The organism is Lutibacter litoralis (genome assembly GCF_014646675.1).
GTDB classification, from domain to species: Bacteria; Bacteroidota; Bacteroidia; order Flavobacteriales; family Flavobacteriaceae; genus Lutibacter; species Lutibacter litoralis.
This window is the reverse complement of the sequence record NZ_BMNS01000004.1, coordinates 72,683-130,353: the sequence shown is the minus strand read 5'-3', so window position 1 is coordinate 130,353 and position 57,671 is coordinate 72,683. Positions and strand designations below refer to the sequence as shown.

At 30.6% G+C, this 57,671-nt stretch carries 36 protein-coding genes and 1 pseudogene (2 of these 37 running past the window's edge); 28 read left to right on the top strand and 9 right to left on the bottom strand.

Features of this window, described 5'->3' with window-relative positions; all coding sequences use genetic code 11:
* On the bottom strand, nt 1–2,009 hold the 5' portion of the coding sequence (locus IEW75_RS07350) for a gliding motility-associated C-terminal domain-containing protein (protein WP_134248750.1). 994 nt of this gene lie to the left of the window's left edge; only the first 2,009 of its 3,003 coding nucleotides appear in the window; its start codon is at nt 2,007–2,009; its stop codon lies beyond the left edge, outside the window.
* A gap of 205 nt (nt 2,010–2,214) precedes the next feature.
* On the opposite strand from IEW75_RS07350, the gene IEW75_RS07345 reads away from it, so the two are divergent.
* Nucleotides 2,215–3,570, top strand: a complete 1,356-nt coding sequence (locus tag IEW75_RS07345; protein ID WP_134248751.1) for a UDP-N-acetylmuramate--L-alanine ligase — start codon at nt 2,215–2,217, stop codon at nt 3,568–3,570.
* Between the two features lie 168 nt (nt 3,571–3,738).
* Here the strand turns inward: IEW75_RS07345 and IEW75_RS07340 are convergent, their stop codons facing one another.
* The 4 genes from IEW75_RS07340 to IEW75_RS07325 all read right to left on the bottom strand — a co-directional run bounded on the left by IEW75_RS07340 (nt 3,739) and on the right by IEW75_RS07325 (nt 8,550).
* Nucleotides 3,739–5,238: a TrkH family potassium uptake protein gene (locus tag IEW75_RS07340; RefSeq protein ID WP_134248752.1), complete on the bottom strand. Its 1,500-nt coding sequence runs from the start codon at nt 5,236–5,238 to the stop codon at nt 3,739–3,741.
* 4 nt (nt 5,239–5,242) lie between these two features.
* Nucleotides 5,243–6,589, bottom strand: coding sequence for a Trk system potassium transporter TrkA (trkA, locus tag IEW75_RS07335; RefSeq protein ID WP_134248753.1), 1,347 nt, complete (start codon nt 6,587–6,589; stop codon nt 5,243–5,245).
* Nucleotides 6,590–6,772: 183 nt separating this feature from the next.
* A complete protein-coding gene (locus tag IEW75_RS07330) occupies nt 6,773–7,474 on the bottom strand; it encodes a LytR/AlgR family response regulator transcription factor (RefSeq protein ID WP_134248754.1) in 702 nt (233 codons plus the stop codon).
* Nucleotides 7,471–8,550 carry a sensor histidine kinase gene (locus IEW75_RS07325; protein ID WP_134248755.1) on the bottom strand — a complete coding sequence of 360 codons (1,080 nt, stop codon included), beginning with the start codon at nt 8,548–8,550 and terminating at the stop codon, nt 7,471–7,473. The genes IEW75_RS07330 and IEW75_RS07325 overlap by 4 nt, the downstream gene beginning before the upstream one ends.
* A 126-nt stretch (nt 8,551–8,676) precedes the next feature.
* On the opposite strand from IEW75_RS07325, the gene IEW75_RS07320 reads away from it, so the two are divergent.
* The 24 genes and pseudogenes from IEW75_RS07320 to IEW75_RS07205 all read left to right on the top strand — a co-directional run bounded on the left by IEW75_RS07320 (nt 8,677) and on the right by IEW75_RS07205 (nt 50,480).
* A complete protein-coding gene (locus IEW75_RS07320; RefSeq protein WP_134248756.1) occupies nt 8,677–10,938 on the top strand; it encodes a GH92 family glycosyl hydrolase in 2,262 nt (753 codons plus the stop codon).
* 14 nt (nt 10,939–10,952) lie between these two features.
* Nucleotides 10,953–12,833, top strand: coding sequence for a sodium:solute symporter family protein (locus tag IEW75_RS07315; protein WP_134248757.1), 1,881 nt, complete (start codon nt 10,953–10,955; stop codon nt 12,831–12,833).
* Nucleotides 12,834–12,872: 39 nt separating this feature from the next.
* Complete coding sequence (locus IEW75_RS07310) at nt 12,873–13,838, top strand: glycoside hydrolase family 130 protein (RefSeq protein ID WP_134248758.1); 966 nt, start codon at nt 12,873–12,875, stop codon at nt 13,836–13,838.
* An 11-nt stretch (nt 13,839–13,849) separates the two neighbouring features.
* Nucleotides 13,850–14,911 (top strand): carbohydrate-binding family 9-like protein, encoded by a 1,062-nt coding sequence (locus IEW75_RS07305; protein ID WP_134248759.1) that lies wholly within the window; start codon nt 13,850–13,852, stop codon nt 14,909–14,911.
* A 7-nt stretch (nt 14,912–14,918) separates the two neighbouring features.
* A complete protein-coding gene (locus IEW75_RS07300; RefSeq protein WP_134248760.1) occupies nt 14,919–16,034 on the top strand; it encodes a glycoside hydrolase family protein in 1,116 nt (371 codons plus the stop codon).
* 6 nt (nt 16,035–16,040) lie between these two features.
* Nucleotides 16,041–18,281 carry a GH92 family glycosyl hydrolase gene (locus tag IEW75_RS07295; protein ID WP_134248761.1) on the top strand — a complete coding sequence of 747 codons (2,241 nt, stop codon included), beginning with the start codon at nt 16,041–16,043 and terminating at the stop codon, nt 18,279–18,281.
* Between the two features lie 10 nt (nt 18,282–18,291).
* A complete protein-coding gene (locus IEW75_RS07290) occupies nt 18,292–19,311 on the top strand; it encodes a glycosylasparaginase (protein WP_134248762.1) in 1,020 nt (339 codons plus the stop codon).
* A 23-nt stretch (nt 19,312–19,334) separates the two neighbouring features.
* Nucleotides 19,335–21,656 (top strand): glycoside hydrolase family 20 protein, encoded by a 2,322-nt coding sequence (locus tag IEW75_RS07285; RefSeq protein WP_134248763.1) that lies wholly within the window; start codon nt 19,335–19,337, stop codon nt 21,654–21,656.
* Between the two features lie 4 nt (nt 21,657–21,660).
* Complete coding sequence (locus IEW75_RS07280) at nt 21,661–23,976, top strand: GH92 family glycosyl hydrolase (RefSeq protein WP_134248764.1); 2,316 nt, start codon at nt 21,661–21,663, stop codon at nt 23,974–23,976.
* 10 nt (nt 23,977–23,986) lie between these two features.
* Nucleotides 23,987–25,462 (top strand): alpha-L-fucosidase, encoded by a 1,476-nt coding sequence (locus IEW75_RS07275; RefSeq protein WP_134248765.1) that lies wholly within the window; start codon nt 23,987–23,989, stop codon nt 25,460–25,462.
* Between the two features lie 34 nt (nt 25,463–25,496).
* Nucleotides 25,497–27,722, top strand: a complete 2,226-nt coding sequence (locus IEW75_RS07270; protein WP_229714417.1) for a GH92 family glycosyl hydrolase — start codon at nt 25,497–25,499, stop codon at nt 27,720–27,722.
* Between the two features lie 15 nt (nt 27,723–27,737).
* Nucleotides 27,738–28,919, top strand: a complete 1,182-nt coding sequence (locus IEW75_RS07265; protein ID WP_134248767.1) for a PNGase F N-terminal domain-containing protein — start codon at nt 27,738–27,740, stop codon at nt 28,917–28,919.
* A gap of 16 nt (nt 28,920–28,935) precedes the next feature.
* Nucleotides 28,936–31,170: a glycoside hydrolase family 20 protein gene (locus IEW75_RS07260; RefSeq protein WP_134248768.1), complete on the top strand. Its 2,235-nt coding sequence runs from the start codon at nt 28,936–28,938 to the stop codon at nt 31,168–31,170.
* Nucleotides 31,171–31,180: 10 nt separating this feature from the next.
* Nucleotides 31,181–33,202, top strand: a complete 2,022-nt coding sequence (locus tag IEW75_RS07255; protein ID WP_134248769.1) for a glycoside hydrolase family 97 protein — start codon at nt 31,181–31,183, stop codon at nt 33,200–33,202.
* Between the two features lie 5 nt (nt 33,203–33,207).
* Nucleotides 33,208–34,047, top strand: coding sequence for an endonuclease/exonuclease/phosphatase family protein (locus IEW75_RS07250; RefSeq protein WP_134248770.1), 840 nt, complete (start codon nt 33,208–33,210; stop codon nt 34,045–34,047).
* 10 nt (nt 34,048–34,057) lie between these two features.
* A pseudogene (locus tag IEW75_RS07245) lies at nt 34,058–35,488 on the top strand (glycoside hydrolase family 125 protein).
* A 10-nt stretch (nt 35,489–35,498) separates the two neighbouring features.
* Entirely contained in the window at nt 35,499–36,632 is a 1,134-nt protein-coding gene (locus IEW75_RS07240; RefSeq protein ID WP_134248771.1) for a glycoside hydrolase family 18 protein, read from the top strand.
* Nucleotides 36,633–36,941: 309 nt separating this feature from the next.
* Nucleotides 36,942–40,055, top strand: coding sequence for a SusC/RagA family TonB-linked outer membrane protein (locus tag IEW75_RS07235; protein ID WP_134248772.1), 3,114 nt, complete (start codon nt 36,942–36,944; stop codon nt 40,053–40,055).
* Nucleotides 40,056–40,074: 19 nt separating this feature from the next.
* Nucleotides 40,075–41,985 (top strand): SusD/RagB family nutrient-binding outer membrane lipoprotein, encoded by a 1,911-nt coding sequence (locus IEW75_RS07230; RefSeq protein WP_134248773.1) that lies wholly within the window; start codon nt 40,075–40,077, stop codon nt 41,983–41,985.
* 404 nt (nt 41,986–42,389) lie between these two features.
* Nucleotides 42,390–45,449 carry a SusC/RagA family TonB-linked outer membrane protein gene (locus tag IEW75_RS07225; RefSeq protein WP_229714411.1) on the top strand — a complete coding sequence of 1,020 codons (3,060 nt, stop codon included), beginning with the start codon at nt 42,390–42,392 and terminating at the stop codon, nt 45,447–45,449.
* An 11-nt stretch (nt 45,450–45,460) separates the two neighbouring features.
* On the top strand, nt 45,461–47,128 hold the full coding sequence (locus IEW75_RS07220) for a SusD/RagB family nutrient-binding outer membrane lipoprotein (protein ID WP_134248775.1): 1,668 nt from the start codon (nt 45,461–45,463) through the stop codon (nt 47,126–47,128).
* 429 nt (nt 47,129–47,557) lie between these two features.
* Nucleotides 47,558–48,256 (top strand): RadC family protein, encoded by a 699-nt coding sequence (gene radC / locus IEW75_RS07215; protein ID WP_134248776.1) that lies wholly within the window; start codon nt 47,558–47,560, stop codon nt 48,254–48,256.
* 49 nt (nt 48,257–48,305) lie between these two features.
* The gene (locus IEW75_RS07210) at nt 48,306–49,598 is read left to right on the top strand and encodes a polysaccharide deacetylase family protein (RefSeq protein WP_134248777.1); all 1,293 of its coding nucleotides are present in this window, start codon (nt 48,306–48,308) and stop codon (nt 49,596–49,598) included.
* A 3-nt stretch (nt 49,599–49,601) separates the two neighbouring features.
* Nucleotides 49,602–50,480: a hypothetical protein gene (locus IEW75_RS07205; protein WP_134248778.1), complete on the top strand. Its 879-nt coding sequence runs from the start codon at nt 49,602–49,604 to the stop codon at nt 50,478–50,480.
* On the opposite strand, the gene IEW75_RS07200 is transcribed toward IEW75_RS07205, so the two are convergent.
* Genes IEW75_RS07200 through IEW75_RS07190 form a run of 3 tightly spaced genes read right to left on the bottom strand, consistent with a single transcriptional unit; the run spans nt 50,472 to nt 54,011 of the window.
* Nucleotides 50,472–51,089 carry a DapH/DapD/GlmU-related protein gene (locus IEW75_RS07200; RefSeq protein WP_134248779.1) on the bottom strand — a complete coding sequence of 206 codons (618 nt, stop codon included), beginning with the start codon at nt 51,087–51,089 and terminating at the stop codon, nt 50,472–50,474. The two genes, IEW75_RS07205 and IEW75_RS07200, sit on opposite strands and share 9 nt — an antisense overlap.
* 3 nt (nt 51,090–51,092) lie before the next feature.
* Nucleotides 51,093–52,694 carry an asparagine synthase C-terminal domain-containing protein gene (locus IEW75_RS07195; RefSeq protein WP_134248780.1) on the bottom strand — a complete coding sequence of 534 codons (1,602 nt, stop codon included), beginning with the start codon at nt 52,692–52,694 and terminating at the stop codon, nt 51,093–51,095.
* A 12-nt stretch (nt 52,695–52,706) separates the two neighbouring features.
* On the bottom strand, nt 52,707–54,011 hold the full coding sequence (locus tag IEW75_RS07190; protein WP_134248781.1) for a lipopolysaccharide biosynthesis protein: 1,305 nt from the start codon (nt 54,009–54,011) through the stop codon (nt 52,707–52,709).
* Between the two features lie 97 nt (nt 54,012–54,108).
* Here IEW75_RS07190 and IEW75_RS07185 point away from each other — a divergent pair, with 97 nt between their 5' ends.
* Together IEW75_RS07185 and IEW75_RS07180 are read left to right on the top strand one after the other, a co-directional pair.
* Nucleotides 54,109–54,792, top strand: a complete 684-nt coding sequence (locus IEW75_RS07185; RefSeq protein ID WP_134248782.1) for a YjjG family noncanonical pyrimidine nucleotidase — start codon at nt 54,109–54,111, stop codon at nt 54,790–54,792.
* 10 nt (nt 54,793–54,802) lie between these two features.
* On the top strand, nt 54,803–55,684 hold the full coding sequence (locus IEW75_RS07180) for a hypothetical protein (RefSeq protein ID WP_134248783.1): 882 nt from the start codon (nt 54,803–54,805) through the stop codon (nt 55,682–55,684).
* Nucleotides 55,685–55,919: 235 nt separating this feature from the next.
* On the opposite strand, the gene IEW75_RS07175 is transcribed toward IEW75_RS07180, so the two are convergent.
* The gene (locus IEW75_RS07175; protein WP_134248784.1) at nt 55,920–57,194 is read right to left on the bottom strand and encodes a replication-associated recombination protein A; all 1,275 of its coding nucleotides are present in this window, start codon (nt 57,192–57,194) and stop codon (nt 55,920–55,922) included.
* Between the two features lie 148 nt (nt 57,195–57,342).
* On the opposite strand from IEW75_RS07175, the gene IEW75_RS07170 reads away from it, so the two are divergent.
* Nucleotides 57,343–57,671: the 5' portion of a rhomboid family intramembrane serine protease gene (locus IEW75_RS07170; protein ID WP_134248785.1), read on the top strand. The gene runs 337 nt beyond the window's last position; 329 of the gene's 666 nt are visible here — the first part of the coding sequence; it begins with the start codon at nt 57,343–57,345; its stop codon lies beyond the right edge, outside the window.

The following is a 57,671-nucleotide window of genomic DNA, read 5'->3' as shown; positions in this document are numbered from 1 at the left end:
GTAGTTGTTGCTTTTGCCAAATTATTAATAATTACATTTATTAAAAGTCTGGAAACACTTTCACATCCAGATGCGTCTTTTTGTGCAGCCCAATAATCTTCACCATTTAATAATACGGCATCTATATTTAAAGGTGAAGTTGACGTTTCGGTAGCATACCAAATAATATTTTCACCGGTTGTATTTAAATTAGCTATTGTAGGGGTGTCAATTGCACAAAAAGTCTGAATGGTTTCTGAAGTTGTTGGAGGTGTTGTTGAAATGAGAGATGCTATTACAACCAGTCTAGTTGCACTAGAACAACTATTAACATCGGTTTGTGCAGCCCAATAATCTTCACCATTTAATAATACGGCATCTATATTTAAAGGTGAAGTTGACGTTTCGGTATCATACCAGATAATATTTTCACCAGTTGCATTTAAATTAGCTACTGTAGGATTGTCAATTGCACAAAAAGTTTGGTTGCTTTCTATAGTTGTTGGAGGCGGTGTTAAAATAATAGCAGCAGTTACCATCAATCTAGATCCGCTTGAGCAGCCATTAGCATCAGTTTGTGCAGCCCAATAATCTTCACCATTTAATAATACGGCATCTAAATTTAAAGGTGTAGTTGACGTTTCGGTAGCATACCAAATAATATTTTCACCAGTTGCACTTAAATTGGCTACTTTAGGATTATCTACTTCACAAAAAGTCTGGTTGCTTTCTAATGTTGTTGGAGGCGATGTTGAAATAATAGCAGCAGTTACCATCAATCTAGATCCGCTTGAACAGCCATTAGCATCAGTTTGTACAGCCCAATAATCTTCACCATTTAATAATACGGCATCTAAATTTAAAGGTGTAGTTGACGTTTCGGTAGCATACCAAATAATATTTTCACCGGTTGCATTTAAATTAGCTACTGTAGGATTATCTATTTCACAAAAAGTTTGAATTGTGTCTATGGTTGTTGGAGGGGGAGTAGTCGAAATAATTACATTAACATTTGCTGTATCATCTGAGCAAAACTCCAAAGTGCTAGATACGGTATACATATAGCTTCCTGCAGTATTTGTAATAGGATCAAAAGTACCTAAATAACCGCCACTTAAATCACTTGGGCCAGTCCAGATACCTGAATTATCTGGTGTTCCACCTAATAATTCAAATAAATTTGTTGTTTTTAAATTTGTTTCACATTCGGAATATGTTCCATCTGTACCAGCATTTGGACTTATATCAATAATTACATTGGTTAATGACCTTAAAGTTCCTTCACATGGAAAAGTGGTTTGTGAGGCCCAATAATCTTTACCATTAATTAAAGGTAAATTTAAATCTAGAGGCTCTGTACTTGTTTCATATTCATACCACGTAATATTTGGCTCAGTAGCTTTTAAATCTGCTATTGTAGGGTTTGAAGAAGAACAAAATGTTTGATCTTGGTTAACGTTTGGAGGAGGTGGATTAACCATTGTTACAGTTGTTGGTAGTCTTTCACTTGTACACCCATTTTCTGTTTGTTGAACCCAATAAGTTGATTCATCTACTAATAAATCAGATGGGCTGAACAAATTACCTCCATTTTGAGCGTCGTACCAAGCAATATTTAACCCAGTTGCTGATAAATCAGAAATTGTTGGGTTGTCAATGGCACATTTTCCAACAAAAACATCAACGTTTGAAGGAGGTTCGCCATAAATTGATACCAATACAGCTAATCTATTTGGACTACAATTATTATCATTAATATCATCGGCATAATAGGTAGTATTATCTACAAGTGGTGCTGATGAATCATATTGATTTCCACCAGTTATGGAGTCAAACCATACTATTGTACCTCCTGATGCTACTAAATTTTCAACAGTACTATTATCAGATTTACAAAATGTTTGAGACAATTCTCCAGTAGGATTTGCATTTGTACATTGTGCAAAACCAGAATGAGAATAAAATAATATAATTATTAAAAATATAAAAATATAATATTCACTAGCAGATGAAATTTTTTTCCCCCTCATTGAATTTAAGTTTGTGAGATATTATTTTTGAACTATAATTTTAAACGTTCAATATATGAAAGTAAGAAAAAAATACCATTTATTTGCAAATAAATGTCATTTATTTAATAAATTGAGTTTTTTATAGGTTTAAAAGTTTTTAAATAATACTATTTATTCTTTTTAAGAGTTTACTTACATTTGAATTTACAAAATTTATGTATAAATGAATTTACATTTTATCGCTATTGGCGGAAGCGCCATGCACAACCTAGCTTTAGCACTATTACAAAAAGGATACCAAATTACGGGAAGTGATGATGTTATCTTCGAACCTTCAAAATCTCGTTTAGAAAAAAAAGGCTTATTACCTTCAGTATTTGGCTGGTTCCCAGAGAGAATTACCACAAAATTAGATGCTGTAATTCTTGGGATGCATGCAAAAGCAGACAATCCAGAATTGTTGAAAGCTAAAGAGTTGGGTATTAAAATATTTTCATATCCAGAGTTTTTATACGAACAAAGTAAAGATAAAACACGTGTTGTAATTGGTGGTTCACATGGAAAAACAACTATAACTTCAATGATTTTACACGTGTTGAATTACCACGAAATTGAAGTTGATTTTATGGTTGGAGCGCAGTTAGAAGGTTTTGAAACCATGGTGAAATTAACTTCAAAGAATGAATTTATGGTTTTAGAAGGCGATGAATATTTGAGTTCTCCAATAGATTTAAGACCTAAATTCCACTTATACAAACCAAATATTGCATTAATTAGCGGTATTGCTTGGGATCATATTAATGTCTTTCCAACTTTTGAAACATATGTTGAACAGTTTTCAATCTTCACCAGTTCACTTATAAATGGTGGAATTATGGTATATAATGAAGAAGATGAGATTGTAAAGCAAGTTGTTGAAACTTCAGAAAGCCCTATAAAAAAATACCCTTATAAAACACCCGAATACAATATTGTAAATGGTACTACCTATGTAGAAACTTTAGAAGGTGAAATGTCATTAGAGTTTTTCGGAAAACATAATTTACAAAATATGGCTGGTGCAAAGTGGATTTGTCAGCATATGGGAGTTGGAGAAGATGAATTTTATGAAGCTATAGCAACTTTTAAAGGAGCCAGTAAACGTTTGGAAAAAATTACGGAAAATGAATCAACAGTCATTTTTAAAGATTTTGCTCATTCGCCGAGTAAAGTTGAGGCAACAACAAATGCGGTTAAAGATCAGTATGCTCAAAGAACTGTATTAGCTTGTTTAGAATTACATACCTACAGCAGTTTAAATACTGAATTTTTAAAAGAGTATGAAGGAGCTTTAAATGCAGCAGATATAGCTGTTGTGTTTTATTCTCCTAAAGCAATCGAAATAAAAAAACTGGAAAAAGTTACAGAACAACAGATTAAAGAAGCTTTTAATAGAGAAGATTTGCTAATTTACACCAATCCAGAGACATTTAAGACATTTTTGTTTAGTCAAAATTTTAAAAATACTGCCTTGCTATTAATGAGTTCTGGAAATTATGGAGGTTTGGATTTTGATAAATTTAAAGACCTAGTAGGGTAATATGACACCTGTCATATAAACTTAAATGATGATAATTTACAAATATTGTTTTTACTAATGAAGGAAAAGCAGCTATGATTTTGTAATTCCTGTTCTTTTATGAATGAAATAATTGAAAAATGTTTGTCGAAATTGTGGTTGTCTATTATTAAAATAAACTTATTTTAGCTAAATTTTCTTCCAGAAGAAAGGTGTTAATAGAATTAAAACTGTAAATAATTCTAACCTACCAATTAGCATTAAGAAGGAGCAAAACCACTTAGCAGGTATGCTTAAATGAGCAAAATTATCTACAGGACTTACAGAACCAATGGCTGGACCGATATTACCTAAAGATGATGCGGTTGCTCCAATAGCCGAAATAAAGTCTAATCCAAAAAAGGTTAATAAAACACTACTTACTATAAAGATGAGCATGTATAGTATAAAAAAGGACAAGATGTTATAAATAATAGTTTTTGGGACACTGCCACCATCATACCTAACAGGTATTATAGCATTTGGATGTAACAATTTTTTAAATTCATAAAAACTACTTTTTATCATTATAATATGACGAACAATTTTAACGCCACCACTGGTAGATCCAGCAGAACCACCAATAAAAAATAATGAAAACATTATTGCTGTTATTATAAAACTCCACATTGTAAAATCGGCTGATACAAATCCAGTTGTAGTTAAAATTGATACAACTGAGAATGCTGCGTGTCTAAAGGCGCTTTCATTTACCCCCCAAACTTTTGGATGATTTAAAGTACTGACCAAATTTGGGTCTTGAAAATTTAGTATTAAAAAAGTAATTAAAAGAGTAACTCCTATAGTTCCAAAAAAGTAATATTTAAACTCTTCACTATTAAAAACTTTTTTTATTTTTCCTTTTAACGCAAAATATGTTAATACAAAATTGGCTCCAGCAATAAACATAAAGACAATAATTATATATTGAATTAAAGGGAAATCACTGTAATGGGCAATACTCGAGTTTTTGGTTGAAAATCCACCTGTACTCATTGTAGCCATTGCATGATTTATTGCATCAAACCAAGTCATACCAGCAAATTTTAAAAGAAAAAACTCTGTAAATGTTAATCCAAAATAAATAAGCCAAAGTCTTTTAGCAGTCTCTGTAATTCTTGGGTGCATTTTATCGGCAGATGGTCCAGGAGCTTCAGCCATAAAAAGCTGCATTCCTCCAATTCCCAATAAAGGTAAAATAGCTACAGTAAGCACAATAATTCCCATTCCTCCAATCCAATGTGTTGCACTTCGCCAAAATAGTATTCCTTTTGGCATGGATTCAATATCTGTTAATATGGATGAACCTGTAGTTGAGTATCCAGAAATAGTTTCGAAGAATGCATCTGTATATACTGGGATCGTGTCAGTGTAGACATAAGGTAAAGTGCCAGTAAAGGATAGCATTAACCATCCTAATGTTACAATTAAATACCCTTCTTTTTTTCCAAGGTTTTTAGATGCATTTCTGTTGAAAAACCATAAAATAAAACCAATTGCAATTGTAGTGATACCAGCTTGTAAAATTCCCCACTTTTCATATTCATTATAATAAAGGCTAAAAGGAAAAGCAAGAAGCATAAAAACTCCATTTAACATAGAAGTCAATCCTAAAAAGCTAATAATAATTTTAATGTTGAGGTTTTTCATGTTTTTAGTTAAACAATTTTTCAACTTTATGAATTGCCTCGGGTAAACAAAATACTACGGCTTTATCTCCTGCTAATATTTGAAAATCACCAAACGTCATGTGTGCAATTCCATTTCTTATTACACCTCCAAAAACTGCATTTTTTGTTAAATTAATGTTTTTAACTAATTTTTTAGTAACAGCTGAGTTTTCTTTTACTCTAAATTCTAACACTTCAGCATCAACATTATGAAGGTTGGCTAATTTTAAAACATCACCTTTTCTAACATGCTTAAAAATAGCACTGGCAGCCAATAGTTTTTTATTAATTAAAGTGTCAATTCCTATTGTTTGAGATATGTTAATATAGTCCATATTTTCAACCAAGGCAATTGTTTTTTTAACTCCTTTAGATTTAGCTACCAAACAAGACATTATATTTGTTTCAGAATTACCAGTAACGGCAATAAAAGCATCCATATCTGTAATGTTTTCTTCTTCTAATAATTCAACATCTCGTCCATCTCCTTTTATAACAAGTGCATTAGGTAACTTTTCAGCAATTTCTTTTGCTCTACTTTTATTAATTTCAAGTAATTTTATATTGAACTTATTATCACAAAGGTTTCTAGCAGCTTTTACACCGATTTTTCCACCTCCTAAAATCATAACATTTTTTACTCCAAATTGGGTTTTCCCCATTAATTTATAAAGTTGTTTTATGCTTTCTTTTGGTGTTGAAAAATATATTTGGTCATCAGCGCCATATATTGTATTTCCTCTTGGTATAATTGTTTCATTACTGTTTTCTGGTTTAATAGCAATGGTAATAAAATCTATATCGTGAAATTTTTCTCTTGCCTCTTTTACAGTTAAATTTATTAATGGGGAATTATATTCTAAAGTGCTTCCCAAAATATTTAAAGTACCATTTTCAAATTGAATAGTATCGTTAAAAGCAGATTGGTTCAAAAGCATTTTAATTTCATCAGCAGCTAATTCTCCTGGAGAAATCATACTATCTATGCCTATTTCAGCAAAATCTATTTCAGAATTTTGTGTAAATTCGTGGTTAGAAATTCTGGCAATGGTTTTTTTTGCACCAAACTTTTTTGCTAAAACAGCAATTGTAAAGTTTGTGTTTTGAGATTCAGTTACTGCTAAAAAAATATCTGCTTTATGTATATTTACTTCTTTTAAAAGTTTAATTGAAGTAGCATCGCCTTTCTTTGTTATTACATCTATATGGTTACTTGCATACTCTAATTTTTCTGAATTGGTATCAATTAAGAAAATATCTTGAGATTCAAATGACAAGAGTTTGGCTAAATGAAAACCCACATCTCCAGCACCTGCAATAATAATTTTCATCTAATATTATTTATTGTTTTTGAATTGTTTGTAAAATTGGCCTATAATTTTTTGGTTGGTATTAACCTTGATATCTTGGCTTATTTCAAACGTTTAATTTAATACAAAGATATTATACTTATTTTATAAAATTGATTTTTAAGAATACTAATTCTAATTTTAAAAGTTGAAAGGATGAATTATTTACAAATTTAAAATTTTATTCTTTACTTCTTCAATATAGGTTCTTCCAAAAGGATATCTCACTCCGGCTATTTCAACGCTATTACCCTCTATAGTGTCAATTTTATCTATTGCTATGGTGTAAGATCTGTGTATACGTATAAAATTATCTTCAGGTAGTTGTTCTGTAAAACTAGAAAGTGTCTGATGAATTATAAACCTGTTGCTTTCTGTTGTAATTTTTAAATAATCTTTTAAACTTTCAATAACCAAAATCTCATCTAAATAGATTTTTTTCATTTTCTTTTTATCTATTTTTATAAAAAAATATGGTTTTTCGGTTTGAGATTTGTTTACTTGTTGTGTGTTCAAATTTTTAAAAAATTTATTTACAGCTTTTACAAATCTTGGAAAAGGAATTGGTTTTACAAGATAATCTAATACATCTAATTCAAAAGATTCAACAGCATATTCAATATGTGCAGTTGTTATAATTATTAGAGGTTTTTTTTCGAGTGATTTTATAAAATTTAAGCCATCAAGTAAAGGCATGTTAATATCTAAAAAAATAAGATCTACTGTATTGTCTTTTAAAAAAGTTAAAGCATCAATGGCATTGGTAAAAGTGCTCACCAATTCAATATCATTAAACTCTTTTAAATGATTTTTTATAACATTTATAGCCAAAGGTTCATCATCAATAATTAGGCATTTTGTTTTCATTTTAGTTTAATTTTAAGCGCCACTTTAAACACGTTATTTTTTTCTTCTATCTTCAAATCGTACTCGTTCTTTTTATAGCCCAAAGCTAACCTTTTTTTTACATTTTCTAAACCAATTCCACCAGATGTATTTTTTTGTTGAGATCCGTGATCTTTTGACGGTATTGGATTAGCTATTGTAAAGTAAAGAAAACCATCTTTAATTAAAAAATCAATATCAATTTTAATTTTTCCAATATTTTTATTTGCACCATGTTTAAAGGCGTTTTCAATAAATGAGAGCAATAACATTGGTGCAATTTTTTTATTTTGTATGTCGCCAGAAATATCCATATTTATTTCCAGATTCTCGTCAAATCGTATTCTTTCTAATTCTAAATAATTTTGAATGCTTAGAACTTCTTTTTCTAAACTTTGCTTGTTTTTTTTAGTTTCATATAAAAAATAACGCATTAATTCAGAGAGTTTTAAAATTATTTTTGATGTTTTGTTAGAATTTTCTAGTGATAAAGAATAAATGTTATTCAGTGTATTAAAAAAGAAATGTGGTGAAATTTGTGTGCGTAAAAATAACAATTCGGTTTCTAATTTTGCTTTTTCTAAATCGGTAACTCTTTTGTGTTCTTTTAGCCAGTCCATTGTAATTTTAATTGCAGTAACAAATGTAATTACATACAATTCTCCAATCATCATATCGACTGAGTAATTAAAGGTTAATTTACTAATAACTTCAGTGCCTTCTGGCCATACATTTTCACTTACCAAATAATACGTTAAATTAAATTTTACAAGTAGCATTACAAAAAGTGAAGTTACTAAAAGACTAATGTAGGCAAGGTATTTTTTTTTAAAAACAAATTTCGGCATAAACACATAAACGTTTAAGTAACAGAGTGTCATGTGTATTGGAAATCCAATAAGGTTCGTTTTTAAAGAGTAAGAGTAATCACCAAAATAACTTCCCCAGCGTAGTGTATTAAACATAAAATATAAAGACCAAAATATAATATGATGTCGTAATGATATTTCTCTAATATTAGATGAAACAGATGAGACTTTATAGTTTGTTACCGACATTGTAGTATGTTTTTTTGTGTTTAACTTAGTTTAAGTGTTATTTGTCTAATTTTTTTTTCAAAATCACTAAAATAAATAATATTTATAACTAAATTGAAAAATACAAAAGTTAAAACTTTAGAAATAATGAAAATAAAGTATCTACAACTATTTTTTTTAATAGTGATTTTGGTTGGAACTAGTTCTTGTAAAGATTCGAAAAACGAAATTAAAACAATTCCCCAAATAAATCTTACAAAATTTGTTAATCCTTTTATTGGAACTGGAGGCCACGGACATACTTATCCTGGTGCAACCGTGCCTTTTGGAATGTTACAAGTAAGTCCAGATAATGGAGTCTCAAGTTGGGATTGGTGTTCTGGATATCATTATTCAGATTCTATAACCATTGGTTTCAGCCATTTGCATTTAAGTGGAACAGGTATTGGAGATTTGGCAGATATACGATTAATGCCGGTTAATAAAAAAGTTGATTTGGCTGTTGAAGTTAAAACTAGAGATGATGTTCCTTATAAATCACTGTATTCTCATGAAGAAGAAAATGCTTCACCAGGTTATTATAGCGTTCAGTTAAAAGATTTTAATATAAAAGCAGAATTAACTTCAAGTTTAAGAACCGGTTTTCATAAATATACCTTTGCAGAAAACGATACACAATCTGTAGTTATAGATTTAGGTTTTGCCATAAATTGGGATAAAACAACGGCTTCAAAAATTAGTGTAATCGATAAAAACACAATTTCAGGATATAGGCATAGCACTGGTTGGGCAAAAAATCAAAAAGTATTTTTTGTTGCGAGATTTTCTAAACCAATAGAAAAATATGAATTGTTGAACGATGGAAGTTATAAAAATGATGTAACAACTGTTGAAGGAGAAAAAGCATTTGCACAACTCTTTTTTAGTTCAGAAAACACGAACAAACTATTAGTTAAAGTAGCAGTTTCTTCTGTGAGTGAAGCAAATGCATTGGCAAATTTATCAAAAGAAGAAATTAGTTTTGAAACAGTAAAAAATGAAGCTTCCGAAACTTGGAATGAAAATTTAACCAATATCACTATTGAAACCGATAACGAAGATTTAAAAACCATTTTTTATACCGCTTTATACCATACACAAGTTGCACCTGTAACTTTTAGTGATGTGAATGGTGAATTTAGAAAAGAGAATGATGAAATTGTGAAAGCTGAAAATTATACAGCGTATTCAACACTATCTCTTTGGGATACTTTTAGAGCAGAGCATCCATTATTAACGTTTACTGCTCAAGATATAGTTGCAGATATTATCAATTCTATGTTAGCATATTATCAAACAAACAAGATTCTGCCTGTTTGGACTTTATACGGAAATGAAACAAATACTATGACGGGTTATCATTCCATTCCAGTAATTGCAGAAGCGTATACTAAAGGTATTAAAGGTTTTGATATAAATAAGGCGTATGAAGCTATGAAAACTACAATGATGCAAGATGAAAGAGGCTTAGATCATTATAAAAAATTCGGATATATTCCTCATAATTTATTAGATGAATCTGTAACAATTACATTAGAATATGCTTATAACGATTGGTGTGTAGCGCAAATTGCAAAAGAATTGGGTGAAGAAGAAGATTACACTTATTTTATGAATCGTTCAAAAGCTTATGAACATTTATTTGATGCTGAAACAGGTTTTATGCGTGGTAAAAATGAAGCTGGAACTGCTTGGAAAGAACCATTCGATCCAAAATATTCTGCGCATAGAATAAATGCTGAATATACCGAAGGAAATGCGTGGCAACACAGTTGGTTTGTATTACACGATGTTGAAAATTTAATTCAAATGCATGGTAGTGAAGCTAAATTTACGGATATGCTAGAGCAATTATTTACAGAATCTTCAGAAATTACGGGAGATGATGTTTCGGCAGATATTACCGGTTTAATTGGTCAATATGCACACGGAAACGAGCCTAGTCATCACATTGCGTATATGTACAATTTTGCTAATAAACCTTGGAAAACACAATATTGGGTGCGTGAAATATTAAAAACACAATATAATACTACGCCAGACGGATTAAGTGGTAATGAAGATTGCGGGCAAATGTCGGCTTGGTACGTGTTTAGTGCAATGGGATTGTATCCATACAGTCCAGCTTCTGGAGAATACCAAATAGGAAGTCCGTTATTTAAAACTTCAACTATAAAAATTTCTGAAGACATTTCCTTTACTATAAAAGCAGAAAATGTATCAGATGAAAATATGTACATCCAATCAGCTACATTAAATGGAGAAGAATTTAGCAAAACTTTTATAAGTCATAAACAAATTATGACAGGTGGTACGCTTCAATTTGTAATGGGAAATACTCCAAATAAAAACTGGGGAATCACTAATTAAGAATAATTATAAGAATGAATATAATTGATGCATCAATAATTGCAATATATGTTTTACTAACGCTATTTGTTGGTATTTGGGTTTCTAAAAAAGCTTCTAAAGGATTAAACTCTTACTTTCTTGGAGGTAATAATATTAAATGGTATTTTTTAGGTTTAAGTAATGGATCTGGAATGTTTGATATTTCTGGAACAGCTTTAATGGTAGGTTGGCTTTTTCTTTACGGAGCTAAAAGTTTTATGTTAATGTGGTTATGGCCTATTTGGAATCAAATTTTTATAATGATGTTTTTAGCCGTTTGGATTAGAAGATCAAATATAATGACAGGCTCCGAGTGGATTTTAACGCGTTTTGGTGATGATAAAGCAGGTAGAGCTTCTCATAAAATTGTTGCAATTTTTGCCGTTGTAGCGGCAATTGGTTTTATAGCATACTTTTTTGAAGGTGTTGGTAAATTTATGACTGTTATTTTACCTTGGGATTTAACCTTGCAAATTGGTAATTCAATACTTTTTAATTCTGAACAGTCGTACGCATTAATTATCATATTTCTTACTACAATTTATACTATAAAAGGAGGTATGTTTTCGGTTGTTGCAACTGAAGTTTTACAATATGGTATTATGGTAATTGCAGGTATTTTAGTTGCAGGGTATGCCTTTTTTGCATTCAGTGATGCGGATATAGCGAATGTAATAACCAACGAATGGAAAAATGTATTTTTTGGTTGGGAGTTAGATACGCATTGGGACGCTTCTAAGTATCAAGCTTTTAACGATTTAGTAGATTCTGAAGGTTATAAAATGTTTGGAGCTTTAATTGGAATGAGTTTGTTTAAAGGGTTTTTTGCAAGTATTGCAGGACCAACTCCTAGTTTCGACATGCAACGTATTTTATCAACAAAAACAGTTAAGGAGGCGGCATATATGGCAGGTTTTACCAACTTAATATTGTTCATTCCAAGATATTTGTTAATTGGAGGTGTTGTAGTTATTGCATTAGTTGTGTTAACTCCTGAAATGATTGCCAATCCAAATTTAACAGGTGCAGATTTAGAAATTATATTGCCAAAAGTAATTAATTTTCACGTGCCAGTTGGTATTAAAGGATTATTGCTTGCAGGATTGTTAGCTGCATTTATGAGTACATTTTCGGCTTTTGTTAATGCTGGACCTGCATATATAGTAAACGATATTTATAAGAAATATTTTAAGCCAATTGCAAGCGATAAACATTATATAAAAGCAAGTCATATTGCCTCATTTGCAGTTGTAGGTTTAGGAGTTTTTATGGGCTTTTTTGCAGACTCTATAAACTCACTAACTTTGTGGATTACAAGTGCGCTTTTTGGTGGTTATGTAGCCGCAAACTTTTTAAAATGGATTTGGTGGAGATTTAATGGCTGGGGATATTTTTGGGGAATGTTAGCTGGTTTAATTGTAGCAAGTTTACAATTTTTATTAGATCAAAATAAAACAAACTTTACAGATGGTTCTTTACTTTATGAGTTATCTAATGTATCAGCAATCTACTTATTTCCAATAATATTTGGTTTTTCATTGCTAGGTTCTTTTTTAGGAACCTATTTTACTGCTCCAACAAATATGGAAGTGTTAAAAGCATTTTATAAAAATGTGCATCCTTGGGGTTTTTGGAAACCTGTTTTAAATGAATTAAAAAAGGATGACAAGAATGCAGAGAAAAATTCTGAATTTTGGTTGGATATGGGAAATTGCGTTGTTGGTATTATTTGGCAATCTAGTATGATTATATTGCCAATTTATTTAATGATTAGAGATTACCCAAAAACATTAATAGCATTGGTAATTTTTATTATAACCTCTGTAATTCTTAAATTTACGTGGTTAGATAGAGTAAGAAAGTTACCTAATTAGAGAGATAAATAAATTAATAAAATATAAAATAATAAGATAGTGAATACAATTCCTTGGCAAGATAAACCGGCAGATAGTAACGAAGTAATTTGGAGATATTCTGATAATCCAATTATAAAACGAGATCAAATACCTAGTTCAAACAGTATTTTTAACAGTGCTATTGTACCTTTTAAAGATGGGTTTGCTGGTGTGTTTAGATGTGATAATAAAGCAGTTCAAATGAATATTTTTGCTGGATTCAGTAAAAATGGGATCGATTGGGAGATCAACCATGAACCAATTGAAATGAAAGCTGGAAATACTGAAATGATAGATTCGGACTATAAATATGATCCTCGTGTTGTTTTTATTGAAGACCGATATTGGATTACCTGGTGCAATGGTTATAACGGCCCAACTATTGGAATTGGTTATACCTTTGATTTTGTTGAATTTTTTCAATGTGAAAATGCATTTCTTCCTTTTAATAGAAATGGTGTACTATTTCCACAAAAAATTAACGGTAAATATGCTATGTTAAGTCGCCCAAGTGATAACGGACATACACCTTTTGGAGATATTTACATAAGTTACAGTCCAGATATGAAATATTGGGGCGAGCATCGTTGTGTTATGAAAGCAACACCTTTTGAAGATAGTGCCTGGCAATGTACAAAAATTGGCGCTGGCCCAATTCCAATTTTAACCGACGAAGGTTGGTTAATGTTATACCACGGTGTAATAAATACCTGTAATGGATTTAGATACGCAATGGGAGCAGCTATTTTAGATGAAAATGAACCAGATAAGGTAAAATACAGAACGCAACCTTATTTATTAGGACCTCACGTAAATTACGAGCAAGTTGGTGATGTACCAAATGTAGTTTTTCCTTGTGCCGCTTTACACGATGTTAAAGAAGATAAATTAGCAGTATATTATGGTGCAGCAGATACTGTTGTTGCTATGGCATTCGGAAAATTAAGTGAAGTAATTCAGTATACAAAAGATAATAGTTTATAATTTTTTTAGATATGAAATTACTTAAGTTAGTCATTTTATTGTGTTTATTTACTTCAGTAAGTTGCGCACAATCAACAAATAATGTTCCTAGAAGCTATATTGCACATAAAACTTCTGAAACGATTACAATTGATGGAGAAGCAACTGAAACTTCTTGGAGTAAAACAGAATGGTCAGATACTTTTATAGATATTGAAGGCGTAAAAGAACCAACTTACAAAACGCATGTTAAAATGATGTGGGATGAAACTTACTTTTATATTTTAGCAAAAATGGAAGAACCGCACGTTTGGGCAGATATTACAGAACACGATGCCATAATTTTTCATAACAACGATTTTGAAGTTTTTATTGATCCAGATGGAGATACTTTTAATTATTACGAATTAGAAGTTAATGCCTTAAATACAGTATGGGATTTATTTATTACAAAACCATATCGCGAGAGAAATGCCGCTTTAAACGATTGGACCTTAACAGGTTTAAAATCTGCTGTTAAAGTTGATGGAACAATAAACAATCCAACAGATAAAGATCAAGGTTGGACATTAGAGTTAGCAATTCCTTGGAAGGCTTATAAAACTTCTTACTTCGAAAAAAATGTTCCTGAAAATAAACATTGGAGAGTTAATTTCTCAAGAGTTAATTGGGATTATCAATTAGAAGATGGTAAATATCAACGAAAAAAAGATGTAGCTGGTAAGTTATTACACGAATACAATTGGGTTTGGTCTCCACAAGGAGTTATAAATATGCACGAACCAGAAAAATGGGGTTATGTGTATTTTTCATCAAAAGAAGTTGGTTCAAAAGATACCTTTACAATTCCGCAAGATGATAGCGTTAAGGAGCAATTATACAACTTATACAAAGCACAAAATAGCTACCGTCAAAAGCATAAAAAATGGGCAACATCTATAGATAGTTTAACTACAAAAGCCATTATTGTAAATCATAAAACCTTGCAGCCAACAATAGAAAATCACACAACAGGTTATAATATTTCAGTAAAAAGTCCTTTTACTAACAACACATTAATTATTAAAGAAAACGGTAAAATTATTTCAAATTAAATTTATTATGAAACTACAAAAACTACTATTTTTTGCATTGGTATTAAGTATTTTTTCTTGTGAAACTACAAAAGAAAAAGCAGACGTATCAACTTCGGAAGACATTAAAACTGAAAATTCGTTTGAATTTGGAGTTTGGATTACAGCTAATAAGGAAAGAGCTAATGAAGATTATGCAAAAGAATTTGAAAAATATAAATCAGCTGGTATTGATGAAGTCTTAATTAATACAGGAACTGATCCAGAATTGTTAAAAAGAATTACACCAATTGCAACTGAAAATGGCTTAAAAGTACACGCTTGGATTATGGCAATGAACCGTCCAGGAGATACCATTGCTTTAAAACATCCAGAATGGTATGCTGTAAGTAGGGAAGGAAAATCATGTTTTGATACGCGTCCGTATGTAGGTTATTACCAATGGTTATGTCCAACAAGAGAGGAATCTCGTAATCACGTTTTAGGCTTAGTTGAAGGTTTGGCAAAAGTTGAAGGTATTGAAAGTGTACATTTAGATTATATTCGTTTTTCAGATATTTTCTTGCCAATTGGTTTGCTTCCAAAATACGATTTAGTGCAAGACGAAGAATTACCAGAATTTGATTTTTGTTATTGTGATGTTTGTGTAAGTGAATTTGAAAAATTACATCATAAGAATCCTAGAAACATTAAAAATACAGACATTGATATGGAATGGAAACAATTCCGTTTAAATGCTGTTAGAAATGTGGTGAATGATGCCTATGAAATTGTTCATAAATACAAGAAAAACTTAACCGCTGCAGTTTTTCCTTATCCTGAAATGGCAGATCATATGGTGCGTCAACGTTGGGATAAATGGACAATTAATGAAGTGTATCCAATGATTTATCACGGTTTTTATAACGAAGAAGTAGATTGGATTGGTTTTGCAACTAAACAAGGTGTTGAAGATGTTAAAGACAAAGGAATTGGTGTAAATACTGGAATTTATATGCCAGATTTTAAATCTGTTGAAGATTTTAAACAAGCAATTTTATTGGCTAAAGAAAACGGAGCAAAAGGAATCACGTTTTTTGATGGTCCAGCAATATCCGAAGAATATTTAAAAGCAATAAAAGAAACAAAAGAAAGTTTGAAGTAGTAATTTATGAAGCAGTTTGGACTTATATATATCATTTTATTTGGATTGCTTTTTGGTTGTACAAAAACAGTAACCAAACCTGAAAAACTAGTAAACTATGTAAACCCATTTATTGGAACAGATGGCCCTGGAAATACCTATCCAGGAGCAACTGTTCCTTTTGGAATGGTGCAATTAAGTCCAGATATTGGTGTTCCTGGCTGGGACAGAATTGCTGGTTATTATTATCAAGATTCTATTATTTCAGGGTTTTCTCATATGCATTTAACCGGAACTGGAGCTGGAGATTTGTATGATATTTTGGTAATGCCAACCAATAGTAAATTTTCAAAAAGAATTAAAGAAAATAGTTTTAAACCTTTTTCAAATTTTTCTCACGATAAAGAAACTGCTTCGCCAGGTTATTATTCAGTTGATTTGTTAGATTATGGTATTAAAGCTGAATTAACGGCAACTGAAAGAACAGGAATTCATAAATATACCTTTCCAAAAGACGATAATACGCAAATTCATATAGATTTGGGCTATGCATTAAATTGGGACAGTCCAACAGAAACATATATTAATGTTGTGGATAATACCACAATTGAAGGTTACAGAAAATCTACTGGTTGGGCAAAAGACCAACGTGTTTATTTTGTTATTAAAGTTTCTAAACCATTTAATTCGTATCAATTATTTAACAATGATAGTTTAACAACTTCGCCAGTTATAGCTAAAAACACAAAAATAATTTTAGAGTATGGAACTAGTAAAGGCGAACAAATTATTTTAAAAACGGGTGTTTCTACAGGAAATATTGAAGGTGCACATAAATCTTTAGCAATTGAAGCGCCTGATTTTAATTTTGATGAAATTAAACAACAAGCAGAAGCAAAGTGGGAGACCGAACTTAAAAAAATTAAAATTTCAACAACAGATACAACCAAAAAACATATTTTTTATACCATGCTGTATCAATCTATGTTAGCGCCTACCTTATTAAGCGATCATAATTCAAATTATAAAGGAGCGAATGACAATATTGTAAAAGCGGATGGTTTTAATAGATATGATACTTTTTCACTTTGGGATACGTACAGAGCTGCGCATCCATTATACACCATTCTACATCCAGAAAGAACTTCGGATATGATAAATTCTTTGTTAGCACACTATAAAGAAACTGGTTTATTACCTGTTTGGTCTATGCAAGGAAATGAAACAAATATGATGATTGGTTATCATGCTGTTCCGGTGATTGTAGATGCCTATTTTAAAGGAATTAAAAATTTTGATATTGAGCTAGCTTTTGAAGCTTGCGTTGCAAGTGCAACAGACAATTCAAGACAAATAGATGAATATATGGATCTAGGTTATGTTCCAGTTGATGAACACCATGAAAATTGGTCGGTTTCTAAAACTTTAGAATATGCTTATGACGATTGGTGTATTGCACAATTTGCAAAAGCTTTAGGTAAAACAGAAGTCTATAATGAGTTTTTAAAACGCTCCGAAAATTGGCGAAATGTGTATGATTCGCAGTCAACGTTTATGAGACCGAAATTGAAAAATGGAGCATTTGTAAATGAGTTTATTCCAAAGGAATACACACCTTATTTTTGTGAAAGTAATGCGTGGCAATACTTTTGGTCTGTGCAACATAATATTGAGGGTTTAACCGATATTATTGGAGGAAAAGAATTGTTTGAAAAAAAGTTAGACACTATGTTCTCGTTAAAGCCACTTCCTAAAGATATATTACCAATTTTTAGTACTGGAATGATTGGGCAATATGCACACGGAAACGAACCAAGTCATCATGTAGCATACTTATATAATTTCATTGAAAAACCTTGGAAAACACAAGAATTGGTGCGTGAAATTTTAGAAACTCAATATAAAAATGAACCAAACGGACATTGTGGAAACGAAGATTGTGGACAAATGTCGTCTTGGTATGTATTTAGTGCTTTAGGTTTTTATCCTGTAAATCCAGCACAGGGAATTTACGTTCTTGGTTCGCCAATTGTTGATGCTGCAACGCTAAATTTAGAAAACGGAAAAAAGTTTACTGTTGAAACTATAAACAATAGTTCAGAAAATAAATACATTCAAACTATTAAATTAAATGGTAAAATAATAGAACGAAATTATATCAAACATTCAGAAATTATGGATGGTGGAACACTGATCTTTACAATGGGAAATCTTCCAAATAAAAATTCTAAAAACACCATGGCTTCAAGTTCAAAAATGTACAAATAAAACCAAGTTTATGTCGCAAAGAAGAGATTTTATAAAAAAAGCCGCTTTAGGAACCATAGGAGTAAGCACTATTTTAAGTTGTAAAAACCTTACTGAAAAAGAAGGAGATACTGCAGGAAAAGAAGTGGTAAAGAGTCAGAAAAAACCAGTTATTATTTCAACTTGGAATCACGGTTTGCCAGCAAATGAAGAAACTTGGGAAGCGTTAAAAAATGGAAAACCAGTTTTAGATGCTATTGAAACTGGAATGAAAATTCCAGAAGCCGATCCAAAAGTAAGAAGTGTTGGTTATGGTGGTTTTCCAGATAGAGAAGGTAAAGTAACGTTAGATGCTTGTATTATGGATCACAATAGCGATTGTGGTTCGGTTTCTTTTTTACAAGGAATTAAACACCCAATTTCAGTTGCAAAAAAAGTACTTCAAAATACGCCTCACGTAATGTTGTCTGGTCAAGGAGCTCTTCAATTTGCGCTTTCCGAAGGTTTTACTGAAGAAAATTTGTTAACTGCAGAAGCAGAAAAAGATTGGAAAAAATGGGTGGAAGAGTCTAAATACAAACCTGTAATAAATATTGAAAACCACGATACTATTTCAATGTTAGTTGTAGATAATGATGGTAATATTTCTGGAGCTTGTACAACTAGTGGAGCAGCCTGGAAAATGCATGGTAGAGTAGGAGATTCTCCAATTATTGGTGCAGGATTATTTTTAGATAATGAGGTTGGCGCTGCGGCAGCAACAGGCTTAGGTGAAGCAGTAATTAGAACTGCTGGAAGTGCCATGGTTGTGGAGTTAATGCGACAAGGAAAATCACCTTTTGAAGCTTGTAAAGAAATTGTAGAACGTATTTACAATAAACATAAAAACCACAAAGATATGGAGTATTTACAAGTTGGATTTATTGCTGTAAATAAAAATGGAGAACATGCAGGTTATAGTTTACGATCAGGTTTTAACTATGCCGTTTATGATGAAGATAACGGAAATAGAATGGAAGATGCACAATTTAAGATGTCTTGGGATAATTAAAAAAGAATTAAAAAGAATTTAAAATGAAACTAATTAACAAATTTCTAGTGTTAGCACTAATAGCTTTTATGACTTCGTGTACAAAGCCAAAAGTTTTCACTGAGAGTGATATTCACATTATACCAAAACCTGTTGAATTAAAGTTACAGGAAGGTGTTTTTGAGTTTTCAACAAGCACAAAAATTGTTGCCTCAAATGCTTTTCAAGAAGCAATTGCTAAAGAATTTAGTGATAGAATGCAAACAGCTGGAGGCTTTAATATTCAAATTGTAGAGCAAGCACCAGATAACGATTTTATACAATTTAATACAAATTCAGAACTTGCAAAAGAAGCGTATACACTTTCTGTGTCAACTGCTGTAATAACAATTACTGCAAGTGAAAATGCTGGTTTTTTATATGGTTTAGAAACTGTAAGGCAATTATTACCAGTAGCAATAGAAAGTCCAAAATTGGTAGCAGATCAAGAATGGGTAATTCCAACTGTTGCAATAAAAGATGAGCCTCGTTTTCAATACAGAGGTTTAATGATAGATGTATCGCGCCATTTTTTCAAAATAGAATATTTAAAAAGCGTTATTGACCGCTTGGCAATGCATAAAATGAATGTGTTGCACTTACATTTAATAGACGATCAAGGTTGGAGAATTGAAATTAAAAAATATCCGAAATTAACTGAAATTGGAGCTTGGAGAGTTGATCAAGAAGACAAACATTGGGATGGAAGGTATAAAACTTCACCAGACGAAAAAGGAACTTATGGTGGTTTTTACACACAAGAAGAATTAAAAGACTTGGTTGCGTACGCAGCTTCTAAAAGCATAGAAGTTATTCCAGAAATTGAAATGCCAGCGCACGTTTCGTCGGCTATTGCATCCTATCCAGAATTATCTTGTCTAGAAAAACGAATAGGTGTACCTTCTGGTGGACTGTGGCCAATAACTGATATTTACTGTGCAGGTAAAGAAAATACTTTTGAGTTTTTAGAAAATGTATTGTTAGAAGTAATTGAGATTTTTCCTTCAAAATACATTCATATAGGAGGTGATGAAGCAACAAAAACCAATTGGGAAATTTGTTCGCATTGTCAAAAAAGAATGAAAACTGAAGGCCTAAAAAATGTTGAAGAATTACAAAGTTACTTTATAAAAAGAATGGAGAAATTCATCAATTCAAAAGGTAAAAAATTAATTGGATGGGATGAGATTTTAGAAGGTGGTTTAGCACCAGACGCAACCGTTATGAGTTGGAGAGGTGTAAAAGGTGGAATAGAAGCTGCAAAACAAGGACATGATGTAATTATGACTCCTGGTTCTCATTGTTATTTCGATCATTATCAAGGTCCACAAAATGAAGAGCCTTTAGCTTGGGGTGGATATACGCCATTAAGTAAAGTATACCAATTTGATCCTATTGTTGAAGATTTAACTGAAGCTGAAACAAAACACATTTTAGGTGGACAGGCAAATCTTTGGGCAGAACAAATTCAAACAGAATCACATTCTGAATATATGATCTTTCCTAGATTGGCTGCTTTATCTGAAACTCTTTGGTCAACAAAAGAATCTCGAAATTGGGAAGATTTTTCTTCAAGAATTACTACGTTATTTGAGCGTTATGATTATTTAGATATCAATTATGCAAAAAGTGCGTATTTGGTAACTGCAGATGCTACTGTGAATCTAGAAAATAAAACTGCGAGTATTACATTGCAAAATGAGTTTCCAAACCCTGAGATTAGATATGTTTTAGATGCTGATGAAATTAACGAAAACGCAATAAAATATACTGCACCTATTGAGTTAAACAAAACAACAATTATAAAAGCTTCATTGTTTAAAGATGATAAACCTGTTGGTAAAACATTAATAGACACTATTAAATTTCATAAAGCAGTAGCTCAAAAAGTTAAATATTTGGAGCCTTCTGATAAAAGATATCAAGGAGCTGGTGAGTTTAATATGGTAAATACATTGCGTGCAACTAAAAATTATCACGATAAGCAGTGGCAAGGTTGGTTAGGAAAAGATATGGAAGTTATTATTGATTTAGATACCGAAACAGAAATTTCTGAAGTTATTGTTGGTACTCTTGAAAATCAAGGGCCTTCAATCTTTTTTCCAACAGCAATTGAAGTTTCTATTTCAAATGATGGAAAACAATTTAATTCTATAGGAAAAATAGAAAGAGCTTTTAAAGCCAATGCATCTTCAGAATTAAAAGATTTTAAAGTTAAATTTGATAACCAAAATACACGTTTTGTTAAAGTAAAGGCAACTTGTTTGGCAGAGCATCCTAAAGGAGGAAGTGCTTGGTTATTTGTTGATGAAATTTTAATAAATTAGAAACATGAAAAAATACAGTTTAATATTTCTTTTAAGTTTAATTATTTTATCTTGTACTACTTCCGAAAATGAGCGTGTTACAAAGATTGAAAATCAGAAAAGTTTAGTTGATTATGTGAACCCACTAATGGGAACAGACTCTGAATTTAGTTTGTCTAACGGAAATACCTATCCAGCAATTGCAACACCATGGGGAATGAATTTTTGGACTCCAATGACTTCAAAAATGGGTGATGGTTGGACTTATAAATATGATGAGTATAAAATTAGAGGAATCAAACAAACACACCAACCAAGTCCGTGGATAAACGATTATGCTGCATTCTCTTTAATGGCAACAACAGGAGATTTAAAATTTCAGGAAGATGAACGAGCATCGTGGTTTTCGCACAAAGCAGAAACGGTAAAACCACATTATTATTCGGTTTATTTAGCTGATTATGATATTACTGCTGAGGTTTCTCCTACAGAAAGAGCGGCTCATTTTAAATTTACGTTTCCAGAATCGGAAGAATCTTATATTATGTTAGATGCCTTTTTTAAAGGTTCGATGGTTAAAATTATTCCAGAAGAACGTAAAATTATTGGCTATTGTAGAAATAATAGTGGTGGCGTTCCAGAAAATTTTCATAATTATTTTGTGGCAGAATTCGATAAAGATTTTGAAGTAAATCATACTTGGAATGATGGTTGGAAGTTAGAAGAAAATTCAATAAATAGTGAAGGTGAACATGTGGGAGCTATAATTGGTTTTAAAACTAAAAAAGGTGAAACTGTAAACGTAAAAGTTGCATCTTCATTTATAAGTCCTGAACAGGCTCAATTAAATTTAGCAAGAGAAATAGGAGCTGATACTTTTAATCAAACCAAAGAAAAAGCAAAACGAGCTTGGGAGACTGAGTTAAACAGAATTCAAATTGAAGATGATAATATAGATAATATTAGAACTTTTTATTCTAGTTTATACCGTGTGTTATTATTTCCAAGAAAATTTTATGAGTTTGATGCAAATAATGAAGTAGTGCATTACAGTCCGTATAACGGTGAAATATTGCCGGGTTATATGTTTACAGACAATGGTTTTTGGGATACCTTTAGAGCTGTTTTTCCATTTTTTAATATGATGTATCCAGAGCTAAACGGTAAAATAATGCAAGGTTTGGCAAATACTTATAAAGAATCAGGATGGTTGCCAGAATGGGCAAGTCCTGGTCATAGAGATTGTATGATTGGTTCAAATTCAGCACCTATTATTTCTGACGCTTTCTTGAAAGGTGTTGAAGATATGGATGTTGAATTATTACTAGAAGCAATGTTAAAAAATGCAACAGTTGCAGATGGAAGACCTGTAAATTCGGTTGGTAGAGCAGGATTAGAATATTATAACACTTTAGGGTATGTGCCTTATAATGTAGGTATTCACGAAAACGCAGCTAGAACATTAGAATATGCATATGCCGATTTTACCATTGCAAAAATGGCTGAAAAATTAGGAAAAACTGAAATTGCCGAAAAATACTTTAAGCAATCTATGAATTATAAAAACTTATTTGATCCAGAAACCAATTGGATGCGAGGTAAAAATGAAGATGGCAGTTTTCAATCTCCTTTTAACCCTTTAAAATGGGGAGATGCTTTTACAGAAGGAAATAGTTTACATTACACATGGTCTGTTTTTCATGATATAGATGGATTGATAGATTTAATGGGCGGTAAGGAAAAATTTGCTTCAAAATTAGATGAAGTTTTTGATATGCCACCAACTTTTGATGCTTCGTATTATGGATTTACCATTCACGAAATTAGAGAAATGCAAATTGCTAATATGGGTAATTATGCGCATGGTAATCAACCAATTCAGCATATGATTTATTTGTATAATTACGCAGGTGAACCATATAAAGCTCAAGAAAAAGTAAGAGATGTTTTAACAAAATTGTATTCGGCAACTCCTGATGGTTATTGTGGTGACGAAGATAACGGACAAACATCTGCTTGGTATGTGTTTAGTTCTTTAGGTTTCTATCCAGTTACGCCTGGTGTTGATGAATATGTGATTGGAAGTCCGTTGTTTAAAAAAGCAACACTATATTTAGAAAATGGAAACACCTTCGAAATTAATTCAAAAAATAATTCAGAAAGTAATTTTTATATAGAATCTACTAGTTTAAACAATGCTGAGTATAATAATACTTATTTAAAATTTGATGACATTCAAAAAGGAGGAATTTTACAATTTAAGATGGAAAATACACCTAATAAAAACTGGGGAAGTAATTCTGAAAACGTTCCTTATTCATTAAGTACTTCTAAAAAGTAATATTACATAAATGAAAAATTTAGTTTTTGTTTTCGCTTTATTTTTTTCTATATACTCATTTTCACAGGGTGTTTATGAGGATGAACGTTATGTGCCAGAAACGGACCCTTTGGTATTGGAAAAATTAGATGAATGGCAAGGTAAAAAGTTTGGATTATTAATGCATTGGGGAACTTATAGTCAATGGGGAATTGTAGAGTCTTGGTCTTTATCTCCAGAAGAGTACAGTTGGTGTGAAAGAACAAAAGGGGTAAATCCAAATGATTATTTTGCTTATAAAAAAGAATATGAGGGTTTAAAGAACACTTTTAATCCTGTGAAATTTAATCCAGATAAATGGGCGTTAGCAGCTAAAAATGCAGGAATGAAATATGTTGTTTTTACTACTAAGCATCATGATGGATTTACAATGTTCGATTCAAAATATACAGATTATAAAATAACAGATTCGGGAACACCTTTTTCATCAAATCCAAAAGCGAATATTACAAAAGAAATTTTTAAATCCTTTAGAAATCAGGGACTTTGGACAGGTGCCTATTTTTCAAAACCAGATTGGAACTCTGAATATTATTGGGATCCAAAGTATCCACCAATGGATAGAAATGTAAATTATTCCCCAGAAGAAAATCCTGAAAAGTGGCAAAAGTTTGTTGATTTCACTCATAATCAAATTATGGAATTAATGACAGGTTATGGTAAAATAGATATTTTATGGTTAGATGGTGGTTGGGTTGCAAAGGCTTCAAAATCAGAAATAATAGATTGGTTTACTGGGACTTTACATAATGATAATCAAGCTTATTTAAAACACAGAATGGTAAACCAAGATATAAAAATGGATGAATTGGTTGTGAAGGCTCGTGAAAAGCAACCAGGTTTAATTGTGGTTGATAGAGCTGTTCATGGTAAAAATCAAAACTATTTAACGCCAGAAAATAGAGTTCCTGAAAAAACATTGCCTTATCCTTGGGAATCTTGTATTATTTCTGGAGGTGGTTGGTCTTACACACCAGACGCTAAATATATGAGTGGTCGAGAAGGTATTCATATGTTAATTGATGTTGTGGCAAAAGGGGGTAATTTATTACTTAATATAGCTCCAAGTCCAGAAGGTGAATGGCAACAGGGAGCTTATGAATTATTAGAAGAATATGGAGATTGGATGAAAGTGAATAGTAGTGCCATATACAATACAAAACCAATTGCACCATTTAAAGAAAATAATATTTGCATGACCCAAAATAAAGATGGAAATGTTTTTTTATTTTATTTGGTTCAAGAAACAGAAAACCATATTCCATCAGAAATAATTGTGAACTCTATCAATCCTAAAAAAGGAACTAAAATAACAATGTTAGGTTCAAAAAAACGATTAAAGTGGGTAAAATTAAAAGAAGGGTTTAAAGTTTTAATCCCAAAGGAATTAAGGGATAATTTACCTTCAAAATATGCTTGGACCTTAAAAGTTGAAGCAATTAATTAATAAAATAAAAATGTTTTTGAATAAATTTTTAAATATGAAGTTAAGCTCTATTTTTTGTGCTATTTTATTTCTAGTAAGTTCGGTTTCTTTCGCTCAAGAACCAGTAGATTATGTTAATCCAATTATTGGAACCTCCAATTATGGAGCGACATTTCCTGGGCCAATTGCACCAAGAGGAATGGCAAGTATAAGTCCGTTTAATGTTGCAGGGCCACAAAATTTACCATTGGAAAAAGATAGCCGTTGGTTATCCAATCCGTATGTGCATGAAAACACGTTTTTAACAGGGTTTAGTCAGGTAAATTTAAGCGGAGTAGGATGTCCTGAATTAGGTGTTTTATTGTTAATGCCAACAACTGGCGCTGTAGAGACCGATCATTTAAAATATGGTTCAACATATTCTAATGAAGTTGCAAAAGCAGGGTATTATAGTACAGAAATTGATAAATACAATGTGAAAGCTGAATTTACAACTTCAAAAAGAGTTGGAGTTAGTAAGTTTACATTTCCAAAAGGTGAATCAAATATTTTATTGAATTTAGGTTTGGGCTTAACCAACGAACAAGGCGCAATGGTACAAGTGGTTTCTTCATCAGAAATTGAAGGAATGCGCTCTGTAGGTTCATTCTGTTATAACAGTCCAGAAGCGGCATATCCAGTTTATTTTGTAGCTAAATTTTCTAAGCCTGCCGATAATTTTGGTGTGTGGAAAAAACCAACAACTTATAAAGGAGTAGAAGCTCAGTGGATGGGTTACAATGGAAAAACTAGAATGATGGATGCTTCCACAAAAATGGTAGTTGGAGATAGTATAGGAACGTATTTTAGCTACAATTTTAATAAAACAGAAACTGTTGAGGTTAAAATTGGAGTGAGTTATGTTAGTATTGAAAATGCACGGGAAAATTTAGAGCAAGAAACCTCTAACAAAACCTTTAATGATGTTTATAAAGAAACCTATAACGAGTGGAACAAATTACTTTCTAGAATTAAAGTTGAAGGTGGTTCAAAAGATGATAAAACTGTTTTTTATACGGCGTTGTACCACACGTTAATTCATCCAAACACTTTGAACGATTTTAACGGTGAATACCCTGAAATTAAAACTGGTAAAATTGGAAAAACTGAGGGAACACGTTATACCGTTTTTTCGTTGTGGGATACGTACCGGAATGTGCATCAATTAATGTCATTGGTATATCCACAACAACAATCTAATATGATTAAAAGTATGTTAGATATGTACGATGAAAATGGCTGGTTGCCAAAATGGGAATTAAATTCTACCGAAACATTTACTATGGTTGGGGATCCAGCAAGTATTGTTATAACAGACACCTATTTAAAGGGTATTCAAGATTTTGATGTAAAAAAAGCATATAAGGCAATGTTAAAAGGTGCCGATCAAATTGAGGATAATCCAGTACGACCAGGTTTAAAAGATTATATAGAGAAAGGCTATTTAACAACTGATAATGGAGGTTCCGTTTCTACAACACAAGAATACAATGCAGCCGATTATTCTATTGCATTATTAGCTAAAGAGTTAGGGGAGAAAGATGATTATAAGCGATTTTATAATCGTTCAATTTCTTATAGAAAATTATTTGATAAAGAATTAAAATTGTTAAGACCAAGATTAAATAACGGTAATTGGTACGAACCTTTTGATCCAAATGATGGAGCTAATTTTAGCGAAAATGTGGGTTTTATTGAAGGGAATGCTTGGCAATATGCATTTATGATTCCTCATGATATTTTAGGTCTTAAAAAATTAATGGGCGGAAATAAAGGATTTACAAACCAGCTTCAAAAGGTGTTTGACACCAATCAATATGATATGGCGAACGAGCCAGATATTGCCTATCCGTTTTTATTTAATTATGTAAAAGGTGAGGAGTGGAGAAGTCAGAAATTAGTTGAAGAATTGGTGCAGCAACATTTTACAAACAAACCAGATGGTATTCCTGGAAATGATGATACAGGAACTATGTCGGCTTGGGTTGTTTATGCTATGATGGGTATTTATCCAATTGCTCCAGGAGAACCAAAATACTCCATTACAAAACCATTGTTTGATAAAATTACGATTCAGTTAGACTCAAAATATTATAAGAATAATGAGTTGATTATTGAAAAAGATACAAATGCTGACGGATATATAAAAGAAGTTTTATTGAATGGAAAAAAGCATCGTAGCTATTTTATAAATCATGATGATTTGGTAAACGGAAACAACTTAAAAATTATTTTAAAATAAAGTAAAACAATTAAAATGAAATTAAATACCCTATTTATAACCCTTTTATTTACTGCTTTTTTATCAGTAAATGCACAAGAAAGTTTAAACTATACTGTTTTTAATAATCAACCTTTAAATTTTGGAGGAGAAGTTGGTGAAGATACAGAAGTAACCCGTTTGGTTGATGGTAGAATTATCTACAAGAAAGTAACTGTTCCAAATTTTAAAAAAGGGACAGATGTAAAAATTAAGTTAACAGTTCGTTCAAATGGTGATCGTTGGGACAAGTCAGGTTCCTGTTTTGTGGTAAAAGATTTAGAAGAACTATCAATCATAAGCATAGCAAAAGATGGTAAAGAATTTCCGGCAGGTTCTGTTGTAGATAATAATTTTAAAGGAGTAAAAGCAACAGAAACGTATAAACCAGTTGTAGAATTATTACGATTTATGACACCTTTCGGTGTTGGACATTACAGCGATAATAAAGTAAAATACAGAAGACCCGTTTATATTCCGTCTTGGGAAAAAGAAGTGGTTTGGGAACAAGATATTTCCCAGTTAAAAAGTTTGGTGACCAATACTTTTTATGTTGGAGTTTGGATTGATAGTTGGACTGCCGAAGGTTATGCAGTTGATTTGGAATTAAATTATTCTAACCGTTCAAGAAAAACACAAAAGGTTCAAACCTTGGTAAATACCATTCCGTATGTAAACGGACAAGGAATTCCAGATTTCTTTGCAAGAACTCCTTTAGAGCAAACTTTTGTCTTACCTAAAAATGCTAAAAACGCTAAATTATATTATACTACTACAGGTCACGGAGGACATAGTGGTGGAGATGAATTTATAAAAATTAAAAATAGTGTTTATGTAAATAATAAATTGGTTTTAGATACTATTCCATGGAGAGATGATTGCGCTTCTTTTAGACGATTTAATCCTACATCGGGTGTTTGGATTAAAAAAGATTCGGCTTCGTATATAGATTATAAAACAAGATTGTATCAAGTAAAAGAAATTGAAGAACGCATTGCATCATCAGATTTATCCAGATCTAATTGGTGTCCCGGTTCATCTGTAAAACCTTTTGAAATTGATTTAAGTCATTTAAAAGCAGGGAAACATACTGTTAAAATTGCTATTGATGGAACTGCAGCAGATGGCGATAAGTTAAATCATTGGTTGGTTGGTGCTTATATTACTTACGAAGAATAATTTTAAATAAATTAGTATGAAAATTTTCAAGTTAGTTATTTTTTTAACTGTTTGTAGTACATTTTTTTTAAGTTCTTGTAATAATTCAAAGGAGTTACAATTAGTTACAAATGGCACTTCTAATTATGAAATTATAATTGAAAAAGAAGCTTCACATGTTGTAAAAGAAGCTTCGGAAGTCCTTCAAACTTATATTGAAAAAATTTCAACAGTTAAAATTCCAATTGTAACTAAAGAAAAACAATCTGAAAATAAACAACAACTTTTTGTTGAAGTTGAAGATATTAATAAAAATCAACTGAAAATTTTAACTAAAAATGATGAAATTCACATTGTTGGAGGTTCAGAAACTGCATTACATAATGCGGTTTATGAGTTTCTAGAAAACTATTTAAATTGTAAATGGTATTCTCCTACAGTTGAAGAGATACCAAGTTCAAAAAATATAGTTATTAAGAACAATATCAATTATTCATACACGCCAAGTATTACCACAAGAACGGTACATTCAAAATTATTTTATCAAAACCCAGAATTTGCAGCAAAGCATAAAGTAACCTCAGAAGCTTTTCCGTATTATGTTCCTTCGGCAAGAGTGCATACATTTAATAAATTTATTCCAGAGGAAATATTTTATGAAAGTAATCCAGATTATTATGCTTTAAGGGGTTCAAAAAGACTGCCTACACAATTGTGTTTAACAAACCAGAAAGTGTATGAAATTGTAAAAGATTCTGTAGCTTCATTGTTTAAACAATTTCCAAAAGCTACTGTAATTTCTGTAAGTAGCAACGATAATACGCAATATTGTACTTGTGAAAATTGTGCAGCGATTGATGCTGCAGAAGGAAGTGCAACTGGCACAATGATTCAGTTTGTAAATAAAATTGCAGCAACTTTTCCAGATAAAACAATTTCTACATTAGCCTATCAATACACGCGGAAACCATCTAAAACAAAACCCTTAAGTAATGTATTAATTACATTATGTTCTATTGAATGCGACAGAAGCGCACCAATTTCAGCTAATTGTTCAGATTTTACAGAAGATTTAATAGGGTGGAAACATATAACTGAGAACATTAGAATTTGGGATTATACTACGCAGTTTACCAATTTTTTAGCACCATTTCCTAACTTGCATACGTTGCAACCAAATATTCAACTTTTTAGTGAAAATAATGCAAAATGGGTATTCGAACAACACAGTCATAACCCAAGTGAATTGTTTGAATTACGTTCTTATATTACTGCAAAATTATTATGGAATCCAGAATTAAGTATAGAGGAGTTAATTACTGAATTTACAGAAGGTTATTATAAAGAATCAGGTGTTTATGTAAAAAAATACATTGATTTGGTTCATGAAAAAATACAAGAAAATAGTGATTTTTTCTTGTTTTTATATGGAGACCCTTCACAAGCATTTGAATCATTTTTAAATCCAGTATTGTTAAAACAATATGAAAGCTTTTTTAATGAAGCAGAAAAAGTTGCTAATTCTCCAGAAGTTTTAGATCGAATTCAATGCGCAAGAGTTAGTGTTGATTATGCCATTCTAGAAGCTTGTAAAAAAGGAATTTCAGATGATTTTAAATTGGTTATTTTGAATGAAAAAGGAACTAAAATTATAAATCCTTATGTAAATGAAAAGTTGATTAATTTTTATTTAACCTGTCAAAAAAATGGTATAACTTTAATGAACGAAATGGGTTTTACGGTTGAAGAATATTTTAATGGTTATAAAAAATCACTTGAAGTTGCAATACAACCAAACAAAGCCATTGGAAAAAAAGTAACTTTGTTAACCAAACCAAAAAAATATGCTAGTGAAGATCCACAAACCTTAACAGATGGTGCTTTAGGTGGAAGTAATTTTTATGCAAATTGGCTAGGTTTTGAAGGGAATCATTTAGAAGCTATTATCGATTTAGATACCGCTACAACTGTAAGTTCGGTTTCAACTGCTTTTTTACAAGTAAGTAATCATATTGTGTTTTTTCCTAAAAGTGTTTCTTATTATTTTTCAAATGATAACAAAAATTTCGTAAAACTTGGAACTCTAAAAAACGATGAGCCATTATCTAAAACAAGTAAGGTAAACGATATAAAATACTTTACTTTAGAGTTTTCAAAAGTGAATGCACGATACATAAAGATTGTAGCAGAAAATATGAATGAAGCTCCATATTGGCATCATGCAGCAGGTTTGCCATCTTGGATTTTTGCAGACGAAGTACTAATTAATTAAGATTTTTAAAATGAGAAATCTCTTTTTTATCGGGTTAACCATAACCTTATTATTAAGTTGTTCCAAAGAGAATGTTTTAGAAATTGCTTCTCCAAACAATACCATAGCAGTTAAACTGCATGTAAAAAATGGAAATATAAAATATACTGTAAATTATAAGGATTCTGTGTTAATTGCACCATCAACTTTGGGTTATTTATTAAAAAGCTCAAAACAGATAAATGGTAATTTTTTAGTAAATGATTTTAAAATTACAAGTGCTAATTCTATCTGGACACAAGTTTGGGGTGAAAATAAAGATATTAGCGATCATTATAATCAATTAGAAGTTTTTTTGCAGCAAAAAGTGGAGCCGTTTAGAAAAATGAATATAGTATTTAAGGTATATAATGAAGGTGTTGGTTTTAGATACGAAATTCCAAAACAAGCAAATTTAGATACTATTTTAATTTCTGAAGAGTTGACAGAATTTAATTTTTCTAAAAATTCTGATGCTTGGTTTACTCCCGCAAACTTTGATTCTTACGAGCAATTATATCAAAATGCACCTTTAAATACAATTGAAAATGCAAATACGCCTTTAACATTTGAATTTGATAATCAAGTTTTTGTTAGTATTCATGAAGCTAATTTAACCGATTATGCAGACATGACGTTGGTTAAAAACGAAGAGAAAGAGTTTTCTTTTAAAGCGAATTTAGTTCCTTGGCCAGATGGTATAAAAGTGAAGGCAAATACACCAATGGTTTCGCCTTGGCGTACTATTTTAATTGCAGATGAAGCTACAGATTTAGTTGCATCTAATTTAATCTTAAATTTAAATGAGCCTAATAAAATAAATGAAACTTCTTGGATAAAGCCAATGAAATATGTCGGAATTTGGTGGGGAATGCATTTAGGAACACATACTTGGACTTTAGGGGAACGACACGGAGCAACAACAACTGCAACAAAAAAATATATAGATTTTGCAGCTAACAATAATGTTTCTGGAGTTTTGGTTGAAGGTTGGAATACAGGTTGGGAAAATTGGGGACAAGAAAAAGCTTTTGATTTTGTTACACCTTATTCAGACTTCAATTTAAAAGAAATTGCGGACTATGCAAAAGCAAAAAATATTAATTTTATTGGACATATAGAAACTGGAGGTGATGCGGCTTATTTTGAAGAAAATTTAGATAAGATCTTTTCTATGTATAATAATTTAGGTGTAAATGCAGTTAAAACTGGATATGCTGGAGGAATTAAAACAGCAGGCCAATTTCATCACGGTCAATTTATGGTAAATCATTACAGAAAAGTGGTGGAAGTTGCGGCAAAATACCAAATTATGGTGAATGTTCACGAACCAATAAAACCAACTGGGGTTAGAAGAACTTACCCGAATATGATGACAAGAGAAGGTGCTCGAGGAATGGAGTGGAATGCTTGGAGTTCTGGAAATCCACCAGACCATTACACAATTATACCGTTTACAAGAGGTTTGGCAGGACCATTTGATTATACACCTGGAACCTTTGATGTTTTATTTAAAAATGCAAAAAATAGGGTAAAGTGGAACGATTTAGACGATGGAACATCAAGAGTAAATACTACTTTAGCTAAACAATTAAGTCTGTTTGTAATTTTGTATAGCCCAATGCAAATGGCATCCGACTTAATAGAAAACTATAAAAATCAGCCAGCGTTTAAATTTATCAAAGATTTTGGGGTTGATTGGGAAATTTCAAAAGTACTAAATGGTAAAATTGGAGACTATATAACCGTTGTTAGAAAAGAAAAAAATAGTGAAGACTGGTTTTTAGGTAGTTGTACAGATGAACATAAAAGAACTTTAGAAATTGAGTTATCATTTTTAGATCCAGATAAAAAATATAGAGCTGAAGTGTATGCGGATGCGGATGATGCTGACTGGAAAACGAATCCGCAAGCAATTGATATTTATTCAATAGAAGTTGATTCAAAAACAGTTTTAAATTTAAAATTAGCTGCAGGTGGCGGACAAGCCATTAAATTTACTCCAATAAATTAATACTTATGAAAAAAATTAGCTATTTATTAGTATTAGTCGTTTTAGTTTCTTGTTCTTCAGAAATAGAAAATTTGAATATTATGACTTACAACATTCGTTATGATAATCCGAATGATGGGGAAAACCAATGGTCTAAAAGAAAAGAGTTTTTAAGTAATCAAATTGCTTTTAATGAAGTCGATATTTTTGGAATTCAAGAAGGATTACAGCATCAAGTAACATATTTAGATAGTGTTTTTGTAGATTATAATTATATAGGTATTGGTAGAGATGATGGAAAAACCAAAGGTGAGTACAGCGCAATTTTCTACAATTCAAAAAAATTTAAAGTAATTGAAAGTAATACTTTTTGGTTGAGTGATACACCAAACGAAATATCGGTAGGTTGGGATGCTTCAATGGAACGAATTTGTACCTATGGTTTATTTGAAACTATAGAAACAAAGCGACCATTTTTTGTTTTTAATACACATTTTGACCATATTGGAACCAAAGCCAGACTTAATAGTGCCAAATTAATACTTCAAAAGATAGCTGAATTTAATTCAAACAATCTTCCTGTGCTGGTACTAGGAGATTTTAATTTAACACCAGAAACTGCTCCAATTCAACAACTTTCTAAAGAATTAAACGATTCAAAAATAGTGAGTAGATTAGAACCTTTTGGGCCAACGGGTACATTTAATGGTTTTAAATTTAATGAGCCAGTAATAGCTAGAATTGATTATATTTTTACAAGTAAAAATAATATGTCTGTTGAAAAATATGCTGTCTTAAGCGACTCAAAAGACTGTAAATATCCATCGGATCACTTACCTGTTATTATTGAAATAAAAATCAAATAATTCCATAATTATGAAGCGTAGAAGATTTATTGCCAATAGTTCTTTAGTCGCGGCGGGAACACTAATTTTACCACAAAGCATATTGGCTTCTGAGCAAGATGAGTTTAGTAGTAAAAGACCAATTATATCTGAAAGAAAATTTATAAGTAGTGCTGTTGAAGACACTATTGAAAAAGTGAAAACAGTTATACAAGATGAAGAATTGGCTTGGATGTTTGAAAATTGTTTTCCAAACACATTAGATACTACAATAGATTTTGATATTATTGATGGAAAACCTGATACTTTTGTAATTACTGGAGATATTGATGCGATGTGGTTGCGAGATTCAACTGCGCAAGTATGGCCGTATATGCCATTAATTTCTAAAGATGAAAAATTAAAAACATTAATTAGAGGTTTAATTAATAGACAGGTAAAGTGAGTATTGTTAGATCCGTATGCAAATGCTTTTTATAAGGATACAACAAAAATATCTAAATGGAAATCAGACATAACTCAAATGCTACCTGGAATCCACGAACGAAAATGGGAAATAGATTCGTTGTGTTATGTAATTCGTTTGGCAAATGAATACTATCAAATTACTAAAGATGCTTCTATCTTTGATGAAGAGTGGGACAATGCAATGCGATTAATTGTAAAAACATTTAAAACAGAACAACGTAAAAATAATGAGTCCAACTATAAGTTTAGTCGAGAAACAACTTCTGTAATAGATTCACCTCCATTTGAAGGCACAGGAAGACCAATAAAACCAAACGGATTAATTTGCTCTATGTTCCGACCTTCAGATGATTCAACATTATACCCTTTTTTAATTCCTTCAAATATTTTTGCGGTGCTCTCATTAAATCAATTAGCAACTATTTATGGCAATGTTTTAAATGAAAATGAATTTGCTACTATATGCAAGGAATTGGCTTTAGAAGTTGACGAAGCAATTCAAAAATATGCCGTTTCGGAACATTTAAATTTTGAGAAAATATATGCTTATGAAGTTGATGGTTTTGGGAATAAATTATTTATGGACGATGCTAATGTTCCTTCATTAATGTCTTTAGCTTATTTAGGAGCTCACAAAACAACAGATAAATTATACCAAAATACCCGAAAGTTTTTATTAAGCGATCATAATCCATATTTCTTAAAAGGAAAATATGCAGAAGGACAAGCAAGTCCGCATACAGGTAAAAGTAAAATATGGCCAATGGGAATTATTTTACGAGCAATGACAAGTACTGATGACAAAGAAATTATTAAATGTTTAAAGATGTTAAAAGCTACACATGCTAATACTGGTTTTATGCATGAAGGCTTTAATAAAGATAATCCACAAGATTATTCTAGAGATTGGTTTGCTTGGGCAAATACCTTATTTGGAGAGTTGATTTTGAAAATTTATAAAGAACATAGAGAATTATTAACTCTAACCTATTAAATACGAAATTATGAATAAAATAAGAATGGTATTAATTTTCACAATCGTGTGTTTAATTTCTTGTAAAAATACAGTGGTCAATAACTCAAAAGAGAATAAAATCTTACCCAAAAGAAAAAAGGTTATTGCATATGTAATGGGAGGAAATAATAATTGGGGTGACAATAATGAAAAAGCAAAACAAATAACACATATTAATTATGCATTTGCTAATATAGAAGACGGAAAGGTTGTAGAAGGATACCCAACCGATGGAGAAAATTTAAAAAAATTGAATCAATTAAAACAAGTAAATAAAGATTTAAAAATACTTATATCTATTGGTGGTTGGGGTTGGTCTAAAAATTTTTCTGATGCCGTTTTAACAGAAAAGTCAAGAGAAATATTTGCCCAAAGTGCAGTTGACTTTATGTTAAAACACAATATAGATGGTATTGATTTAGATTGGGAATATCCAGGGCAAAGAGGAGATAATAATAAGTTTAGACCTGAAGATAAAGAGAATTTTACGGCAATTTTAAAGTTAATTAGAGAAAGATTGAATGTTATTTCAGCCAAGAAAAATCAATATTTATTAACTATTGCAACAGGAGCTAATCAAAAGTATTTAGATCATACAAATATGAAAGAGGCGCATCAATACTTAGATTTTATAAATATTATGACTTATGATTTTTTTACAGGAGGATCTAATCGAACAGGGCATCACGCGAACCTATATAAATCCGAATTTAACAATGAGGGTGGAACAAGCGCGTCTAAAGCTGTTGAAGAACATATTAAAGCAGGTATTCCTATTAAAAAGTTGGTTTTAGGAGTGCCATTTTATGGTAGATGGAGGAAAGGAGTAAATCCAAAATATAATGGATTGTACCAGAATTCAACAGGTAAAAGAGGTAGTTATAGTTATAAAACAATAGCAGATAGTTTAAGCAACTCTACTTTTGTTTCATATTGGGATAATAAAGCAAGTGCACCTTATATATGGCGTAGTAAAGATTCTTTGTTTCTAACTTACGAAAATCCTAAGTCGTTAAAGATTAAGTTAGATTATATAAACAACAATGAGTTAGGTGGAATTATGTTTTGGCAATTTAATGGTGATAATGGTGAATTATTGACAACAATTTTAATAAATAATTAAATAGCAGTAATAAATTGTTATTATTTATTGAAATACATTTAATTTAATGTTTAAAATTAGATGTAAAAAAGTATTTTATTCTATTTTTTTTAAACAAAGTATATAAGTATTTACAATATCTCAAACGTTGTAAATCTAATGTAATGCCAATTGCAGAAATAATTTAAGTGATTTTTAACCTATTTATTCTTTTATTTTTCAATTATAAATATCATTCAACTTTGAATTAGTGTAATTGGTCGAAATTAAAAACTTTAAAGAATGCTTTTTTTTAATTTTAGTCATTATTAACTCAAATTTATATAATAAATGATACAAAAAGTATTAAAACTGTTTTTAGTTTTTTGTTTACTAGCTTATTCTAGTATTCAAGCACAAACGGTAACAGGAACTATTACTGATGCCACAGATGGAACTCCATTACCGGGTGTTAATGTGATTATTAAGGGAACGTCAACGGGTGTTTCTTCAGATTTTGATGGAAATTATAGTATTGATGTAAGTAGTGATGCAGCAATATTACAATTCTCATTTTTAGGCTATGCCAATCAAGAAATAACTGTAAGTGGTAAAAGCATTATAAATGTTGCTTTGGTACAGAGTGCAGAATCTCTTGATGAAGTTGTTGTAACAGCTTTAGGTATTAGAAGAGAAAAGAAATCCTTGGGTTACGCAATTCAAGAGATTCAAGGAGATGACATGGTGGAAGCTAGAGAAAATAATATTGCAAATGCATTTGCTGGTAAAGTAAGTGGACTGCAAGTTATTAGAGGTAGTAACGGACCAGCTAGTTCTAGTAAAATTATTTTAAGAGGTAGTAGTTCTCTTTCGGGAGATAACCAACCTTTAATTGTTGTTGATGGAGTACCATTAAATAACTTTACAGGAGCATCTAATAATGATTTTTGGAATCCTTCAACGGATTTAGGAAATGGTTTAAGTGATATTGATCCAGAAACAATTGCAAGTATCTCTGTTTTAAAAGGGGCATCTGCAGCTGCCTTATATGGTTCACGTGCGGGTAATGGTGTAATCTTAATTACAACTAAAAAAGGTAGAACTCAAGATGGATTAGGAATTTCATATTCAATGACTTCTGGTTTTGATACTGTTTTTGCAACGGCTGATCTTCAAAACTCTTATGGTCAAGGAAACAATGGTATTTATGATGTATTGTCAGGAAGTAGCTGGGGTCCAAAAATTGAAGGCCAATCAGTTACCGACTGGGAAGGAAACCAAGTACCAATGAAAGTTTATGATAATATAGGTAATTATCATGATACAGGTATAAGTGTTAACCACAGTTTAACTTTTCAACAGCAAGTTTCTGAAGGTTCTTCTCTTTATTCATCTTTTTCTTATTTAGATGATGATAGTAAATTACCAGGAGCTAAGTTAAAAAGGCTAAACTTATCTACAAGAGCAACTTCTAATTTTGGTCCAAATAAAAGTTGGACTACAGATGTTAAAGTAAACTACATTAAGGCAACAGCAAATAACAGACCATTTGGTGGACAAAATGGTAGTGCATCTTCAGTAGTAAATGGATTTCCAAGATCATTAGATATTACACAATTTAGAGCAGGTACAGATGAGTTTGGATCTATGATTTGGTATAATGAAAATGGTACTAACCCATATTGGTCTGCAAAAAATGCTTTAAGTGAGGACTCTAGAGATCGTTTTTTAATGACAGGTTCTATTAAAAAAGAACTAACAGAATGGTTAACAACTGAAATTAAAGCCGGTGCAGATATGTATACTACAAATTCTGAAAGTAAATTATATGCTGGTGGTCGTAATTTACCAAATGGTTCATATAGTGCAGGTAAAAATACATTTACAGAAACTAACTATAGTGCCTTAATAACTGCGGCTAAAGATAATGTTTTTGGAAAATTTGGAGGATCTGTTACTTTAGGAGGGAATTTAATGTATGCTAAAAGTTCTTCAATTAATGGTTCTTCTGGAGAATTAGAAGTGCCTAACTTATTTTCTTTAAATGCTGGTTTTAATCAACCATCTGTAAGTTCAGGGTTTAGTGAGAAAAAAATTAACTCTGTATACGGTACATTCCAATTAAATTATGATGGTTATTGGTTTTTAGACATTACGGGTCGTAACGACTGGTCTTCAACTTTGCGTGAAGACAACCGTTCTTTCTTTTACCCATCTGTAAGTACCTCTTTAGTTGTTACAGATTTACTTAAAAAATCGGATGTTGATTTACCAGAATGGATAAATTATGGTAAAATTAGAGCTTCTCACGCTCAAGTGGGTAATAGTTTAGGAGCATATCAATTGTATAATTCTTACTGGATTGGTCATGACCCTAATGGTAATACTACAGCAGGAAGAAATGGTACATTATTTAATGATGGACTTAAAAGTGAGTTGATAAAATCTACCGAGTTTGGTATAGAAACAAAATTATTTAGTAATAGAATTAGTTTAGATTTTGCTTGGTATAAATCAAACGCTACTAACCAGTTAATAACTATTCCTTTAAACCCTTTAAGTGGTTATAATGATAAAATGGTGAATGCTGGTGATATTCAAAACCAAGGTGTTGAGTTACAATTAAATGCTAGAGTTTTAAATACAAAAGATTTTTATTGGGATTTAGGATTTAACTATTCTAAAAACGAGAATAAAATCATTAAATTAACAGATGATGTTACCGAAAGAACTTTAGGTGGATTCGATAACGTATCTATCAAAGCTGTAGCCGGAGAGGGGTATGGAGATATTTATGGAACTACTTTTTTAAGAGTTGAAGATGAAACAAGCCCGTATTTTGGTGAATTGTTGTTAACAAACGCTGGTTTACCTGATACAAGCAATCAATCAACTTATTTAGGAAATCAAAATGCAGATGCCTTAATTGGTATTACAAATAGTTTTGCTTATAAAGGTTTAACTTTTGGAATTTCAATAGATGGACGTATTGGAGGGAAAATTTTCTCTGGAACAAATTATAACTTACAACAATCAGGTGTTGCGGCAGCAACAGCTGTAAATGGAAACAGAGAAGACATAGTTGTAGAAGGTGTAATTAATACTGGTACAAATGATGCTCCTGTATATGAACCTAATACAACGGCAGTTTCTCCACAAATTTATTGGGGGTCTATTGCTAGAGGTAATTTAGGTATAACTGAAGCAAACTTATATGATGCAACTAATATACGTATTAGAACCATTCAAGTAAAATATGCAATTCCTACTAGTTTTATTGAAAAATCATTCATTAAGAAAGCTTCTTTAGGTTTCTCTATGAATAATGTAGCAATGATTACAAATCATTTAAATGGTGTGGATCCAGAATCTGTATATGCAATAAGTTCAAACGCTACTGGATTTGAAAACTCATCACCTCCAAGTTCTAGAACATACTTTTTAAACTTATCGGTGAACTTCTAATTTAATAACATAAAATAAAATGAAGAAAAATATAATTTATAAAGCAAGTTTGTTATTAAGTGTAATCTTATTAACATTCTCTTGTGACGATTTTGAAGAGATAAATGTTAACCCAACTGCGGCAAGTGCTGATCAAGTTCAGGTTGAATATTTTATTAATAATTCAATAATTGGAACTCAAATGAACCCACACGTTGCAGAACGTGCCTTTGTACTGTACTGGAAAGCTGCAGGTAGGATGGACGCAATCAATTCACTACCAGCAGGTTATGCAGATGATGGTTGGTCGGGAGATTATTACGGATCAATATCAGGTTGGTTAAATGCAATAAACACAGCTATAGAAATAGGTGAATCTCAAGTAGCAGCTGGAACTGTAAAAGAATACACTAATAATATGTTACAATCTGCTAGAATTTGGAGAGCATATTTAATTAGTGAAATGGCAGATAGTTTTGGACCAACTCCTATTTTAGCTTTTCAAGGAGTAAACCCAGAATTTTCTAGTGTTGAAGATGTGTATTATTATATGTTAGAAGAGTTGAGTGATGCAGTTAATCAATTAGACCCTTCTATTAATGTACCAAGTAGTGTAAGTAATTTAGATGCTTCTTATGGATTTGATTTTGCGAAATGGGAAAAATATGGAAACTCTATGAGAATGCGTTTAGCAATGAGACTTTCTGAAGTAGATCCTGCAAAAGCAAAAACAGAATTTGAAGCTGCTGTTGCTGGAAGTAATTTTATTACAACATTAGACGAAACTTTTCAAGTTCAAGAATTAGGTGGGTGGAATGATCTTACAGGCGTTATGTCTAGAGAATGGAATTCACAATATTTAAATGCAACACTTAGTAATTTATTTGTTGGCTTAGGTAGCGTAAAATCTGTTGATCAATTAAGTGATTATCTTCATGGAGCCGTTAAGCCAGCCGATTATATGGGAGTTAAGTACGAAGATCATTTTACTTTAATGTCTAACGATCCAAATAAAGGATTTTGGTTAGATGGTTTACCAGAAGAAATTGACCCAAGAGCCTATGCAGCTTTTCCAATTCCTGGTGATTTCGATAATCCAGAGTTTTGTTTTTACCCATCTTGGGCGAGTAATGCAAGAGATATTGATAGAGATTTATTAAATGCTGATGGAAGTACATTTAAAACAATAGATGCTACATATACATGGAATGCACCTAACCACGGAAGTTGGGGAGAGAAAGGTTCTAGAAACCAAATTTACAAACATCAAGGTACAACACCTAGATTGCGTTTAAGCATGAGAAACAGTACATCTAAACGAGTTTTCTTTGCACCTTGGGAATCGTATTTCTTAGTAGCAGAAGCTGCTGTAAGAGGATGGAATGTGCCAATGGGTGGTAAACAAGCTTATGAAGCAGGTATATCCGCTAGTTTTGATTATTGGGAGGTTTCAGATTATTTAGGAACTTACTTAGCATCTCAAGATTATAATAGAGTAGGTACGTCTGTAAGTTGGGATCATACTATTGAACCGACATCTAAAACAATGAATTATGTTGATGGATATACTGACGCAACAGGAACAGTTGAGTATACGTACCCAAAAAATGACTTGTATATGAATGGAACTGTTAATAATGATTTATTGACCAAAATTATAACTCAGAAATTTATTGCTCAAAATCCTTGGTTGCCTTTAGAAACTTGGAACGACCATAGAAGATTAGGGTTGCCTTTCTTTGAAAACCCAGCAATTGAAAATCTGATTCCTGATGTTCCTGCCTTAAATACAGGGAACTTTATGACAAGTAATGTTAAGTTTTTCCCTCAACGTTTAAAATTTCCTTCACGTATAGCTAATAGCGATCCTGCTGGATATCAAGAGGCTGTTAATTTATTAGGGGGAGAAGATAATTTATTTACACCTTTATGGTGGGCAAAACAACAATAATACTTCAATAAAAAAGTATTAATTTAATTATTAAAGGCTGTTTAAAAGTATAACTTTTAGACAGCCTTTTTTTAATGTACGATCATAATTATTGTGAGTGGATCATTCTAAAATATTTTACTCACTTGTATTTTATTATATAATTAGTAGTTTGTGATTCTTTGATTTTAAGATTTTAATGTGTTGATTAACATATTTATATGAAAATTTAGGATAGAGTTGTTTTTTTGAATTCAACAGCTTTTTTGTTATAAAGCATAAAATTTGATTTATACGTTTATTTCACCTTTAAAAAATCTAGTTTGTTGAATTAATTATCTTTGGATAGATTTTTTTTATATCTTTAAGTATTATTAACTCAAATTAAATATTGAATGATACAAAAAGTACTAAAACTGTTTTTTGTGATTTTTTTACTAGGTTTTTCTAGTATTCAAGCGCAAACAGTAACAGGAACTATTACAGATGCCATGGATGGAACAGCTCTTCCAGGTGTTAACGTAGTTATTAAAGGCACAACGATTGGTGTCTCTTCGGATTTTGATGGTAAATACAGTATAGACGTGAAAAGTTCTGATGCTGTATTACAATTTTCTTATTTAGGTTATGCAACAAAAGAAGTTGCTGTAAATGGTAAAACAGTAATTGATGTTGCTCTAGACCAAAGTGCTGAATCTTTAAATGAAGTTGTAGTAACTGCATTAGGGATTACAAGAGAAAAGAAATCATTAGGTTATTCTGTATCTGAAATTGATGGTTCATCAGTTTCTCTTGCAAAAGAATCGAATGTTGTTAATTCACTTTCAGGTAAAGTAGCAGGTGTTGTTATAACACAATCTGCATCTGGTCCTGCAGGTGGAACAAGAGTAGTTATTAGAGGTAACAATTCAATTACGGGTAATAACCAGCCTTTATATGTAGTTGATGGGGTTCCAATTGATAATTCAGGTATTGGTTCAGCTAACGGTTCAAATGGGTCAGAATATAACCGTTCAGATTTAGGTACAGGTATATCAGATATAAACTCTGATGATATTGAATCTATGTCAGTTTTAAAAGGTCCTAATGCCGCGGCACTTTATGGATCAAGAGCTAGTAATGGAGTAATTTTAATTACTACTAAAAAAGGAAGTAGTCAAAGCGGATTAGGTATTTCTTTATCTACAAATATTTCGTTTCAAAACCCACTATTTTTGCCTGAATACCAGAATGAATATGGAGCTGGTAAAGATGGAATCTTTGGTGCAGATTTAAATGAAGTAAAAGGAAATGGTTCTTGGGGACCAAAATTTGATGGTTCACAACAATTGTATTACAATGGTGAAAATAGACCTTATGTAGCACAACCTGATAATGTTGAGAACTTTTTCGAAACAGGATCAAATATCGTTAACACTTTGGCTATAAGTAAAAGTACAGAAAACTCTTCATTGCGTTTTTCTTATTCTAACTCGGCAATTCAAAGTATTTTACCGAATTCTGATGTTGATAGAAACAACTTCAATTTAAGAGGATTTAGTAAAATAACTGATAAATTTTCTTTAGATGCAAAAGTTACTTATTTCTTGCAAGACGCAAAAAATCGTGCATCTCAGGGTACAGAAGGTATAATGGCATACGTATATGGTTTAAATAGAAATATAGATATAAATGATTTAAAAACATATCAAAACCTAGACAATGGATATGGTGTAATTTCTGCTACAAATAGTGGAGGAAACCCTTATTGGATTCTTAACCAGGATAAAAACGAAGATAGTAGAAAACGTTTTTCAGGTTTTGCAAAAGCTCAATATGATTTTTCAGATGCTTTTAAAGCATTTGTGAGAGTGGGTACTGATGTTGTTTCTCATGATACTGAAAGCTACAGTGCAGTAGGACATCATTTTTATCCAGCAGGTAGAATAAATTATACTGCAAGTGATCGTTCTGAAACAAATTATGATTTATTATTGATGTATAATAAAGATATTAATGAAGATTTTAATTTAGCGGTTAATGCTGGTGCAAATGCATTGCATTCTACAGTTAGATCATCAAGAATTGCAGGTTCTGATTTTAAAATTCCTGGAAAATACTTTATTGGTAATACAGACCCTTTAAAATTAAGTGTAGGTCAGTCTGATTTAATTGAAAAGAAAGTAAACTCTGTTTACGGATCTGCCTCTTTAGCATATAAAGGAATGGCTTATTTAGATGTAACAGGTAGAAATGACTGGTCATCTGCACTTTCAAGTGAAAATAGATCTTACTTCTATAAATCTGCAAGTTTAAGTATGTTGTTAGATAGAATGTTTGATTTTCAGGGATCAAAAATTAATTTAGCAAAACTACGTTTAAGTTATGCTAATGTTGGTAACGATACTGATCCTCAGCAAATTATAAATTTATTTAATGTAGCTTCAAATGGTTATTTAGGAAACACTACTGTTTCTCGTCCAAACATTAAATTTAGCGAAAGTTTAAGACCAGAAGATGTAACTTCAACTGAACTTGGTTTTGAAATAAAAGCGTTAGGAAATAGATTATTCGCAGACTTTACATATTATTCTATTACTTCAAAAGATTTAATATTTGACGTGCCTGTTGATCCTGCAACTGGATATAGCTATTTTAGAGAAAATGTTGGTGAAATTTCAAATAAAGGTTTTGAGTTTTTAGTAGGAGGTACTCCAATTAAAACTGAAGACTTCCAATGGGATGTAACCTTTAATTTATCTAAAAACGAAAATAAATTGGTTAGCTTAATTGATGGTCAAGACTTTTTTCAATTTAGTTCTACAAATGGAGGAAATATTGATGTAAGAGCACAAGTTGGAGATGGGTTCGGAGATATTTATGGTAAAACCTGGAAAACTACAGATGATGGCCAATTGTTATTAACAGCAACAGGTCGTCCGCAAGCTAGTGAAGAAAGAGTTAAGTTAGGGAATTACCAACCAGATATGACAGGTGGATTTACCAATACACTTAACTACAAAGATTTTGCTTTAAACTTTTTAGTTGACTTTAGAATTGGTGGAGAAGTATATTCAGGTACTGACGCTGCTTTAGATGCAAGAGGTGTTACTAAGAAAACACTTCAATATAGAGAAGGTGGAATAACTGTTGAAGGTGTTTGGGATGATAATGGTACATTAAAACCTAATACAACAAATATTAGTGCACAAGATTATTGGGGAGCAATAAGTGGTATAGCTTCCGAGTATATTATTGAACAAACAAATGTGCGTTTAAGAGAAATAAGTTTATCTTATAATTTCCCAAGAGCTATTCTTGAGAAGACATTTATTAAAAATGCATCTTTAAGTTTAACAGGAAGAAATTTATTCTTTTTATATAAGAAAAGTGATAATTTTGATCCAGAAGCTAGTTATTCAACGAGTAACTTTGCACAGGGGGTATTGTTCTACAACTTGCCAACAACAAGTAGTTTAGGTTTAAGTTTAAATGTTAAATTTTAATAATTTTTAAAATGAGAAATATAAAAATAACAATATATAGTGTTTTAATGTTCTTCACTTTCTCTTGTACAGGAGACTTTGACGAAATAAACACAAACAATCAGGGGTTTGAATCTTCTGATTTAAGTGCTAAATTCTTTATAACAGAAGCACAGTACAAATTATATGCACCAGATCGTTACCCATATTGGAGAGCACATTTAATTCATACAGATAGATATGCTGGTCATTTTACATTTGGAAGTAACGTATCTTGGTGGAATGATGGTCTAGGATATAACTATAGTGGAGGTTATACAGATGCCGCATGGGGATGGTTAGCGGGTTACTTTGGAAACGTTAAATCTTTTATGGATTTAACCAAGACTGGTGCAGAGTTTGAGAATGAAAACATGTATGCAATGGGTTTAATTATGAAATCATTATACTATCAAATGTATACAGATACGTTTGGAATGCTTCCTTATAGTGAAGCAGGTATAGAAGGTAATTTAACACCTAAATACGATTCTCAAAAAGATATTTATAAAGGTATTATTGCAGATTTAGAAGAGGCCATGATAATTATTGGAGACAAAGAAAGAACTGGTACTGGCGTTGCAGATGTTGCTGAGAATGATGTTTATTGTGGAGGAGATTTACAAAAGTGGAAAAAGTTAGCAAATACACTTAAATTAAGAATTGGTATGCGTGCATTAGGTGCTACTGGAGATGATTTTGCAGCGAGCGCTATTAATTCAGCTTTAAATTCACCTTTATTAGATGATGCCTCTGGAAGTGTTACAATGGAAAAGGATATTATTATTGGTCAATGGGGAAGTGCTGCCTACGGAGATATATGGCATAATTTTATCGGTGGTGGATCTTGGTCAGTTGGGGCTACTTTAATTAATCAATTAAAACATACACAAGATCCAAGACTTGCTGTTTATGCTTCACCGGCAAAAGGTGGAGAATTTACATTTGAAGGTACAGGAGCAGATTATCAAGAAAGATTAAGTTTCATATTAACAACATTAGACAATGCTGGAGCTACTTATACAACTAGTACTTCTGGAGATGTTACTACTTTAAATGTAGAAGCTGGCCAGTATATTGGACAACCTACAAGATTAAATGGTGATATTAAACCATTAGTTAAGCTTGATTTGTTTAGTGCACCTGGTGAATTAGTAACTCAAAAAATGGGTGAAGGTGTTGGTGCATACCCAGAAATTATTCTAACAAGTGCGGAGGCTTATTTTTTACAAGCTGAAGCAGCAGTAAGAGGAATGGGATCTGGAGATGCTCAATCATTATTTGCAGACGGAATTAGAGAGGCAATGAATTTGTGGAATATTTCTGACGGAGATATTGAAACCTATATTAGCTCACAAGATGCTGCAAATATTAGTACAGGCACAATGGATGAAAAATTAGAGAAAATAGCGACTCAACGTTGGTTGGTAAGTTATACTGATGGTTTTGAGGCTTGGGCTGTAGTTAGAGATACAGGGTACCCAACTGAGTTATCTCAAGGTGTTTCAAATTCAATTATTTATGAATTAGGAACGTTAAGTGGTGCTTATCCACAACGTATGCGTTATGGTAGTGGAGCGCAATCTAACCCTAATTATACTCAGGCAGTTTCTGAACAAGGACCTGATGTACAGGCTACAAAATTATGGTATGCTAAATAAAAGAATAAGTTAATAAAATTCTTTAAAAAAAGATTTTATTATATATGATTAGCCAAAGCTTATATTTCCGTATAGGTTTTGGCTAATTTTTTATATTTAAACTTTCCACCTGAAATAAAGAAAGTTATTAATAAAATATATTTTATCTTAAGTAAAAAAAATTAAAATGTAATTTTTACGTTTATTTATCCTTTAAAATAAGTCGTTCGTCGAAAAAGTTTAATAGTTTCTTAAAAACTCCGTTTCTTTATGGTGTTATAAAAAATTTCATTGAGTATTTAAAAATTATACTCAGTTTGTAAGTTCGTTTAAACAGTAAAAAAAGTTTAGATTATTTGAATTAAGTTTAAGAGAGCTGCTGGTTACAGCTCTCTTTTTTTGTTTTATTTAAATATATTTTAAAATAGCTATATTTGAAAAAACTTGCTTATGAACTATGAAAACAAATCACTTACTATAAAGTCTTGGGCTGAAGACGATAGACCAAGAGAAAAACTTCTATTAAAAGGTAAAGCAGCACTTTCTGATGCAGAATTAATTGCTATTTTAATCGGTTCTGGAAACAGAAGTGAAACCGCTGTAGATGTATCCAAAAAAATTCTAAATTCTATTGATAATAGCATTAATAAATTAGGAAAACTATCTGTTTTAGATTTACAAAAATTTAAAGGCATTGGAGAAGCAAAAGCAATTTCAATTATTACGGCACTAGAACTTGGAAGAAGAAGGCGATTAGAACAAGCATTAGAGTTGCCAAAAATAACGAGTAGCAAAGCTGTTTTTAACATTATGCAACCCATTATTGGAGAATTACAACACGAAGAATTTTGGATTATTTTTTTAAATAACTCAAATAAAGTATTGTATAAACAGCAATCTAGCAAAGGTGGTTTAACTGGAACTTTAGTAGATGTTAGAATGGTATTTAACAAAGCAATAGAATTATATGCTACTGCAATTATCTTATGTCACAACCATCCTTCGGGTAAGTTACAACCCAGCAATGCCGATAAATTAATAACTACTAAATTAAAGAAAGCTGGAGAAACGTTAGATATTAAAGTGTTGGATCATTTAATTATAACAGAAAATGCGTATTTTAGCTTTGCCGATGAGAGTTTAATGTAGCCATTAGCAAACAATTAATAATCAACAACCCTTAGCCATCAATTAAAAAATGCTCTTAGTTTATACACATAAAGTTACACCAAGGTTAAATTATATTTTTAAGCATTTTTTTGTTAGAATTTTACAAATACCAGTAGTTTTTTCAACTAAAGTAGATGAGTTTGTAGCACATAATGGTCCAAAAATAACCTATTCTAAATCTCCCTTAGGGTCAGAATTTTTTATTAGAAGTCACGATCTATTATTTGATCAAGGTATAAATGATATTGATATTAATATTTTAAATTGGGAAACTGTTCCGTGTTTTTTTCCTGCAGGAGAAGCATCAAGTATTCCTTTTGATATTTTTGCCGCTAGTTTTTATTTAATAAGTAGGTATGAAGAATACTTACCACATGTGCAAGATATGCACGAACGTTTTCCAGTTGAAGAGAGTTTAGCCTTTAAAAATAATTTTTTAGAGAAGCCATTAGTTGATATTTGGGCATACAAATTTCTAGAACATTTAAAAGAAAAATTTCCAACTTATAACTACAAAAAAAGGAATTTTAAATTAATTTCAACAATAGATGTAGATACTGCTTTTGCCTACAAGCATAAAGGGGTTATGAGGTCTTTAGGGGGTTATTTTTTAGATATTTTTAGTTTTAGATTTGTAAATATGTGGCATCGTTTATTAACAAATTTAAACTTAAGAGAAGACCACTACAACACATTTTCTAAATTATTAGATATTAAAAAAGAATATAATGTACCAACGTTATTTTTCTTTTTAATTGGAGATTATACCACGTTTGATAAAAACATTTCTTTTTCAAATAATAAATTTAGATCATTAATAAAATCTGTGGCAGATTATGCTAAAATTGGTTTTAAACCATCCTATTTTTCATTAAAAAATGATGAAAAAAGGAAAAAAGAAAAATTGCGATTAGAAGGTATCATAAACACTCCAATTGTATTTTCCAGACAGCACTTTTTAAGATTAATTATTCCAGAAACCTATCGAAATTTAATTGATCTAGATATCCAAGAAGATTATACTATGGGCTATGCTAAACATGTTGGTTTTAGGGCAAGCACGTGTACCCCTTTTTATTTTTACGATTTAGATTTTGAAATTAAAACTCCCTTAAAGTTATTTCCTTTTGCTTTAATGGATACTTCATTAAAAGATTCTATGGAACTCTCAAATAAAGAAAGTCTCCAAAAAATAATAGATTTAAAAAATGAAGTACAAAAAGTTGATGGTACTTTTATTAGTATATTTCATAATGAAACTTTAAGTGAAAATGAGAAGTGGAAGGGTTGGGGTGCTATCTATAAAGAAATGTTGAGTTAAATAATGATTCGATATTTCAAACAAAACGAAATTGATATTGCTAAATACGATGCTTGCATTGAGGCTTCCATAAACACACGTATTTATGCTTTTAGTTGGTATCTAGATTGTGTTTCAGATAATTGGGACGTATTGGTTTTAAATGATTATGATGCTGTAATGCCGTTGCCTTGGCGACAAAAATATTTTATCAAATATATTTACCCACCAGCTTGGATACAGCAATTGGGAGTTTTTTCGCCAAATGAAATTTCAGAAAAATTAGTGCTGGATTTTATAAATGTCATTCCAAAAAAGTTTAAGAAGGTTACAATTCAATTTAATTCAGACAATAAATTTCAATTGCAAAATGTAACTGAAAGAGTGAATTACATTTTGCCATTGAATAAACCATATGAAGAGATTTATAAGGGGTATAGAAAGGATAGGAAAGATAGGCTTAAACAAGTTAAAAGTAAAAATTATATTGTAAGAAAAATCAATATTGAAGATTTAGTTTACGCAGGAAAAAAGTATTATTCTTATTTAAAAATTAAAGAAGAAGATTATTCAAAGTTAAAAGAATTGTCGATTTCAATTAAAAATAATAATAATGGTTTTCTTTTAGGTGTTTATACAAATAACAATCAGTTTTTGGGTGGTTCATTTTTATTGAAAGATAAGTCAAGAATTACATATTTATTTTCTGTAGCTACAGAAATTGGAAAGAAAGATCAAATAATAAGCCAAGTAGTAAATGAAATAATTGAAGAACATTCAAATTGTAATTTAGTATTAGATTTTGAAGGTTCAATGATTGATGGTATTGCTAGTTTTTATAGAAGTTTTGGTGCGATAGAAGAAGAATATTTTAGCTTTGAAAAAAGTTTCCATCTATTTTAGAAATTCGGAATAAATTTCTGGGATTTTTTTATTAAATATAATTGTTGAAAAATCTTCTAGATACTCATCTTTGATTTTAACAACTTTACAGGGGTTACCAACAGCAATAGAGTTTGAAGGAATGTCTTTAATTACAATGCTTCCTGCTCCAATAACAACATTATCGCCAATTTTTACGCTTGGTAAAATAACAGTATTGGCTCCAACCCAAACATTATTTCCAATTTTTATGGGATTACTTTCTATTTGATTTCTAAAATTATTAATGTTATGATTTGATGAAATAATTTTAACACCAGGTCCTAATTCAATATTTGATCCAAAATGTATTCCATTTGTTGCTTGTATATAGTTACTTAAGTTATCTCCCGGATCACATAATATACCTTTTGTAATATTTAGATGATCTATTACTTTAGATGTAAAATGAACGGGCCATTTTACTTTTGGGTTTAATCTAAATAACTTTTGAGGGATTAAATAATGGAAAAACAAAATATAATACCTAGTATAGCCATATTTAGGTCTGTAATATTCAGGGTAGAAAAAATTAATAAACCAACCAAAAAGCAGAAAGTCAATTTTATCTATTAAAGTTGTTTTTCTCATAAATTATTTTTTAATCAAGTTTTTAACAAAGTAGAGATACCATTGAATATTAACATCATTGAACGTTTTAATATTTGTATTATAATGTAAGTTATTTTTTTTAAGAGATTTCACCATTTCACCTGTTATAGTTTGAGAATTTAACCAGTCGTTTTTTCTTAAAAAATGATTAATAATAAATTTTGGAAAAATTAATTTAATAATCTCTTTAATTTTTTGAGAATAAATTTGAAGTAAATTCGGTTGTAATTCTTTATCAAACTTTAAATTGTATTGTTCAAAATAATAGTTTTTTAAGATGTCATCATATAAAAACTTCATTTTTTTATATTCAATTGGTACATTTTTAAAAAAAGATAGAAGTTCTTTGTCCCAATATGGAAATCGATGTTCATACCCACAATATATATATCCTAAAGAATCTTTAAAAATAATTTTTGTGATCTTTTCTTTAATATCAAAATCTTCAAAGACCGAATAATGTATGTTGTTTTGATAATTTCTATCAAAATCTAATAGTAATTCTTTTACTGTATTTTTAATTGCTTCTTTTGATTTGTTTGAGATTTTATTGTGATTAAATTTTTCTTTTAAAATTAAATTTGGGATTTCAGAAGATTTTAAATTTTCAGGGATAACTTTTAAAAATTGACTGCCACCCAAAAAATCGCCCGAATGTCCAGGTATAAAAATTGAATCTGATGGTATAAGATTATTTTCAGAAAGGTACTTAACAGCAAAATAATCTTGTAAAGAAGGCATTGAAATATAGTTACACGTAAAATGTGCAAATTTTTTAAATTTTTCTGATCCAATATAGTTTTCAATTAGCTCGTTCGTATACTCAACATAAATCCATTTATAACCTAATTCACTTGCAACTTTTTTGGAATTGTGTAGTTCTAAATTATTTTTTTTGCCATAAGTAAAGCAAATAACATTTTTATAATTGTGTTTTTTTAACATTAGTACAATTAGACGAGAATCGTAGCCACCACTTAAGGGAATAACTACGGTTCTATTATTTAATGAAACAATTAAGCGATTAAAAGTGTTTTCGAAAGCTTCAATAGCTTGCTTTCTTAATTTTGAATATTCAGAATTGTTAACTTTCTTAGTTGCATAAGAAAAGAAAAAATCTCGTTTTGTAATTGTATTGTTTGCAAAAATTATATATTCATTCGATTGAAGACAAAATATGTTATTTAATAGCGTTTTATTACCTAATGTATAACCGGACGCTAAGAATTCATTTGATGAGTTTTTGTTAATTTCTTGAAGATTAAATTTTTCTTTTAGGTATTCAACATTATCGCTAAGAAATAATTCAGTATTAATAAATGTATAAAATAAAGGAAAAACTCTAGTTGTATCTGAAGCGATTAATGTTTTATTATTCAGTTTAATTAATACAGTAAAAATCCCATTAATTTCTTTAATTTTCTTTATAAATTGAGCATCACTTTTTATATTAGTAAAAAAAGAAATCAAATTTTCTTTCTCATAATAATTATTTTTAGAATCAAAAAAACTACCTTTTATATAAATACTCTGATTAGAATACCAATGAAAACCTCTATTGTTTTTTAAAAATATTTTTGACATTTAAAAGAGAAATTAATTATTGTAAGCACTATTTTCAATAATATTTGATTGTTTCGTTATTTTTAGAAAATAAAAAAAACATATAAATCCAAAAACAACTCCAACTCCTGAGAAAAACATAAGCGAAATTTTAAGATCATTATATATTATAAATCCTAAATATAATGCGAAAAACCTTGAAGCAAGTAAAATTATCTCGTAAATTAAAAAGATTTTTTGTTTGTTTAAAATTTCTATAAGTGATGAAATTGGTGAATTTAAAAACATGATAAATAACCATGGTAATAGAATTCTGACATATGCTCCAGTTTCATTCCAATTATTTCCGAAAATATAATCTAAAAAATATGAAATTATAAAAATGGGGGTAAATATTGAAAGGGCAGCTATAAAAAGTTTTTTTTGCATTGCTTTTAATAATTTAAAAAGGTCGCCATTATTATTATATAATTTACTAGCTTCATTAAAAAAAACTAAACTAATTGATTGTCCAACTATTCCTGGAGGTGTTTTAGAAATCTTTACAGCTAATCCATATAAACCAGCCGTTCCAAATCCAAAATATTTTGAAATAAGCATTACAGGTAATTCGTTTGATAAGTTATTTGTAAAGGTTAGAATGGTGTTAAAAAGAGGAATATCTCTATATTTAGAAATGAGATAAAACATTCTTTTTATCGATATATGATTTTTTAGACTTAATACACTTTTAAAAGAAAGTTTAATTAATATGATAAAATTAAAAAATTGACCAAAAATCAATCCAGGAATTAATCCAATCGATTTAAAACTGCTAATACCTGTTAACAATTGAACAAAACTCATTGTTCCAGATTTCGAGATGGTACCAATAGTAATATTTTTATAGGTATTATTTCTATTATTCCAATATTCTAAAGCTGTAATATTTCCAATTAAAAAAACACTTAATGGTATAAGGTATATTAAATTTGATAATTGTTGAATGTTAAGAAGTGATGCTAAATTATTCTTAAAAAGAAAAATTATTACTATTAAGAATAGCGTAAACAACAGTATTAATAGAGAGTTAAATACAAATATGTTTATAGCATCTTTATCTCTTTTTGGCAATATAATAGCCAATTCAAAGTTTAGTGTTGCAAGTGTTTTTAGTAATATTACTGTCGATGAAAATAATGTAAAAATTCCAAAAGCTTCCTTTGAAAACATTCTTGTTAATACAGGAATTGATAAAAAGACTATTAATTGTCCAATTACAGAACCGGTTAAAAGAGTTAGGAAGTTTTTTGCAAATTTATTTTTAAATTTTTCCTTAAAGTAAGTTTGAATAGGCATTTTGTTTTAGTAATATTAAATAATATTTTATGAAAAAAAGAATAAATTATTCTATAGTTAAAAACTATTTTAATTACTTTGCTCAAATATATAATAAATGAAACACATCAACCACATATTTTTTGACTTAGATCATACACTTTGGGATTTTGAAACCAATTCTGATATTGCATTCGATACAATTTTTAAAAAACACAATGTAAAAATAGATTTAGAAAAATTTCTAAATTATTATAGAGGCATCAATCAAAAATATTGGAAATTATATAGAGAAGAAAAAATTACCAAAGAAGATCTGCGAGTTGGAAGACTAAAAGATACTTTTGAAATAATAAAATTTGATGCTACTAGTAGTTTAATAGATAATTTGTCTGTTGATTATATTGAGTATTTACCAAATAATAATCAGCTTTTTGAAGGAACTCATGAACTGTTAGACTATCTTAAACCAAACTACCAAATGCATATTATAACAAATGGTTTTAATGAAGTACAATCAAAAAAGTTAAAAAATTCTAAGTTAGATCACTATTTTAGTCAAATAATAACTTCAGAAAATGCGGGTGTTAAAAAGCCAAATCCATATATATTTAACTACGCTTTAAATAAGGCAAATGCTTTAACAAGCGAGTCGATTATGATTGGTGATAACTGGGAAGCTGATATAATGGGAGCTAAAAATGTTGGTTTAGATGTAATTTTTTGTAATTTTAATAAAGAACTAGTCTCAGAAAGTATTAAGTCTGTCAGCATATTAAGCGAAATAAAGAAATATCTTTAAAAAATATCTTATGAATAAATCAATTTTAATTGCCTTCTTTTTAATTTTCAGTAGTTACTTAAGTTTTGCTCAAAAAAATATAAACAATTATAAATTTATAATTGTTCCTAAACAATACGAGTTTCAAAAAAGTGAAGATAGTTATCAAATTAATTCTTTAACCAAATTTTTATTTGAAAGAGCTGGTTTTATCACATTTTTTTCGACAGATAAATTTCCTAAAGAATTAGCAAGTAATAGTTGTATGGCGCTAAAAGCAATTATTAAGGATAAATCAGGAATGTTTAATACAAAATTGAATATTGATTTGGTTGATTGTTATAACAACGTTGTTTTTTCTACCGGCGAAGTTAAATCTAAAGAAAAAGATTATAAAAAAGCTTATCAAGAAACAATTAGATTAACTTTTGAAGATATTGAAGCACTTAATTATAGTTACAATCCAGTAAATGTTTCTGAAGTTAAAAACGTTGAGATTGAAGCAGAGAAGTTAGAAGTTATTCAAAAGCCAGTTATAAAAGAAGTTGTGCCAAAAGTTGATAATGCTAAAACTGATAAAGCAGTTAAAATGACTAAAATTAAGGATATAGCGACTCCTATGAAAAAAGAAGTTAAAAGAACTGAAGATAAACTTTCAGCAATATATTTGTTAGAAGGAACCTATTTATTTGATACTTGGGGGAAAAGTTGTATTTCTAAAAAAGATAATGAATATTCTGTTACAGGGGGAGATGAAAATGTGGAGCTTGCGACTATCTATAAAACTTCAAAGCCAACTATTTTTATTATAAAATGGCGTGCATTTAAACAACCTCAATTAGTTGAAATAGATGTTAATGGAAACTTAAATGTAGATACCGATACGGGTAAAAAAGTGTATAAAAGAATGTAGTTTGTAAAGGTGAAATGCTTAAAGTTACAAAGTGGTAGAGGAACAAAAGTTCAAATTTGATAGTTATGTTGGTTTAACTGTTACTGAGCAGGGTCTTAATAAATTGAAAAATACGACTGTGGCAATCTTACTATCTTAGTTTTGTGTTAGAAGGGTTAAAGTTTCAAAGTTTTAGAGAGAAAACATGGATTAGTTAGAGTTGTAAGTTGAATTTATTCCGAATTTTGATTAAAAACTAATACTCATATTTCTTTCCCCATTTAGTTTTTAAAAATGCTCTGAGGTTATTTTCTCTTGGGTTTGATCCAGGTTCAAATAATTTAGTATTTTTTATTTCATTTGGTAAAAATTCTTGCTCGGCAAAATTATCTTCATAGTTATGTGCATACTTATATTCTTTACCATAATCTAATTCTTTCATTAGCTTGGTAGGAGCGTTTCTTAGGTGTAATGGTACAGACAAGTCGCCTGTTTCTTTAACCAACGCCTGCGCCTTTCCAATGGCTTCATAACTAGCGTTACTTTTGGGTGAGCTTGCTAAATAAACAGCACACTGACTTAAAATAATCCTTGACTCTGGAAATCCAATAGTTGTTACTGCTTGGAATGTATTATTTGCCATAATTAAAGCTGTAGGATTTGCGTTACCAATATCTTCACTTGCTAAAATTAATAATCTTCTGGCAATAAATTTGGCATCTTCTCCACCTTCAATCATTCTAGCGAGCCAATATACAGCAGCATTAGGATCACTTCCTCTAATTGATTTTATAAAAGCAGAAATAATATCGTAATGTTGCTCACCAGTTTTATCATAGAGAACCGTATTTTTTTGAATTTTTGAAAGTACCAACTCATTGGTGATAACAATTGGTTCATCTTCAGAGTTTACTACTAGTTCAAAAATGTTCAATAATTTTCTTGCATCACCGCCAGAAACTCTTAACAAAGCTTCCGTTTCTTTAATTTTTATATTTTTCTCTGAAATAAACTTATCAGTATGTAAAGCACGTTCTAATAAATCTTCTAAATCACTTTTACTAAATGAATTTAAAATGTACACTTGACAACGGGAAAGTAATGCAGGAATTACTTCAAAACTAGGATTTTCAGTTGTTGCACCAATTAATGTTACCCAGCCTTTTTCTACCGCGCCTAATAGCGAATCTTGCTGGGATTTACTAAATCTATGTATTTCATCAATAAATAAAATAGGGTTTTTCTCTGTAAATAATCCACCACTTTGTTTTGCTTTAGCAATTACATCCCTCACATCTTTAACTCCAGAACTTATGGCACTTAGTGTGTAAAAAGGTCTTTTAGATTCTTGTGCAATAATATTTGCCAAGGTTGTTTTTCCAATTCCTGGTGGTCCCCATAAAATTAATGAAGGAATAATACCCCTTTTTATATGTTGCGTTAAAGCTCCGTTTTTGCCAACCAAATGTTGCTGACTAATATAGTCATCTAAAGTTTTTGGACGGATGCGTTCTGCTAAAGGTTCATTCATGTTGTAAAAATACTAATTATGTTGCATTTTTTAATTATGAAATGCAAATTAAGAATTACAGGATAATGGTTTCTTATTTAATTTAGAATTACTGACAATATTTCGCATTAAAATATTTTGGACTTATATTTGTTATTTCAAACAATCTATGGAACATCAAAATTTTAAATATTCTAGAAGAGTAGTTGGATTTCCTATTTTTGTGATTTTTTTGCTCTGGATTATATACTTTATTGAAATAAAATTTGGTTATAACTTTAATAAATATGGTATTTATCCGCAAAAGGTGAGTGGTTTAAAAGGAATTTTCTTTTCCCCATTTATACATGGTAGTGCTAAACACTTATTTAATAACTCAATTCCTTTATTAGTTATGTTAATTAGTTTGTTTTATTTTTATCACAAAATTGCAATTAAAGTACTTTTTTTTGGGTTGCTTCTTTCTGGCTTACTTACGTGGTCTTTTGCACGTCCCTC

Excerpts from the sequence above, each read along its gene's own strand:
- IEW75_RS07345 (WP_134248751.1), top strand. The coding sequence starts at position 2,215 with ATGAATTTACATTTTATCGCTATTGGCGGAAGCGCCATGCACAACCTA.
- IEW75_RS07340 (WP_134248752.1), bottom strand. The coding sequence starts at position 5,238 with ATGAAAAACCTCAACATTAAAATTATTATTAGCTTTTTAGGATTGACT.
- trkA (WP_134248753.1), bottom strand. The coding sequence starts at position 6,589 with ATGAAAATTATTATTGCAGGTGCTGGAGATGTGGGTTTTCATTTAGCC.
- IEW75_RS07330 (WP_134248754.1), bottom strand. The coding sequence starts at position 7,474 with ATGAAAACAAAATGCCTAATTATTGATGATGAACCTTTGGCTATAAAT.
- IEW75_RS07325 (WP_134248755.1), bottom strand. The coding sequence starts at position 8,550 with ATGTCGGTAACAAACTATAAAGTCTCATCTGTTTCATCTAATATTAGA.
- IEW75_RS07320 (WP_134248756.1), top strand. The coding sequence starts at position 8,677 with ATGAAAATAAAGTATCTACAACTATTTTTTTTAATAGTGATTTTGGTT.
- IEW75_RS07315 (WP_134248757.1), top strand. The coding sequence starts at position 10,953 with ATGAATATAATTGATGCATCAATAATTGCAATATATGTTTTACTAACG.
- IEW75_RS07305 (WP_134248759.1), top strand. The coding sequence starts at position 13,850 with ATGAAATTACTTAAGTTAGTCATTTTATTGTGTTTATTTACTTCAGTA.
- IEW75_RS07300 (WP_134248760.1), top strand. The coding sequence starts at position 14,919 with ATGAAACTACAAAAACTACTATTTTTTGCATTGGTATTAAGTATTTTT.
- IEW75_RS07295 (WP_134248761.1), top strand. The coding sequence starts at position 16,041 with ATGAAGCAGTTTGGACTTATATATATCATTTTATTTGGATTGCTTTTT.
- IEW75_RS07290 (WP_134248762.1), top strand. The coding sequence starts at position 18,292 with ATGTCGCAAAGAAGAGATTTTATAAAAAAAGCCGCTTTAGGAACCATA.
- IEW75_RS07285 (WP_134248763.1), top strand. The coding sequence starts at position 19,335 with ATGAAACTAATTAACAAATTTCTAGTGTTAGCACTAATAGCTTTTATG.
- IEW75_RS07280 (WP_134248764.1), top strand. The coding sequence starts at position 21,661 with ATGAAAAAATACAGTTTAATATTTCTTTTAAGTTTAATTATTTTATCT.
- IEW75_RS07275 (WP_134248765.1), top strand. The coding sequence starts at position 23,987 with ATGAAAAATTTAGTTTTTGTTTTCGCTTTATTTTTTTCTATATACTCA.
- IEW75_RS07270 (WP_229714417.1), top strand. The coding sequence starts at position 25,497 with ATGAAGTTAAGCTCTATTTTTTGTGCTATTTTATTTCTAGTAAGTTCG.
- IEW75_RS07265 (WP_134248767.1), top strand. The coding sequence starts at position 27,738 with ATGAAATTAAATACCCTATTTATAACCCTTTTATTTACTGCTTTTTTA.
- IEW75_RS07260 (WP_134248768.1), top strand. The coding sequence starts at position 28,936 with ATGAAAATTTTCAAGTTAGTTATTTTTTTAACTGTTTGTAGTACATTT.
- IEW75_RS07255 (WP_134248769.1), top strand. The coding sequence starts at position 31,181 with ATGAGAAATCTCTTTTTTATCGGGTTAACCATAACCTTATTATTAAGT.
- IEW75_RS07250 (WP_134248770.1), top strand. The coding sequence starts at position 33,208 with ATGAAAAAAATTAGCTATTTATTAGTATTAGTCGTTTTAGTTTCTTGT.
- IEW75_RS07240 (WP_134248771.1), top strand. The coding sequence starts at position 35,499 with ATGAATAAAATAAGAATGGTATTAATTTTCACAATCGTGTGTTTAATT.
- IEW75_RS07235 (WP_134248772.1), top strand. The coding sequence starts at position 36,942 with ATGATACAAAAAGTATTAAAACTGTTTTTAGTTTTTTGTTTACTAGCT.
- IEW75_RS07230 (WP_134248773.1), top strand. The coding sequence starts at position 40,075 with ATGAAGAAAAATATAATTTATAAAGCAAGTTTGTTATTAAGTGTAATC.
- IEW75_RS07220 (WP_134248775.1), top strand. The coding sequence starts at position 45,461 with ATGAGAAATATAAAAATAACAATATATAGTGTTTTAATGTTCTTCACT.
- radC (WP_134248776.1), top strand. The coding sequence starts at position 47,558 with ATGAACTATGAAAACAAATCACTTACTATAAAGTCTTGGGCTGAAGAC.
- IEW75_RS07210 (WP_134248777.1), top strand. The coding sequence starts at position 48,306 with ATGCTCTTAGTTTATACACATAAAGTTACACCAAGGTTAAATTATATT.
- IEW75_RS07205 (WP_134248778.1), top strand. The coding sequence starts at position 49,602 with ATGATTCGATATTTCAAACAAAACGAAATTGATATTGCTAAATACGAT.
- IEW75_RS07200 (WP_134248779.1), bottom strand. The coding sequence starts at position 51,089 with ATGAGAAAAACAACTTTAATAGATAAAATTGACTTTCTGCTTTTTGGT.
- IEW75_RS07195 (WP_134248780.1), bottom strand. The coding sequence starts at position 52,694 with ATGTCAAAAATATTTTTAAAAAACAATAGAGGTTTTCATTGGTATTCT.
- IEW75_RS07190 (WP_134248781.1), bottom strand. The coding sequence starts at position 54,011 with ATGCCTATTCAAACTTACTTTAAGGAAAAATTTAAAAATAAATTTGCA.
- IEW75_RS07185 (WP_134248782.1), top strand. The coding sequence starts at position 54,109 with ATGAAACACATCAACCACATATTTTTTGACTTAGATCATACACTTTGG.
- IEW75_RS07180 (WP_134248783.1), top strand. The coding sequence starts at position 54,803 with ATGAATAAATCAATTTTAATTGCCTTCTTTTTAATTTTCAGTAGTTAC.
- IEW75_RS07175 (WP_134248784.1), bottom strand. The coding sequence starts at position 57,194 with ATGAATGAACCTTTAGCAGAACGCATCCGTCCAAAAACTTTAGATGAC.